Origin of the sequence: Candidatus Paracaedibacter symbiosus (assembly GCF_000757605.1) — a bacterium.
GTDB classification, from domain to species: Bacteria; Pseudomonadota; Alphaproteobacteria; order Paracaedibacterales; family Paracaedibacteraceae; genus Paracaedibacter_A; species Paracaedibacter_A symbiosus.
Window position 1 is genome coordinate 1 of the sequence record NZ_JQAK01000006.1, and the last position, 54,872, is coordinate 54,872.

At 37.3% G+C, this 54,872-nt stretch carries 49 protein-coding genes and 2 pseudogenes; 25 read left to right on the top strand and 26 right to left on the bottom strand.

The features are described from left to right. Positions 1-68 precede the first annotated feature (68 nt). The 3 genes and pseudogenes from IG80_RS0110475 to IG80_RS13545 all read right to left on the bottom strand — a co-directional run. Positions 69-275: pseudogene (locus IG80_RS0110475) on the bottom strand (DDE-type integrase/transposase/recombinase); the annotation flags it as partial. 20 nt (positions 276-295) lie between these two features. Beyond that, complete coding sequence (locus tag IG80_RS0110480; RefSeq protein ID WP_032114016.1) at positions 296-928, bottom strand: hypothetical protein; 633 nt, start codon at positions 926-928, stop codon at positions 296-298. Between the two features lie 652 nt (positions 929-1,580). Further along, positions 1,581-2,309 carry a GNAT family N-acetyltransferase gene (locus tag IG80_RS13545; protein WP_052046368.1) on the bottom strand — a complete coding sequence of 243 codons (729 nt, stop codon included), beginning with the start codon at positions 2,307-2,309 and terminating at the stop codon, positions 1,581-1,583. A gap of 940 nt (positions 2,310-3,249) precedes the next feature. On the opposite strand from IG80_RS13545, the gene IG80_RS0110495 reads away from it, so the two are divergent. Beyond that, on the top strand, positions 3,250-4,758 hold the full coding sequence (locus IG80_RS0110495; protein WP_032114018.1) for a pyridoxal-dependent decarboxylase: 1,509 nt from the start codon (positions 3,250-3,252) through the stop codon (positions 4,756-4,758). Between the two features lie 382 nt (positions 4,759-5,140). On the opposite strand, the gene IG80_RS12715 is transcribed toward IG80_RS0110495, so the two are convergent. The 4 genes from IG80_RS12715 to IG80_RS0110520 all read right to left on the bottom strand — a co-directional run bounded on the left by IG80_RS12715 (position 5,141) and on the right by IG80_RS0110520 (position 9,338). Continuing rightward, positions 5,141-5,326 carry a hypothetical protein gene (locus IG80_RS12715; RefSeq protein WP_156962183.1) on the bottom strand — a complete coding sequence of 62 codons (186 nt, stop codon included), beginning with the start codon at positions 5,324-5,326 and terminating at the stop codon, positions 5,141-5,143. 331 nt (positions 5,327-5,657) lie between these two features. Beyond that, entirely contained in the window at positions 5,658-7,031 is a 1,374-nt protein-coding gene (locus IG80_RS0110510) for a condensation domain-containing protein (protein ID WP_032114020.1), read from the bottom strand. A gap of 230 nt (positions 7,032-7,261) precedes the next feature. Next, a complete protein-coding gene (locus IG80_RS0110515) occupies positions 7,262-7,552 on the bottom strand; it encodes a phosphopantetheine-binding protein (protein WP_032114021.1) in 291 nt (96 codons plus the stop codon). 40 nt (positions 7,553-7,592) lie between these two features. Further along, complete coding sequence (locus IG80_RS0110520) at positions 7,593-9,338, bottom strand: fatty acyl-AMP ligase (protein ID WP_032114022.1); 1,746 nt, start codon at positions 9,336-9,338, stop codon at positions 7,593-7,595. Positions 9,339-9,413: 75 nt separating this feature from the next. Between IG80_RS0110520 and IG80_RS15880 the strand changes: the two genes are divergently transcribed. Together IG80_RS15880 and IG80_RS15885 are read left to right on the top strand one after the other, a co-directional pair. After that, a complete protein-coding gene (locus tag IG80_RS15880; protein WP_052046370.1) occupies positions 9,414-9,809 on the top strand; it encodes an IS5 family transposase in 396 nt (131 codons plus the stop codon). Further along, positions 9,763-10,173 (top strand): transposase, encoded by a 411-nt coding sequence (locus tag IG80_RS15885; protein ID WP_198027373.1) that lies wholly within the window; start codon positions 9,763-9,765, stop codon positions 10,171-10,173. The genes IG80_RS15880 and IG80_RS15885 overlap by 47 nt, the downstream gene beginning before the upstream one ends. Here the strand turns inward: IG80_RS15885 and IG80_RS13560 are convergent. Further along, positions 10,170-10,763 (bottom strand): transposase, encoded by a 594-nt coding sequence (locus IG80_RS13560; protein ID WP_052046372.1) that lies wholly within the window; start codon positions 10,761-10,763, stop codon positions 10,170-10,172. The two genes, IG80_RS15885 and IG80_RS13560, sit on opposite strands and share 4 nt — an antisense overlap. Further along, complete coding sequence (locus tag IG80_RS13565) at positions 10,741-11,346, bottom strand: transposase (protein ID WP_052046373.1); 606 nt, start codon at positions 11,344-11,346, stop codon at positions 10,741-10,743. Before IG80_RS13565 ends, IG80_RS13560 begins: the two co-directional genes overlap by 23 nt. A gap of 240 nt (positions 11,347-11,586) precedes the next feature. Here IG80_RS13565 and IG80_RS0110535 point away from each other — a divergent pair, with 240 nt between their 5' ends. The 3 genes from IG80_RS0110535 to IG80_RS16965 all read left to right on the top strand — a co-directional run bounded on the left by IG80_RS0110535 (position 11,587) and on the right by IG80_RS16965 (position 12,907). Next, entirely contained in the window at positions 11,587-11,856 is a 270-nt protein-coding gene (locus IG80_RS0110535) for an AbrB/MazE/SpoVT family DNA-binding domain-containing protein (RefSeq protein ID WP_032114023.1), read from the top strand. A gap of 8 nt (positions 11,857-11,864) precedes the next feature. Then, a complete protein-coding gene (locus tag IG80_RS0110540) occupies positions 11,865-12,260 on the top strand; it encodes a PIN domain-containing protein (protein ID WP_075553236.1) in 396 nt (131 codons plus the stop codon). Between the two features lie 458 nt (positions 12,261-12,718). Beyond that, positions 12,719-12,907, top strand: coding sequence for a DUF2905 family protein (locus IG80_RS16965; RefSeq protein WP_156962184.1), 189 nt, complete (start codon positions 12,719-12,721; stop codon positions 12,905-12,907). Positions 12,908-13,096: 189 nt separating this feature from the next. Here the strand turns inward: IG80_RS16965 and IG80_RS0110550 are convergent, their stop codons facing one another. Next, positions 13,097-14,143 (bottom strand): hypothetical protein, encoded by a 1,047-nt coding sequence (locus tag IG80_RS0110550; RefSeq protein ID WP_156962185.1) that lies wholly within the window; start codon positions 14,141-14,143, stop codon positions 13,097-13,099. 488 nt (positions 14,144-14,631) lie between these two features. On the opposite strand from IG80_RS0110550, the gene IG80_RS0110555 reads away from it, so the two are divergent. From IG80_RS0110555 to IG80_RS0110580, 6 genes are all read left to right on the top strand, one after another. Then, complete coding sequence (locus IG80_RS0110555) at positions 14,632-15,765, top strand: reverse transcriptase domain-containing protein (protein WP_232224401.1); 1,134 nt, start codon at positions 14,632-14,634, stop codon at positions 15,763-15,765. A 189-nt stretch (positions 15,766-15,954) separates the two neighbouring features. Next, positions 15,955-17,046: a response regulator transcription factor gene (locus tag IG80_RS0110560; protein WP_032114026.1), complete on the top strand. Its 1,092-nt coding sequence runs from the start codon at positions 15,955-15,957 to the stop codon at positions 17,044-17,046. Positions 17,047-17,589: 543 nt separating this feature from the next. Beyond that, positions 17,590-18,261 (top strand): hypothetical protein, encoded by a 672-nt coding sequence (locus IG80_RS0110565; RefSeq protein WP_032114027.1) that lies wholly within the window; start codon positions 17,590-17,592, stop codon positions 18,259-18,261. 24 nt (positions 18,262-18,285) lie between these two features. Beyond that, a complete protein-coding gene (locus IG80_RS0110570) occupies positions 18,286-19,707 on the top strand; it encodes an FAD-binding protein (protein ID WP_032114028.1) in 1,422 nt (473 codons plus the stop codon). 140 nt (positions 19,708-19,847) lie between these two features. Continuing rightward, positions 19,848-20,657 (top strand): FAD-dependent oxidoreductase, encoded by an 810-nt coding sequence (locus IG80_RS0110575; protein ID WP_032114029.1) that lies wholly within the window; start codon positions 19,848-19,850, stop codon positions 20,655-20,657. Continuing rightward, a complete protein-coding gene (locus tag IG80_RS0110580) occupies positions 20,642-21,154 on the top strand; it encodes an FAD-dependent monooxygenase (protein WP_032114030.1) in 513 nt (170 codons plus the stop codon). Before IG80_RS0110575 ends, IG80_RS0110580 begins: the two co-directional genes overlap by 16 nt. On the opposite strand, the gene IG80_RS16970 is transcribed toward IG80_RS0110580, so the two are convergent. The 5 genes from IG80_RS16970 to IG80_RS0110600 all read right to left on the bottom strand — a co-directional run bounded on the left by IG80_RS16970 (position 21,105) and on the right by IG80_RS0110600 (position 24,248). Continuing rightward, positions 21,105-21,347 (bottom strand): helix-turn-helix domain-containing protein, encoded by a 243-nt coding sequence (locus IG80_RS16970; RefSeq protein WP_075553237.1) that lies wholly within the window; start codon positions 21,345-21,347, stop codon positions 21,105-21,107. The two genes, IG80_RS0110580 and IG80_RS16970, sit on opposite strands and share 50 nt — an antisense overlap. A gap of 227 nt (positions 21,348-21,574) precedes the next feature. Then, positions 21,575-22,201 carry a group II intron maturase-specific domain-containing protein gene (locus tag IG80_RS0110585; RefSeq protein ID WP_052046375.1) on the bottom strand — a complete coding sequence of 209 codons (627 nt, stop codon included), beginning with the start codon at positions 22,199-22,201 and terminating at the stop codon, positions 21,575-21,577. After that, entirely contained in the window at positions 22,182-23,387 is a 1,206-nt protein-coding gene (gene ltrA, locus IG80_RS0110590; RefSeq protein ID WP_156962095.1) for a group II intron reverse transcriptase/maturase, read from the bottom strand. The genes IG80_RS0110585 and ltrA overlap by 20 nt, the downstream gene beginning before the upstream one ends. A 283-nt stretch (positions 23,388-23,670) precedes the next feature. Continuing rightward, a complete protein-coding gene (locus IG80_RS0110595) occupies positions 23,671-23,919 on the bottom strand; it encodes a hypothetical protein (RefSeq protein WP_032113179.1) in 249 nt (82 codons plus the stop codon). 35 nt (positions 23,920-23,954) lie between these two features. Next, on the bottom strand, positions 23,955-24,248 hold the full coding sequence (locus IG80_RS0110600; RefSeq protein ID WP_156962186.1) for a reverse transcriptase domain-containing protein: 294 nt from the start codon (positions 24,246-24,248) through the stop codon (positions 23,955-23,957). A gap of 182 nt (positions 24,249-24,430) precedes the next feature. Here IG80_RS0110600 and IG80_RS13575 point away from each other — a divergent pair, with 182 nt between their 5' ends. Then, positions 24,431-24,823: a tyrosine-type recombinase/integrase gene (locus IG80_RS13575; protein WP_052046377.1), complete on the top strand. Its 393-nt coding sequence runs from the start codon at positions 24,431-24,433 to the stop codon at positions 24,821-24,823. Positions 24,824-25,079: 256 nt separating this feature from the next. Here IG80_RS13575 and IG80_RS0110610 read toward each other — a convergent pair whose 3' ends face one another. Beyond that, complete coding sequence (locus IG80_RS0110610; RefSeq protein ID WP_032114032.1) at positions 25,080-26,270, bottom strand: tyrosine-type recombinase/integrase; 1,191 nt, start codon at positions 26,268-26,270, stop codon at positions 25,080-25,082. A gap of 129 nt (positions 26,271-26,399) precedes the next feature. On the opposite strand from IG80_RS0110610, the pseudogene IG80_RS0110615 reads away from it, so the two are divergent. Beyond that, a pseudogene (locus tag IG80_RS0110615) lies at positions 26,400-29,456 on the top strand (Tn3 family transposase). Positions 29,457-29,534: 78 nt separating this feature from the next. Here the strand turns inward: IG80_RS0110615 and IG80_RS0110625 are convergent. Together IG80_RS0110625 and IG80_RS0110630 are read right to left on the bottom strand one after the other, a co-directional pair. Further along, the gene (locus IG80_RS0110625; protein ID WP_032114035.1) at positions 29,535-29,789 is read right to left on the bottom strand and encodes a hypothetical protein; all 255 of its coding nucleotides are present in this window, start codon (positions 29,787-29,789) and stop codon (positions 29,535-29,537) included. 116 nt (positions 29,790-29,905) lie between these two features. Beyond that, entirely contained in the window at positions 29,906-32,260 is a 2,355-nt protein-coding gene (locus IG80_RS0110630) for an F-box protein (protein WP_032114036.1), read from the bottom strand. Between the two features lie 284 nt (positions 32,261-32,544). On the opposite strand from IG80_RS0110630, the gene IG80_RS0110635 reads away from it, so the two are divergent. Together IG80_RS0110635 and IG80_RS0110640 are read left to right on the top strand one after the other, a co-directional pair. Further along, positions 32,545-32,853 (top strand): transposase, encoded by a 309-nt coding sequence (locus IG80_RS0110635; RefSeq protein ID WP_032114037.1) that lies wholly within the window; start codon positions 32,545-32,547, stop codon positions 32,851-32,853. After that, the gene (locus tag IG80_RS0110640; RefSeq protein ID WP_032114058.1) at positions 32,850-33,077 is read left to right on the top strand and encodes an IS3 family transposase; all 228 of its coding nucleotides are present in this window, start codon (positions 32,850-32,852) and stop codon (positions 33,075-33,077) included. Before IG80_RS0110635 ends, IG80_RS0110640 begins: the two co-directional genes overlap by 4 nt. Here the strand turns inward: IG80_RS0110640 and IG80_RS0110645 are convergent. Next, positions 33,047-33,484, bottom strand: a complete 438-nt coding sequence (locus tag IG80_RS0110645; protein WP_032114038.1) for a Mu transposase domain-containing protein — start codon at positions 33,482-33,484, stop codon at positions 33,047-33,049. The genes IG80_RS0110640 and IG80_RS0110645 overlap by 31 nt on opposite strands. Before the next feature lie 243 nt (positions 33,485-33,727). Here IG80_RS0110645 and IG80_RS0110650 point away from each other — a divergent pair, with 243 nt between their 5' ends. Then, complete coding sequence (locus IG80_RS0110650) at positions 33,728-35,692, top strand: hypothetical protein (RefSeq protein WP_032114039.1); 1,965 nt, start codon at positions 33,728-33,730, stop codon at positions 35,690-35,692. A gap of 572 nt (positions 35,693-36,264) precedes the next feature. Beyond that, entirely contained in the window at positions 36,265-38,511 is a 2,247-nt protein-coding gene (locus IG80_RS0110655; protein ID WP_032114040.1) for an F-box protein, read from the top strand. 419 nt (positions 38,512-38,930) lie between these two features. Here the strand turns inward: IG80_RS0110655 and IG80_RS0110660 are convergent, their stop codons facing one another. After that, entirely contained in the window at positions 38,931-40,223 is a 1,293-nt protein-coding gene (locus IG80_RS0110660; protein ID WP_156962189.1) for a tyrosine-type recombinase/integrase, read from the bottom strand. Between the two features lie 76 nt (positions 40,224-40,299). Between IG80_RS0110660 and IG80_RS0110665 the strand changes: the two genes are divergently transcribed. The 3 genes from IG80_RS0110665 (at position 40,300) to IG80_RS0110675 (ending at position 45,486) form a co-directional block, all read left to right on the top strand. Next, a complete protein-coding gene (locus tag IG80_RS0110665; RefSeq protein ID WP_032114041.1) occupies positions 40,300-43,308 on the top strand; it encodes a Tn3 family transposase in 3,009 nt (1,002 codons plus the stop codon). A gap of 92 nt (positions 43,309-43,400) precedes the next feature. Further along, positions 43,401-44,792 (top strand): conjugal transfer protein TraG N-terminal domain-containing protein, encoded by a 1,392-nt coding sequence (locus tag IG80_RS0110670; protein ID WP_032114042.1) that lies wholly within the window; start codon positions 43,401-43,403, stop codon positions 44,790-44,792. A 49-nt stretch (positions 44,793-44,841) separates the two neighbouring features. Beyond that, positions 44,842-45,486 carry a hypothetical protein gene (locus IG80_RS0110675; protein ID WP_032114043.1) on the top strand — a complete coding sequence of 215 codons (645 nt, stop codon included), beginning with the start codon at positions 44,842-44,844 and terminating at the stop codon, positions 45,484-45,486. A 37-nt stretch (positions 45,487-45,523) separates the two neighbouring features. Here the strand turns inward: IG80_RS0110675 and IG80_RS0110680 are convergent, their stop codons facing one another. From IG80_RS0110680 to relB, 3 genes are all read right to left on the bottom strand, one after another. Beyond that, positions 45,524-46,102, bottom strand: coding sequence for a hypothetical protein (locus tag IG80_RS0110680; RefSeq protein ID WP_032114044.1), 579 nt, complete (start codon positions 46,100-46,102; stop codon positions 45,524-45,526). Between the two features lie 162 nt (positions 46,103-46,264). Beyond that, entirely contained in the window at positions 46,265-46,432 is a 168-nt protein-coding gene (locus IG80_RS15895) for a type II toxin-antitoxin system RelE family toxin (protein WP_198027375.1), read from the bottom strand. Continuing rightward, on the bottom strand, positions 46,413-46,640 hold the full coding sequence (gene relB, locus IG80_RS0110690) for a type II toxin-antitoxin system RelB family antitoxin (protein WP_032114045.1): 228 nt from the start codon (positions 46,638-46,640) through the stop codon (positions 46,413-46,415). Before relB ends, IG80_RS15895 begins: the two co-directional genes overlap by 20 nt. A gap of 75 nt (positions 46,641-46,715) precedes the next feature. Between relB and traD the strand changes: the two genes are divergently transcribed. The 4 genes from traD (at position 46,716) to IG80_RS0110710 (ending at position 52,567) form a co-directional block, all read left to right on the top strand. Then, positions 46,716-48,503, top strand: a complete 1,788-nt coding sequence (gene traD, locus IG80_RS0110695; protein WP_032114046.1) for a type IV conjugative transfer system coupling protein TraD — start codon at positions 46,716-46,718, stop codon at positions 48,501-48,503. Between the two features lie 478 nt (positions 48,504-48,981). After that, positions 48,982-49,311 carry a hypothetical protein gene (locus IG80_RS0110700; RefSeq protein ID WP_032114047.1) on the top strand — a complete coding sequence of 110 codons (330 nt, stop codon included), beginning with the start codon at positions 48,982-48,984 and terminating at the stop codon, positions 49,309-49,311. After that, complete coding sequence (locus IG80_RS0110705; RefSeq protein ID WP_032114048.1) at positions 49,298-50,305, top strand: hypothetical protein; 1,008 nt, start codon at positions 49,298-49,300, stop codon at positions 50,303-50,305. Before IG80_RS0110700 ends, IG80_RS0110705 begins: the two co-directional genes overlap by 14 nt. A gap of 15 nt (positions 50,306-50,320) precedes the next feature. After that, entirely contained in the window at positions 50,321-52,567 is a 2,247-nt protein-coding gene (locus tag IG80_RS0110710; RefSeq protein WP_032114049.1) for a hypothetical protein, read from the top strand. Positions 52,568-53,067: 500 nt separating this feature from the next. Here the strand turns inward: IG80_RS0110710 and IG80_RS0110715 are convergent, their stop codons facing one another. From IG80_RS0110715 to IG80_RS15900, 3 genes are all read right to left on the bottom strand, one after another. Beyond that, positions 53,068-53,385 (bottom strand): helix-turn-helix domain-containing protein, encoded by a 318-nt coding sequence (locus tag IG80_RS0110715; RefSeq protein ID WP_032114050.1) that lies wholly within the window; start codon positions 53,383-53,385, stop codon positions 53,068-53,070. Further along, positions 53,369-53,752: a type II toxin-antitoxin system RelE/ParE family toxin gene (locus IG80_RS0110720; protein ID WP_032114051.1), complete on the bottom strand. Its 384-nt coding sequence runs from the start codon at positions 53,750-53,752 to the stop codon at positions 53,369-53,371. The genes IG80_RS0110715 and IG80_RS0110720 overlap by 17 nt, the downstream gene beginning before the upstream one ends. 244 nt (positions 53,753-53,996) lie before the next feature. Beyond that, positions 53,997-54,872 (bottom strand): hypothetical protein (locus IG80_RS15900; protein WP_032114052.1); only part of this gene is annotated, 876 nt, incomplete at its 5' end.

Below are 54,872 nucleotides of genomic sequence, written 5' to 3' on the forward strand. Positions count from 1 at the left end.
GGTAGAATTTAATTGGATGGTTTTGTAGCAAATTTCAAAATGCGTAGATTAATAGGATCTCTCTAAACTTAATTACGCTGCAAGACATAACATTGCTGCCAGGATGATAAAGCTTCTTTAAGAGAATTCTGTCCTTTTCGTCTCATGTGATATAGTTCAATTCCCATTAATGTAGCTGCAGCGCAGATCAAGCTTTTAAAAACAAGCATGGGCTTGGTAATCCGCTTTATCTCCCGATGATCTTGTTCTGCCATATTGTTAAGATATTTAACCTGACAGATAGATTAAACTTTATTTAATCAAGAACGGCTTCTTTAAGAGTTTGAGGAAGTTGATCTAAATTATCTACACCAATTACCTCAAGGTTATTTTTGGATGCAAGCAGGGCTAAAGTTTTTAAACTCGAGATGGCATCAGTAATTGACATCATGTATTGTGGCCCTTCTTTTGGAGAAAATGTTTCCTCATAAAGTTCTATATCATAAGCCTTATAACCCTGTGTATCTGAAAGTGAGGTAATAATTGCTTGATAATGGGCATCATCATTTTTTATGAAGTTAATTTGACGATGCAAGGGAACACGTTTTAGAACACCATTATAACGGTTATTATGAGATGAAATGGAGAAATAGATATCAGTTTCGTTTGGGCGACTTGGATCTTTTGAAAATAATTTTTTTAAACTTTTAAAAGTATAGTTTTTTGTGGCCTTATTTTCTACTGGCATTTCACTAGCATCAATTTTTGCTTCTACATATATAACACGCTTGAACGGGCAGTTTGCGCTATAAGAAGTTACGCGTGCCTCAAACTCACTTATTTTTAGGGGGGTACCAGTAGAATTGTGTACAGAATATAAAGCCCGTTCTTCCTCAGTGGCGAGGGCACCAGTGATTAAACAGGCAGCTAAAAATAAAGGTTTGTACATTAAAAAATTCCTTTCTATAAATATTTACAATTTACATATGGTATTATTTTTTTTGCTGCCATATTTTTTTAGAATTATTTTAAAGCATTCAACTCGACTTTGGCCATTTTTTCTTGAAGAAACAGAAGGTGTTCCCGGGCTTCTATAATTGTTTGAGAAGTTAATTTATCTCTCCATGAATTAATTGTACCCCCTGCCAAAAAACTCTAAGAACTTGTCTGGGAAAAAGAAAAAGTGGTAAGCAGTATGGGCGCCTTTCTTAACCTTTTGAAAGTAGGAAGGTATAAACAGAGCGCCAAAGAGTATCGACAAAAGTTTATCCAGTCTATAGATATCTTTAATGAGATTGTGGCTTCACACCATCATTATGCCGAATAAGAGAGGAGAAGGGATCTCTATTTTTCCCCTCCAAACAACTTGACGAAACCTCTCAATCCTCTTTCAACAATTTTGTGAGTCTGATGGCGTAGTAGGTCCAAAATCAGACCGTCTTACCCAAAGTCATAACCTCACTCAGCAGATGCAACAGATCGCCCATCTATTCACTTCTCTCAAAGATAAGTTAAGTGCATTTTCCAAGTGCCTAACTTAAGAAGGGAAGAAGCGCTTGCCAATAGCGCATCATGGGTGATAATTTTAAAAGTAATGTTGTTCATTTTTCCTCAAGCGTTAAGAAAGAATAATACCTTTGAAGGGTAAAGCCTGTTTTTAAAGCAACACGAAGAGAGGCAGCGTTGTTATAATCACAACTCCACTCAGGTACCCAACCTCGTTCTAAGCACTCTTGAATGACAGCTTTTACCACTAGTGTTGCTGTTCCTTTATTCTGATGCTTTGGATGGGTGGCAATAGCAATCTCACAGTGGTTATTTCCCACGCATGCTGCATAAGCTGCACTCAATACAACTTCTTCTTCACATACGGCAATGCCGAATCTATGTTGAAAGAAAAGCTCATGAGAGCCTACGACCTCAAACCACGGACACTGCCTACCAAAATCTGCATCGATGATTTTGTGGAAGGTTAAGCCTGGTGGCATTGTAATATTTATGCTTGGGTTTTTATAAAAAAGCTGGATTCGAGGGATGGGTTTCATCCCATGCGAAAGAAGGCGCGTATGATGTCGTTCATCACACACGAGAAGAATTTTTGGAAAAGTTTTAAAATATTGCAGCAAACTCATGAGTTCGCCATCATCCAATTCACCGGCTAAGTAACAATAAGCATCAGTGGTCTTAAGCAGAATAAATTTGCTTGGTTCATTGGGGAAAGCTTCTCCTAAGCATGTTTGATTAATAAGAGAACAAACTCCTGCTTGATTGGGAAGGCAATAAAGTTCTTCCAAAAGGTGGGGAGGAATACTTACCGCTACCGTGTTCATGTTCCTAACTTTCTCTTATAGAACTAGCTTTTTGCAGGCATATGCCATGAAAACTCTATCTTGCGTGTTTCTGAATTCAAATTTTGGCCACATCGCTATTGGCTGTCAAGGGCAATGTAAAAGTGCACCAAATAGCGGAGAAAAAGAGCACAGTCATGCATCTGGATCGGTCCGTATTGCAAGAGTTAAAATAAGATGTTTGGTTTTAAGAGGGTAGATTGCAATCATATCATTGGCTTTTTGTTAAGACTTTTGTCTTTAGCCCTGATGGGATCTGCGTTCTCTTCTCTCTCTCAATCAACTTACCGGCCTTTAGAAAGCCATGACGGTGCCAGAGTTTTAAAAAGCGGATCCAAAACGCCCATGCTTTATGGCAGGAAATAACTTTAAAGGAGAATTATGCCTAATGAAGTCAATATAAAGGCTATTCTTGCTCTCTAAAAGTTAATTTGACAGTACCCACTTCTCCCTTAATGAAGGGGTGCCTTTTTTGATTTTGGGTGACTTTATCCTAATGCTCGTTTGCCTATTGTTTTAAAGGAATCGGCTTGTTTGCCAATCCTCTTTTAATTTTATTGTCCAGTGTTAACGGCTTGTATGGACGTCTTGCAAGGAGAGATATATTATGGTATTTAGCTGTAAGCACCCATAAAAGTTTTGCTAACGCGTCATAATAATAATTTAAAGAAGTATGTCGACATACAACGCTATGCGCAAGACTTAGGACATTAAAATTGTCCTTTGACCCCGCTGATGAAACTTATTGAGTTTAGGAGTCCCTTATGAAGAAATACGCCCTTTATCTGTTATTCTTTTCACTATACATTTTTGAATTTTTGCCTACAGCCTCTATGAGTTCATCTTTAACGCAGGACAGTTGGGACTCTAAAGCCCCCAGGGTAGAGATTCGCCCCCTTAATCCTGAAGATATTAGGGAGTGATGCCCTTGTTGCTCCCTACCCTTTCTGCAGACATTCAAGAGTGGCAAAAAGAGTATTTGTTACTTCATCAAAAAGCTAAGCATTACCATTCTCATAAACTCGGTTATCCTGTCTCATTAATGGCGTCTCTTTATAATGAGCAGAGAGGAAAAGAAGACATAGAGGTGTTCCATGAACCGGGCCTTGAACGTCACAAGATTATTAATAATAGTGTTTTAGGCATCCTTCCTGGAAGCCTAGCGGAAATGTTTTTGGTTAATGTTGGTGACCCTCGCTATGAATCAAACAGCCATCCAATAGAAACAAAGAAAATAGAAAGAGACGTTATTGAAATCATGACAGCTTATCTTGGCTTGAGCCCTGGAAAAGGTGCAGGCTATGTCACGGCAGGGGGCACGGAAGCCAATTTTGCAGGACTGTGGTGGTCCCGTCGATATCTTCTTCACAAAAATGAAGCGCTTATTCAAGAGATTAGCCATAAAATAAAGGCGATAAAACAGAAGCCCCCCTTTGATCAACCATGGGCAATAGATGAAACAAACGACCATGCCGAGCTTCTTGACAAAAACAAAGCCTTCGGGGAGCTTTACTCGCTTGAGCAGATCTACAAGCAACTTTTATATCCATCAATATTCTTTACAGAAACTCATACTCATTGTTCTATCTTCAAAATAGCCCAGCAGCTTTGCCTTGATTGTAAGCCTGTTAAAGCGCAAGAGGATGGCTCTATGGATATAGCCTCACTTACAGACATGCTCAAAGAGCATAAAGCAAAGAATAGCTACAATCCTGTGATCGTTGTTGCAAATGCCGGCACGACTGTTATGGGAGCAATAGATGATATTACAGCGATAAATACGGCTTTACGTCAAACTTTAACCTCTCCTTGCACCTATACCATTCATATGGATGGGGCGTTAAATGGCTTTATCCTCCCCCTCTTAAAGCCCTTTGGAGAAGTGGACGATTATTTTCAATCGATTGGAGTTCGCACCATAGCTATATCGGCGCATAAATTCTTGGGAACGCAGGCGATTTGCGGCATGATTCTCACAACACAAGAGTTTTTAGAGCATGCCTTTCCTTTGAACACGCATATTATTGACTATATTGGGGATATCGCTGATATTACCTTTTCCGGCTGCCGGTCGGGACTTAATATCATGCTTCTTCATAATGCTATGTGCTCTCTTGGCTTGCATCAAAGAAATTACAGTAAATTAAGGTCCCTCGTGAAGAGGAATTTTGAAAACGCTCGTTATCTCTCTCAAAAGCTTAAAGCTCTCCTTGGCGACAAAGAGGTCTTATGGAAGGACGGTCAATTTAACGTACTCTTTAAGCGCCCGAGCCCCAGACTTATTGTCAAATATAATTTGATGCCTGCTTCTGCAGATCATGTAGCCGCTTGTGTTCTTCAGAATGTTACCCGCTCCTTAATCGACAAATTTATTGATGATTATCAAACTGAGCTCACAACGGGGCTTTGTCAAGTTGTTGAAGAGGAATAAAAGCAGTGGAGTAACGTCCTCTCTCTTAGATAGATTGAGGGTGTGTCATAAAATTTGATTGAAACAAGCCAAAGGCTTCTTGAAGCTTGTGTCTATACTCTTGAGCTGGATAAGCACATCTCTTAATCTTTAGAAGTTTTAGAAAAGCCCTCATGCCAGAAAGGAACCTTTGAGTTGATCCGGGGCTTTTAAATCCACGCATCTGTCTTGAGAAATCAGATAGCTGACTTGGCATCTCGCCTTCTTGCCAAAGAGTGTCGATCTCTTCTCCTTGGTTATCGACCAGGCGCCAAAGCTAAAAGACATCCGCCTTAATTTTGACGCGCATTTCATCAATATGCCACTTATCCTTAAAAGCGGCTCCTCTTTGTCTCCTTATCGCTTACGCATATAGAGGACCTAGAGTCTTCACCCGTAAGCTGATCGCTTCATAAATGACTTGGATCCCCCTTTCTAAGAGAAGCTCACTGATATCTCGCAGGCTCAGTTTATAATGAAAATACAAACGGACAGCATAGCCAATGACGGCCTTGGGCAGGCGATAGCCTTTATAAAGCTCACTCATCATAAGCCCTCTTATAATCAGGATGATTTGAATGAACACATTTTATCTCAATCCTAGACACTCATCAACTTGACAAAGCTATAAATAGAGTTTTCATTTGTGGCGCTCTCTAAGATAATGACAATATAAAAGCGACTAAATACTTGCAAGATGCAGAAAATATAAGCTGCTCAGGTATTCTTCATTCCTTATAATAATTCTACGCTCAAATCCTGCCTTGATATCTGGTTACGGCCAAGAAGAGGTGATTTTCAATCCATTGTCACTATCCAAAAGTGGACCAATTTTAATTCGTTATTAACACAAGCTCAAAGTTTTATAGATAGGCTTTATGTTATATTTTAACGTGATCATTGAAATTGCTTAGTTTAAGTGTCTCAGTATTCAGTTTAGATAGAATATCAGTTAAGCAACATTTAAATTTTTGACAAAACTCTTGTACGTAAGATTTTTCAAAAAATCGCTTACGATAGAAAATTTCAAGGTTAATTGAGTCAGGATGCTGTATTGCAGTAATAGTGGAATCAATTGGGAATAACTTCCGTGACCAATAAAAACTATTCTCTTCTGAAGCATGGGAATGTGATTCATCCGGGATCCGTGGATCGTCCGCTAGAGATATTTGGCATTCTGCATCGTCCAATTTAAAACTATAATTATTGATTATTGCTGGTATATAATTAAACTCTATATTAGGCATCCTGTTTAACAAATTATGCTTGTTTTTTAAAATATAGCCTATCTCTCCTCGCGCTATAGAAAAATGTTCTTGAAGAGTTTTATCAGTAGATAAAACTTGCTCTAAAATAGCTGAATTTTCATTATAGTCAAAAGTACATGGTATCATGGAGGCGACAAAACCGATTGTATTCTGGAAGCAGCCATGTGTACGGTTATGATAAACTAAACTTATGCAAAATCTCTTTTCTAAGGTTAATTCATATAACACTTTTTGCAAACAAGATAACAAAATAACATATATACTTATTTTATATCTTTTAGATAATTCATCTAATTGTTTATAGGTATCTTTATTAATAGAAAACCCTTCTATTGCTGCGCAATTTTCGCCTACATTATGGTCATTAAAATATGGAAAATTAACCGGCTTGACCCCGGTCAGTTTCTGTCGCCAATAGGGTAAATCAATTTTATCCTGCTGTTCATAGTGCCATTTTACAAATTGGCTATAAGGTTTTGCATTTAACTCAGCTAAGGAAGTATTGTTGTATAATTTACTTAAATCTTGCCAAAATATACGAATTGACATTGCATCGCAAATTAAATGATGTATATATAAAATTATATAATATTCTTCATTTTCATTTTTCAGCACAAACACGCGCCATAAAGGAGGCTTATCTGGAAGTAAGAATGTAAAAGCAATATTATGGAAGTAAGAGTTTGCTTCTGTATCATCTTTAATATTATCTATAGTTAATTCCCATGTCATATTTTCTTGTATGTATCTTTGATAATAACCTGTGGAATTTTTTGTGTACCCAGTAGAAAATGCCTCATGATTGTCTATAATTTTTTGTATACTAGATTTTAATCTGCTAAAGTCCAGCGGGCCTCTCACCTTACACATGGATTTAATATTATTGTAATAATTAGCATTACTATCTAAGTCCGCCAGCTTGAGTAAGAGTTCCTCCCTGGAGCTAAGTGTAGAAAATGTCCAATTTGATAGAGCTTTGTTCGACATGATAGAAATCTCTCAATGATTCGGCGGAATGATCCTACTTAGGTGTAACGCATTTATTGCATGAATTCCGCTTGTTAGTTAGTAGTTTTAAAATAATACCTTCTCGTTTTTAGGCTTCGAATTTTTTTAATATCAAGGGGCTCGTTTTGGAAGCTCAGGGTACGAGTAACCAGTTGATTAGGCGTAATTACCCTACTTTTGGTTACTCGTACCCTGTCGAACAAAGCTTCTCATAGTGTTGATCTTTGATTAATAATTAGACTGAAGATAGAGTTGAGCGTCAATGGAGAAGGAAGATCATTCACCTCTAGATCTAAACTAAACTTGCTATTTATTTCTCCTAGCAAGATCGTCAATGCTAATGAACTTATTCCATAACTTTCTAATTCTATCTCTTCTTCAATGCTCTCTTTATTTACCTGGATAATTTTTGATAATTTTTCCCTAATAAAATTATTTACAGCTTCTAATTCTAAAAGATAAGTTATTGGTTCTTTGGATTTTTCATTGTGGCTATGCATATTTATTTCTCAAATAGTTTTCAATAAATCTATATTTTAGTTAATCTAATCCCAATGACTTGGGAGATAATTTTTTATCACTATAAATTACATTTAGTTGATTGTTAATGTATTGATTTCGACACTGTCCTCTTTGTATCTTACCACTAACTGTTTTAGGAATTGAGGCAGTCTTAACTAGAATAACCTCATAAGTATCTAGACCATGCTCTTTAGATAAAGCTCTGCGCATTGCTCTTATAATTTCTATCAACTGGTTAATATTTAGACTCGCAATAACTTCCTGAACAATAATTAACTCTTCGCGATCATCCAATTCTACAGAAAAAGCTGCATTAGTATGATTCTTTAATATTGAATGCGAATTAGATATGGTTGTTTCAATATCTGTTGGATAATGATTTTTTCCAGAGAGAATAATAACTTCTTTTAAGCGCCCTGTTATAAATATCTCTCCATCTCTTAAAAACCCAAGGTCCCCTGTCTTAAGATATTTTCTTTGACTTTCTTTTTTAGAAAAATCTGTACTGAGGTGTTTTTTATCCGCTGTATTCCAGTATCCTGGACTGCACTGGTAGCCTGATACCCATATTTCTCCTGCGTTTTTAGTTTCCTTACCAGATTGTGGGTCCATTATCACAACATCTAGACCCGGGACTACTTTGCCGCATCCTACGATTACACGACCTTTTTTTTCCAGATCTTCTTTTATTATATTTTCTTTTAAAGAATTGGTATCTAGACTCAAAAAAACAGGTTTTTCTCCAATACTGCTCGTAGAAATCGTTCCAACTGTCTCTGACATTCCATACAAAGGGGTAAATGCTTCAAAGTTAAAATTATATAATTTATACTTTTCATAAAAACTCATGATCGTCTTTTCACGTATTATTTCACTTCCAGTGATAGCAACCCTCCAATTATTCAAGTCAATTCCTTGTATTTGCTCTTCATCCATATAGTTAACACAGAGATCATAACCAAAACTAGGACAACCACTATGAGTTGCACGGTATTTTGACATAGACAGCAACCATTGCATTGGATGCGATAAAAAGGTAGATGGAGCCATAAGAAAGCAAGTGGCACCACAATATAAAGGCAACAAATAGCCATAGAGTAAACCGTAAGCATGAGTATGGGGTGCCCAATTTAAAGCAATGCTGTCTTCTTCATACCCTAAAGCTAATGCTGTGACCTTAAAGTTTTTGGTCATATTTTCTTGCGTACAAATTACACCTTTAGGGGAGGAGGTAGATCCAGATGTATACTGTAAGTAGGTAATGGTAGATGGAGAAAGCTTTAAAAAGGGATGATTTTCTTTTTCATGCTTACCACTAATTTCTTTAAAATTGATAATAGGTAGATGGGAAAGAAAATTGAAAATTTTACCATTTCTTTCATATACCTCCATAAAATCTGAGTCACAAAGAACCATTGCTATATCCGCATCTTTTACAATAGTTTTTAGAGATGGCAGTGTTCTTTCCAGCGTGCTCTTGGTTGGCGAAGGTACAGGTACCGCAATTGCTCCTGCATATAAACAACCTATAAAAGAAACAATAAAATTTAATCCTGGAGAAAAAGGGAGAAGAATCCTTTCACGATTGAAACCATGTCTTTGAAGGTAATCACCTACAGTACGAGCCTGTTTATAAAGTTCACTATAGGTCAGTTTGCTAACCTCTGTATCACTGTCTTTGAGAAAAACACAGGCGCTCTTATTTGGTAAAGAGATAGCGTAGTGTTCAAGCATATAGAGAAGATCTTTTTCTTCTGGCTGCATAAAACCACCTTAGTATTATTTTAGATAAACTTTCCAAGCTTTGCACACACAAAGATAACAGTCAAGCCCTCTCACATGTATCCTAGTGATTTGACTGATAAAGAATGGGATTTAAAAGACTATTTCACTCCCAAAGATCCTCGTGGCTGTAAACCAAAACATGATAAAAGAACAATTGTTAACGCTATTTTTTACTTGAATAAGGGAGGTATTCAGTGGCGGATGCTGCCAAAAGATTTCCCCCCTTGGCAGACAGTGTATGATTGCTTCAGAATTTGGAGCCGCGCAGGCTTATGGGAGACTATTCTTGATTGCCTCAACACAAAGTACCGTCAACAACAAGGAAGAACACCAATGCCAACATATTCAATTTTAGATACGCAAACTGCCAAGAGTCATTTCCACGGAGAAGAACGCGGCTTTGATGGGGGAAAAAAAGATACAAGGCCGCAAACGTCATATAGGCGTTGATGTTTTAGGGTGCCTTCTAAGTGTTCACTGTCATGCAGCAAATTTTCCAGATACAAAGAGAGCAGCATTAGTTATGGACCGGTTGATTGATAAATACCCCTCTATTCAAGCTTTTGCTGGAGATGGTGGATATCGTGGGACGGCACTTGATTGTGCAGTCACCCAGCTCAACAGAGCATTTCATATTGCTGTAGGACTCACAGGAAAGTACGTTCCCATGTCTATGAGATGGGTAGTTGACCGAACTCTTGGGTGGATCACAAAAGCTCGAAGGTTAGTCAGGGATTATGAAGTTATCCCGGGTAATGCTGAGAATATGGTCCGTATCTCTATGCTAAAAATTATGCTTGCAAAACTTGTTTAGACTTTTCCCAGACAAGTTCTAAGCTTCTTTATAAATTTAGGACGTTTCATATCTTGCACTACTTGATTATAAAATTCTTGAAATATACTTCTTAAAACGTATCTTCTTCCGCTTTTTTTCATAATATGAGCATGACAACGACTTTTTTGTAGACAAGCACGGCAATCTTTAAGAGGAGCCCGATATATTTTAATCCCCTTGTCCACATAAGAAGATGGAGCTAAAATTACTTGGCTTGGGCAGGTAAATATATCCCGATAAGTATCATAATAAAACTCTTTTTCTAAGGAAGGAAAGGCACTACCACTCCGGCTACTAAACAAAGAAATATATGACCTTATTTGCTTTTTACTTATCTGTGTTAATAATTCCCCAGAGCCATAAGCTCGATCCGCAACAACTTCTTTAAGATCGATAGAGTAAGACTTCAAAATATGTTCAAGCCGATCCATATAAACTTGAGATTCATGAACAGCGCCGGTGGTAACGAAACAATCAAGAATAACACGTTTATAATCATCAATAGATTGATGGACTTTGTATTTTAAAGTTTGAGCTGTTCCTTTTTTATGAGCCAGCCAGACTGGCATGTGAGTCAGTAACGCTTTGATGAGTAGAGTTAGAAAGTTTCCGAGGAGTAGGAGGGTTAATTCCGTTGCCTTTTAGGCTGTTTATTTTTTCGGGGTGAGGAGTGATGTTGGCAAGGGAGTCCAAAGAAGCTTTAGCTTTGATTAAAGTACTATCTGTCATGAGACATTCCCCCTTAACCAGCCCCATTTTTTGGCAAACCTTCACAATATGGTTGAAGAATTTTTGGAAGATATTTTCGCCATATCTATCACGAATGCGGGTTAAAGAAGAATGATGAGGTACGCGATCATTCAAAGTTAAACAGCAAAACCATCTGTAAGCAAGATTAAAGTGTATTTCTTCACATAGCCTCCTGTCAGAAGAAATTCCGTATAAATAACCCACAAGGATCATCCTGAAATAAACTTGTGGATCAATAGAAGGGCGTCCATTATTAGGACAATAGGTAAAAGATGTAAGTTCCCTGATAAATGAGCAGTCAATGAGCCTATCAATTCTTTTTAAGAGATGAGATTTAGGAATTAAAGACTCAGTAGAGACATAACTAAAAAGCTGAGGCTGATAATAATGAATTCCTTGCATTTATTTTGCTTTTTATTGTTCTCATTATTTGTTGAATAATATCATATTTTTCTTTATAAATCAATTAGTTACATAGAAACAATAATCAAAAAGGACATATTTTTCTTCATATAGGAAGCTCGCAAGGGGCTTTTTCAACAGTCCCATTCGTTATCTTTGTGGTTATTTATCTATTGACTATTTAAAGTAAGTTATTATATCTTATTAGTAAGATAATTCAACTTACTTAAGAGGTGTGTAATGGACACAAAAACTGTTATGTCTTCTCGCGGACAAGTGGTTATTCCTAAAATGATTCGAGATATTATAGGACTTCACTCAGGGTCTGAGCTAATTATTCATTTAAGAGAAGATAGTGTTTTAGAATTTAAGCCTGTCTATAAAAGTCTCAAAGATTTTTTTGGGAAAGGAGCGCACAGGATAAAACACGAGAATGCAACAGCTGAAGTAGTTGATATAGATACAGCAATCGCTGAAGCAGTGAGTTCTAACCTCTCCTCTTCTAAATGAGGATATAGATGATTGGCATAGATACAAATATCTTAGTAAGAGCTTTCTTAGAAGATGACATTAATCAAGCTCACCTTGCCCAAGTATTCATGGAAATGGCATCTCAAGACGGAGGCCTTTTTATTTCCTCTTATGCTTTACTTGAATTTGCATGGGTTCTAAAGGTTAAAAAGTTCTCGAGAAAAGAGATTTATCAGGCTTTGATTACCCTCACGGACTCCCCGGGAATCACTATTGGTCAAAGAGATGTAATTTTAGCCGCTGCTGAAAAGTTTTATAAAGGAAAAGCCGATTTTGGCGACTATATGATTTTAGCAGAAGGTGAAAAATATGGAGGCCAACTCTTAAAATCTTTCGATCAAACTTTTGCAGAGGAATCACCCCATATCTCAGCTCCTGACTAAATTTCTAGAATTTAACAGTGCTGGTGTATAACGGCCAATAAAAAGTACCGCCGCATTGCCTCATGAAGTTAGAGCTTTGCAAAAAGCCTATGTTCTTTCTCATTTTTCCATTTATCAGATTTTTGAGTGATATTTTTGATTGGCTATAGCATAGCCAATTATTGTTCTTTAAGATTTATTGGAAGACGAACTGATTTCAAGTTTAAAAATTTTTACCCTCCCCTACTACGTAATCTATTAACATTCATTGTATCCTTGTATCCAAGCGCTTCTACTTACGCCGCGACGCTGCGCAGCTTCATCTACTTTAGCTAGTAAAAAATACGCCATTTATTTCTCAAACTTACAGCTCTTATCTTAAAAAAGAGATTACCAATTTTTATATATTCTATTATTGTCTTATAAAAATTAGTATACTTGTATAAATTTAATTAATGGAAGCAGTCATGGGGTGCTTTATGATTGCCTTAAGTTTAATTTTAATTATTGCTGGTATAATTACGCTATATCTTGGGAAATTAGACATAGGACGTTTACCAGGGGACATCTTATTAAAACGAGGAAACATAACTTTCTATTTTCCTATCATTTCTTGTTTGATTTTAAGCATTATTATTAGCTTTATTCTTTGGTTTATTAGGCGTTGACTATGGATTTATCAGGGAACGAACGCAACTAACAACCTTGGGTGGCATCGTCATCTATGGACCGATCCCGATTGCAATAAATTACCCGTCCTGCCGAGCAAAACCGAAAGCTGGGGGCTTACAAACAATCAATATGTGAAGTTTGCTTCACCAAGATCAAGCTCCATACTTTCTTGTTTTTCCAGCTGCTTACTCTAAATTCAGAATATTATCTATGTGGATCTGGGCTTGGTGGTATTTCATTAGCTGATGATCCTTTGTAATAGTACCGATGTATATTTCCGAGTTGTCTAAAATTTTCCCTTTAGCATTCTGTACAGTTGCCTCAAGTTTCACAGAGGCTCTGTCCTGGAGATTTGTTTTTAGCTCCCCTAAAAGTCCTTCGGTTTTATTGGAAATTTTAGTTAAATCTTGAGCAGAGATCCGCATTTTTATAACTTCGCTCGCAAGGTCGATCTTAGCATGGTCTTTAGCTTTAATTTTAATACAGTTAGCCTTTATAGGATCTGTTGTTACGAGGCGGGCTTTGTCATTAAAAATAAATTCCATTTTTTGAGCCAAAATAGAATCAAGGGAACATTGAGAAGAGTCACTCGCCTGAATGGAAATTTTACTTTTCGGCAGGGATTTAGGAAGGTAAATTACGGTTTTCTGTTCTAACTTTTTTGGGTTGCTCGTAAAACTTGTATAGGTAAAACTGGAATCATCTCCCAGAGTTACGCTGCCTATCAGTGGTTGGTTAGTAGAGTCACTAAAAACTCTTATTGTTCCGCGTGCGCCTTGAGTTATGCTGCCTATCAATGGTTGGCCCCTTATTTGAGGAGAGTCACTAGAAACTTTTATTGTTCCGCGCGAGCCCTGAGTCAATCTTCCTATGGCGAGGCAAGAATTAAGGAGTGTATCTTGGACCGGCAACAATACCTGGTTTGCACACGCTTCAAAAGTAAACCCTTTTTGGTGAAAGTTAAATCTGATTTTCTGGATTGCTTGAGAATCTGCCTTAACTTTAATGCCTACCGTATTATCTTCACTGGGCTTAATTAGAACTTTTCCGAATTCGATAGTAAAATTAAACTCATAATCCTTATCTGAAGCTCCTGGTAAATCAAACCTTTTATAGCTTCGAAAAACGCTCGCATTTTTTGTGCCTTCTGGCCAGAGGGGATTAACTGTTTCTGCGCCATAAACAGACATACTCAACCCCACAATGGGTAATATTAAGAATGATTTGTACATTTTCTGGACCCTGTTCCCTGTAGAATATATTTATCTTAAATTTTATCTTAAATTTATACAAGGCCTCATAAGAGAGACAAATTCAATAAGGTGGCTTTATTACATAAAAGGGGAGCAAGAATGCCCCCATTTACCAAAACTATTAGATTTTAACTAATTCTGACATGCCAAGATTAACATAATTCATGATAAAGCATCCAGGATGTAATTCTGCATCTTAACTTACCCACTACTTCAGAAATCTTTTAGCTATTATCTTCACTTCCTTTCTAAATGCAACAGAGTCTTTAAAAATTGTTATTATGCGCTTGCTTTTCAAGAAATAAATCAAATTTTTAAGTAAAAACTTGTTCATGTTAAATAAAGAAAAAGGGCATGAAAATATAATTAAGGTTAAAAATTTCACCCCGCAATTAAAAACGCTAGCTAAGTGTATGTATTACTATTATATATAGGTTCAAGGGTACAGTCAGGAATATCATTTGTTTGTGTCATTTTATGCGAACCTAATCCTGTGGCTTGATATAACAAAACAACAATGCATAGGCCCAGCAACCCCCACAAAATCACATGATCATATGACCAACAAAACTCAGAAATTCTGCTATTCAATCTACAATTATTACGGAGATATGCATAGGTTCATTCAACCGCTTCTTTTAGCTTTGAATGGCACAAATCCTACCTGCCTCGGAAATTTCGGGGGTTTGTGGCTGGAAGGCCTAAAAGTGGGCTTTATGGAAAATGGACGACTCAACCCTACTGAAAAAGGAACGCCGCAAGGCTCCTTGATTTCTCCCGCTTTGACGGTTATTGCATTATCTGGACTAGAACGACAGCTCGTTAGCACCTCACAAAAACAAAGAGATAAGGAAAAGATCAACATGATCGCCTTTGCCGATGATTTCATTGTGACAGCACAGAGCCAAGAACTTCTGAAACAGAAAGTCAAACCACTCCTCGAGGAAACATTGGGAAAGGTTGGGTTGAAACTATCGATAGAGAAAACAAAGATAACCTCAATAGATGAGGGATTTGAATTTCTGGGATTCCACTTACGAAAGTACATGAATGGAAAACTGTTGATCAAACCCTCAAAGGACAATATCAAGCGGTTCCTAAAAGAAATCAGAACTCTTATCAAAAAAGGTGTTGCATGGCCAACGAATAAACTCATCTATGCGTTAAACGAAAAGTTAACTAGGTGGACGAGTTACTACCGAACAGTTGTGTCTTCAAAAGTGTTTTCTTCCATCGATGATCAAATCTTCCTGGCGTTAAAAAAGTGGGAACTGAAAAGACATGCACGCAAAGGAAAGCGCTGGATTATCAATCACTACTTTACGCGATACAAAGGCGACAACTGGAGATTTTATTGTATGGTCAGAGATAAACAGGGGAACAAAAACCCACTTTATCTCAAAAATGCCAGCGATACAAAAATCCGACGTCACATCAAAATCATGGTCGCAGTGACTCCTTTTAACCCTGTTTACAAAGACTACTTTGATCAGAGAGAAAAGGATCGCAAAAAGCGCTGCTTGCTCAGTCACAAGACTGATTTAGCTGGGCTGAGAACCATTCAGCATTATGAGGGATTGAGCGGAGTGCTGAGAAACTAGCCTGCTCCGTTCTTAGAGGGCTGCTCCTGGGTAACTGGGAGTGGCTACTCAACTCTTAGTGGAGGATACCTGTAATGCTTCTCCACCTTTAGCAGCATAACCCTCAATTTTGGGGTGATCTCCTATTATTTTTATAGAGCGCTCAAGTCCTATAGAGAAAATGCTGGTATTTTAAAAAGGAATCTAATTATGAATGATGATACATTTAATATTCAATTATCGAAATTTATGATTCAAAGGGATAGAACACTATTTCTTGAGCTCACCCATGAAATGAATCGTATCATGATCATTTTAAACAAGGACGACTCCATAGTAGATCTGAATGAGCACGCAGCAATATTTCATGGATGGGAAATGCCTTCGTCACTTAGAGAAAATAATTATACGCAGTTATGTAAACAGTCATCGATTGATGCGTCCAATCTTACAAATCAAATTCTTCAGGTGCATAATGGCGTAATTATTGAAAAAAAATTGGTAAAAATTAGAAAAAATGGCGTTAATGCCTTTCTATTAATTAATGCTATATCTTTGGATGATGACAGCGTTCTAATTATCGGCCAAGATATTACCGTTTCAGAGACAAAAGAAGCTTTGAATAGAGAGTTAGCCAATTTTTTACCCTCCGTTTTAAAATATCTCCCGGTTGGTGTCTTCTGGAAAGACACCAATTCTGTTTTTATGGGAGGAGATGAGAAGTTCTTACGATTATGCGGATTTGCGCGATCCGAAGAAATTAAGGGACTAACAGATTTCGAGTGCCCCTGGAATAGAGAACAAGCCCTGAAGTTTATAAATGATGACAAGATTATATATAATACACGTCAGCCGTTATTTAACATCGTGGAAGAAACAACTTTTGCAGATAAACAGATATATCGCGTCATAGTAAGTAAATTCCCATTAATATCAGAAAATAATGACTTAGTCGGAGAAATCGGCATATTTGCTAAGTTAAATGAGGCTGCTCGGAATAAGCTTGCCTTTTTTATGGCTAATGATATTCTTAGCGATTCCATAATTCCCCAAAATAGAAGATATTATGTGCCTCATCCTTATGATGAATTTGAGTCAGTTTACCTCTCGTTACGAGAGAAACAGTGCTTAGATGAATGGGTCCTTGGAAAGACAAGTAAAGAGATCGGCCGTCATCTAAGAATCTCCTATCGAACGGTAGAAATTCATATTAATAACCTCAAAGAAAAATTAAAGATAAAATCACGTTCCGATTTAATGCAATTTTATCTGACCCATCAAGGCTTCTGGTCAGGCAAATAGTAACTCTTATAACTATAATCTATCCTCTCTTCCCTGCTCAATAAGTACTTTTTCTTGCTTCTTATAGATGAACTGAAGGTACCATTACGCATTTAGTACCTATGAATTAATCTCTCGAAATATATCAATATCTTCAAAAGCTTGTTGTGGTCCTATTCAATAGATTCGTATCTTATTTGCATTCTGGGAATTTAAAAAATCAGGCCATAATAAGTAAGTATTTAGTACGTATAAATTAATCTTTCGGAAAATGCCAATATCTTTAACAAGGGGGGCTGCTGTTCCCTCTAAGACAGCCAAAGTCACTTTAAGATGAAGCAAATATACAAAAAAATTAGGTCAAACAAAATAATGGAGATAAAAATGGAAATCATTGAAAGCAACCCACGGAATATAGAACCTGATTTCCAGTACAGTGTTATTTTAGGAACAACAAGCCTTGGAGCCTAGGGCAAAGCTAGTTTCTTCTTAAAGAAGAAATAAATTAAAAATTCAGTCTTTTTATAAAGCACTATAAACTATTTTGTAAGAAGAGAATAAAAAATGTTAGCGCTACAAAAACATATAATAAAAAAACAGAATGAGCATAGAAATCACTCCTTCTTTGAAGAATTAGATAAGCAAGAAGATTTTTTCAATGCTATGGATTTTGCGGTAAAGTTAACCTTTTGGGTAATGGCTTTTCAGGATATTTTGCGTTTAATCCCTCCTCGCATAAATAGCAAAGCTTTACGTCGAATCGCAACTCACCATAAAGTTGAGGATGGAGGGCATAATCTCTGGTTTTTACAAGATATAAATTTTTTAAATAAAGGCAATAATAAACACAATAATATTGCCTGGCTCTTTTCTAAAGAAAATGAAATTGCAAGAGATTTTTCATACCGCATGATTTCAGAAGTTTTTAATCTTGCTAAAGATCATGAAAAAATTACCTTAATACTTGCTCTGGAATCAGGAGGGCATGTGTTTTTTGAAAAAATTTCTAATTTTGTAAAGCTTAAAGGTTATAATGCTGATTTAAAATATTTCTCAAGTCATCATCTAGAAGTAGAGAAAAATCACGCTGTTTTTGAGGAAAGCTTGATGAAAGAGCTTGTTAGTCTTCAGCTAAATGAAGAAGAGCGCCTTCAAGCTATTGCACTTGTTGATCGTTTTTATGAGGGTATCAACACTCTTTTTGATCAATTTTATAACAACTTTATTTACGCCTAAAAAAAAGCAAAAAGTATTTAAGATATGAATACACCATTTATCAACACAAATAATCAACCCCAGACGATGCTTCAAAATATAAAAGAGTGCCAAAATAAAACAAAAATCTCTTTTTATGAAGATAGTGAAAACCTTTCTGAAGTTTCAAAAGACTTTGGAGGAATAGCTATTGGCCGTTCAATAGCACGTGTATATCCGAAAACAGCAGCTGACTGTAGAGATCTCATTAATTTTGCTAACACTCATAATATTAAATTTGTTATTCGTGGCCGAGGATACAGTCAAGGGGGCCAGAGTCTTGGCACTGGAGAAACAGTAACCCTTGATTGTTCTCAAATGTCTACAATTGAACCGCCTAATCTTGAAACATATACTGTTAAGTGCCAAGGAGGGACTGACTGGCGATCACTTGCTCTTTTAACAACCCTTTATGGACTTATACCCAAAGTAATGCCCTTTTTTCCTGAATTAACCATAGGGGGAATATTATCTGTTGGTGGAATTGGAGGAAACAGCCATATATATGGCTGTACCAGCAGTAATGTTCAAGAAATTGAAGTTGTAACAGGTAAGGGGGAAATCAAGATTTGTAATTCTCACGAAGATCGAGAACTTTTTGAATCAACTTTATGTGGATTAGGTTACTGCAGTTTGATTACTTCTGCTACTATTGATTTGAGGAAATTTAAGTCAAACATTAAAACTTTTTATTTAATATTTTCAGATTATAAGATATGGCTAGCTGCTCAAAAATGGTTTGTTGAGAATCAGATTGATTACCTCGAAGCTTTTTGCTCACCCACGCCACTTGGTCTCCAAGCAAAGGATAAAAGTTGGGTTCCATTAAATCATTGGCTTTATAGCCTTCAAATTTCTATCGAATATGATGAGCAAGAACCAACTGAAGCTATTTTAGGAGAAAAGACTCAAGGAGGATACCTTATAAAAACGGGGGTTTCTTTTACAGTGGATTTTTTAATGCGTTATGGAGCTCGTGCGCAAAATATTAAAAAGAGTGGAAGTTGGAAACTACCCCATCCATGGTGGGAGTGTATTTTGCCTTTTAGCACTTTATCTGAAATTTTTCCGCAACTACTAACAAAACTTCCCATATTTTTTGGAGATGGTTTAACATATCGTATTTTTGCTTTAGAGGATAATTGCCCACCATCTTTTATGAAAGCTCTAGGTTTAACCTTAGGATTGGCTATTTTGCCTAGTGCAGTTGAGCCTAGAAATCTTTCTAGAGTTATAGATAGTTTTCAGAAACTGGATGAATGGTTACTTCCATTAGGAGGAAAAAGGTGCCTTGCAGGCTGGCTAGGCGAAATGTCAAACCAACAATGGCAACAACATTATGGAGATTATTATCAAACCTGGAAAAGCAACAAAAAGAAATATGATCCTAATAATGTTTTTCAATCTCTCTGCTTAAAGGAAAGCTGAAAGAAATACTTTTAAGGGACCTAAGTGGTTTAAATAATAACCATTAAACATAATTTAAATTTTTTATCTAAAGCATAAGCTAATTTAACGGTAATCATTGATTTATTGAGGTTTATAAACCTTTTAAGGGTAAGAGCTATATGATTAAAGTAGCTATTATAGGATCCGGTATTGGCGGTATGGCATCCGCTCTGTGGCTTTCAAAAAAGGATTACGAGATAACTCTTTTTGATAAATTTAATCCATTAGAATTTAACACAAGTACAGGATTGTCTTTCAATTATACAATTAACCTTCGAGGTAAATACTCTTTAAAAAAGCTGGATTTGTGGGAGGATGTTCAGCATAAATCAATACGTTTGGCCGGAAGAATAATTCATTCAAGGTCTCTTGATATATACCAGAAATATGGACCAAGTTCCAGATCATCTCTCTATTCTATCCCTAGACATAAATTAATAAAAATATTCTTTGATAAAATAATAACCCTAAGCAATATCAATTTTAAATTTAATAAGGAAATAACCAACATCAGTTATAATAATGATTCTTGCTATATCAGCTATAGAGATCGTATTAGCAAAATAATTCATATTCAAGAATTTGATTTCATCATAGCCAGCGATGGTGTTAACTCACAGGTAAGAAGTATTTTTGCTGATCGCTTGCAGTGGTCATTAGAGGTTTTTCCTTGGGCTTATAAAGAATTTAAACTTAACTCAAATGAAGTAAAAAAGTGCAAATTAAGCCTTAGTAGTCTACATATATGGTCTTCTAAAGAATCTCTTTGTGTAGGAATCCCTAATCAAGATAAATCTATTTCTTTATTATACTGTGCCAGTAATAATAAAAATTTTTCTTTAAAAGCAAAAAAATGTATTAAGGCTTTATTTGGAGAAGTAAAAACCTTAAGCAATTTTGATGAAAAAAAAGGTTGGGAAAATTTGTAGCTGTAAAATTAAATAAATGGTTCATAGAGAACAAAATAATTTTTTTAGGTGATTCTGCCCATGGCATATTTCCTTTTTATGGCCAAGGAATGAATGCAGCTTTAGAAGATAGTAAATGCTTGGCTGAGATGCTAGAGAGTTTTCCAACTTCCCGAGAAAAAGCATTTAAGCAATATTTTGAAATAAGAAAATCTCAAACAGATATATTATTTAAATTATCCAATAAGCATTTTTACATCCTTAAAAATAAAGGAAAAACAATTTTATACAACACTAAATATAGATTAGATATTTTCCTTCATAATATTTTCCCAAAGTTTTGGTTTCATGAATATACTATGATGAGCAATTCATTAGTTGATATTAAAAAAATATCTAGAAGATTAAGTACTCAAAGGCTATACATATTATTTCCTCTATATTGGGTTATATTTTTATGGGTATCTTTTATAGAAATAACTGATCGGATAAAAAGAAATTTTGCCAAAAAAATTTGAAATGTAATCTTATTTTGCTGCTAAACTGTCCTATAATTGGGGACCACCACAGATTACCTTGGAACTTAAGGACTGCCTGAATTCTTAGACTACCATAAGTCCCTCGGCTTGACTCATGGGCAGTTTTAATATGCTGAAGCAAGTGAGCATTCTCTTGGGCTCTCTTGGGGGTGTGAACCTTGGAGAAAGACATAATAGCCGCTCCTTGACACACCTAATACTTTCGACATCCGTTCAACGGCAAAGCAATGGTTGTGATCTTTCATAAACCGAAACTTCATTTGCGGATTGTTGAGAATATGCCGACTGCTTTTTTTAAGATGTCGAGTAGCCCAAAGTCGATACTTCAGGCTCTCACAGATCCGTACGTGATACTCTCGCATCATACGGCTCCTCTTATCGCGGTATCAGATTTCCATATTACCAATGGGCGAAAAGTCTAGGGTTGGTCTTTTTTATCCATTTTAACCTTTCCCATGCTTTCCTGTGACTTCCCATCTTATGCTTCTTCTTTATCCACTTAATTAGTCGCTTATCAATATAATCCAGAATACCTCCTAATGTGTACCGAGCAAATTTTCCATAGTAATTCAACCACCCGCGAATTATCGGATTCGCCCATGAGGCTAGATCTGCAAGAGTCTTATCGACTCTAGTTCTCCATCTCCAACTTCTTACGGTTTGCCTGATTTTTACTTTAGCTCCATTGCTCGCAGCAGGAATGAATCCTAAGCATATCTTTCCATTTGGTTTCCTTACTTGCCGGGGTTGAAAGTCATATCCTAAGAAAGTAAACTTTTGGAAAGGATGTCTTCCTTCCCTTCCATCTTCTTTTGCGAATATAATTTTTGTCTTATCCGGGTGTACAGACAGACCAAACATGGAAAGTCTTGCTTTAATTGACTCTAATGCCTTCTGAGCTTCCTCAAAAGAACGACAATGGATAATGAGGTGAGTCAGCATCGGGAACTTCCCCCAATGCTGCTCGCAGAACGGTGCATGAACCTCTCGACTCACACCGCTCCCATTATCTAACCGGTGATCCAAGACCTAATCTCCAGTGAACAAATAATCCAGACTCGCGTTTTCTTACACGACCCAGCCAATTCCTTGCTCTGTGTCTATGCCTTTGGAATCTTTTGTATTTCCTCATAACCCATCGGATCAGATAACGCTCTATGTTACGCAAAAATGGATACATGGCCGATTTGTAGTATCGTCCATAGTAATTTACCCATCCTTGTACATAGGCATTGAACATCCTTGCTAGGTCATCAATGTTCTTGTCACTTCGCAGATGAATCTTCCAACTTCGGATTTCTTTTCTAATCCGATTTGCAGCTTCTTTGCTAATCGCGGGCGTAAAGTTTACAAAGCCCTTCCCCATCTTGTTCTTTGACAGACGAGGACGAAATGTGTACCCAAGAAAATCAAAACTTTCGTGCTCGTAAGAGCCCTTGCGATCCGAATCCTTACAATACACAATCTTTGTCTTCTCTGGATGTAACTCAAGACCACATTCTTTCAATCTGTTCCTGATTCCCTCCAGCACCTTTTCCGCTTGCTTTAGCGAACTACAGTGCGCCAAAATATCATCTGCAAAACGCTCATACTTTACATTAGGAAAGTATCTCCTCATCCACTCATCAAACGCATGATGCATGAATATATTGGCTAGCAAAGGGCTAGCAACTCCCCCTTGGGGAGTGCCTTTCTCCCTTTTGATCAGTTCTCCATCTTCTGTTTGTAAAGGGGCTTTTAGCCATCTCTCAATGTAAAGATGAATCCACTTCTCCTTTGTATGGAATTTTATTGCTTTCATCATCAATGAATGATCTAAGTTATCAAAGAAGCCTTTGATATCCAGATCAATACACCAATCCTGCCGCCAACAACGCTTCCTGGCTACTCCTACCGCATCCAATGCTGATCTCCCAGGACGATATCCATAAGAATCTTCATGGAACTTCGGTTCGACTATATTTTCCAAGTAGCTCTTAACAACTGCTTGTGCAATTCGATCCGAAACGGTCGGAATTCCTAATAAACGCTTACTGCCGTCAGATTTCGGTATTTCCACTGCCCTCACTGGTGGAGGAAAGTAGGTACCCGATGACATTCGATTCCATAACTTATAAAGGTTATCCTTTAAGTTTAATTCGAAATCTTCAATAGATTCTTCATCAACCCCAAAGGCCCCTTTGTTCGCCTTAACTCTTTCCCAAGCGGCCATTACGCTTTGCTTGGAAATACAAAATGGTTTCGTCTTACTCACTTCGTTCCTTCCATCTTCATGGTTGACTCAATAGTAAAACCAGATAACTCGACCCCTTCGCTCCATTAGCTTTCACTAACTTCCTCACTAATACGAGTCAATCCGCCCCTGTGCTCTGCTTTGGTACTCTAATCCTTGTGGGGCTTCCACTTGGATGTCTCCCTTTGCATCAGAGCACAAGTTCCCACGTTCCATATAAGAGCCTGAGTCAAGTTCATGCCACCTCTATGCCGGAGACCACTTAGCCAGTAAACAGGTTTCCGCTAAGCTTATCCCGAGTTAACGACTCCCCCTCGGTTTTGATCTCATCGATACGCTTTCGACACTTCAGCAGTGGTTTAATCGCTTCATCTCCTTGATTCTTACCTGATATCTTGCAAGATACCTTTTCTCTAACGCTCACCACCCTGGCTTTTGACCAGCGCAGCTTAGAGTGGTTTGAAGCCTCTTCCTGCAAAGCGGCTTCGGAGGGCCTACCTCCATCTCTCATACAGTTGCACACAAATTCAAATCATACTTCTGGCTTCATACAATCCTTCTTTGTGCTCGTGGCACACTATCGTCAGCATAGGCAACGACGTTGATTTTCTCACGCCATTTTTGACGCTCGCTTGTGGGGAGGATCTTTTTCTCCAATCCGGACAAAGCTAACCCCGTAAGCGCAGGAGAAATCACCGATCCTTGGGCTGTTCCTTTTTCAGTAGGGTTGAGTCGTCCATTTTCCATAAAGCCTGCTTTTAAGAATTTCCTCAGAACTATTTTATCCATTGGAATGTTTTTTAATAAGCAATCATGGCTGATTTGGCTGTCGACCACCATGGCCAAAAGAAGAGAGAAAAAAGCCTAACTGAGGATCAAAGATTGCTCAAAAATTACATCCTACCCACCCTAGGTGCCTTGAAAGTTATCAATGTAGGACGCCCCGCGAAATTGAAGATATTCATACAAGCTTGGGGAATAAACCTTATCAGGCAAATCGCATTCTTGCCCTTCTATCGAAAATGTTTTCTTTAGCAGTTTCATGCGGATGGCGCACAGATAATCCAGCAAAAGGAATCCAAAAATTCCAAGAAGAAAAAAGAGATCGCTGGTTAAACAATGAAGAATTACAACGACTTTGGGCTGTTCTTGACAAATATCCTTCTCATCTTACTACTTATGTTTTTAAGCTCTTAATCTTAACAGGCTCACGTAAGAGCAAAGCTTTACAAGCAAAGTGGGAGCAGTTTGATTTAACAAAAGGAACCTGGACTAAACCATCTCATTTAACTAAGCAGAATAAGAAAGAACACCTTCCCCTTTCTGATAAAACACTTGAGCTTTTGAATTCTTTAAAAAAATTAAATTCTCAAGAGTCTATCTTTTTCCTGGGCGAGTGGCAGGAGAACCTATAAAAGAAGTAAAAATATTTTGGAGCAAAGTTATTAAGCAAGCTAACCTAGAAAATGTCCGCATCCATGATTTACGTCACACACATGCTTCCCATCTTATTTCAAGTGACTTAAACCTAAGTATTTGTTGGGAAGCTCTTAGGCCATACTCAAGCCTCAACGACCCACACCCAAACGCCCACTTAGCGGATAAACCTCTTCGGCAAGCAACAGAATTTTTGGCTCCAACTGCATATGCGGGTCAAATTGCTCCTAAGGCCTATTTTGAGAGGATTAGCTTGCTTTTAGCTGATCGATGTCGCTCTCTAAGCTCAATATCGATGTATTTATCAGTAATGGCTCCTGAGCCATGCCCGGCATCATCCCGGACGTGCTCACGCGGTCTACGTTTTACATCGTCTGAGATGCCAGTATGCCTTAGCCAATGAACTGTAGCTTCTATTAAAGATTCTGCTTCTTCTATGAACCCATCTTTATTAAGGTTATTAACAGCTCGATCAAAGCATGACTGAACTATTTTACGGATGTAAGTGGTAGAGCCAATACCTCCTTGCCCTTTTGCTTTTGGCAATACAGGAGACAGATCAGCAGGTGAGGGAAGGGCGGATAACCCTAAGTATTTTCGCCATCTCTTCAACGCTTCTAACATGGAGTCACTAACAGCAATTTGCCTCTGCTTGTTACCCTTGCCAACAGTCGTAAACCACCAATTTTCCTCACTATCTCTATAGAAGTGGTTCATTGTTGGGCTCCATCGTTTGTTTGCAGAGAGTTCAGAAATTCGCAGATACAAAGAGTACAGAGCTGACATAATAAAGAGCGTGCGTTCGTGTTCTTGCGCCGTCTGTATCACATATTGCCATTGTCGTTCCGAAAGTCTTCTAATTTTTGGCTGACTCTGATTTTTTCTAATAAACTTGCTTTTCTGTCGTATAAGGCCCACCGGATTCATATAGACATATTCTTCTTGGAGAAGGTAATTGTAAAAAGAACTTAAAATGGCAAAGCTATCTTTAACAGCGCTTTGAGAAATTTCAAAGTTTTTTGGGTTAGGCCTTTCTCCTTTTTGATAAGCAGCTTTTGAAACAGTAACAACAAAGGGGCGCCATTCTGGATTGGATATTCGTTTTCCTTCTTTGGCTATGAAGCGAGTGACTTTATTAATACCAATCCAAGATTTAGGTGGCTTTTGACAAAAGTGAATGAACTCTTCTATGTCATGACGCTTTAATTCTATCAAAGGTTTTTTAGCAATCAGAGTGCACCAATGAAGTAACCGCTCAATCTCGCGACGGTATGCATTAAATGTTCCTTGGCTTCCTTTATAGCAGTTTAGAAACTCTAGAGCTTTCTGGCAGTCGTTTACATTAGCATTATCAGGCAAAGATGAACTCAGGTCAACTTTATCAATATACTCAAGGCTATCAAAAATTGGTAATGGTGGCTTCATTTGGCCTTGCTTTCACGGACTCCCAATAAGGGTGATAATAAAGATTATCACCCTTATTGTCAATTGTTAGGCTTACCCCTATTATCCTAGCTACTATAATATGCGCCACCTCTCATGAAAGAAAATCGCATGACTAAACTCTCTATTTTATCAGCATCTGAACAACGTCAATTTGATTCCCCACCTTTATTCGAAGATAAAGACCGTATTTGGTATTTCTCCGTAAACAAGGAAGCTTTTAACATTATCCAAAATTTACGTACACCAATCAATCAAGTAGGTTTTACTTTACAGCTTAGCTATTTTAAAGCCAATGGTAAATTCTTTACAACCCAACAGTATCACGAATCAGATATTAAATATGTTATTGATTTACTTGGACTTAACCATGATGACATTAATATGTCGGCTTATCAAAATAAAGCCATCCAAATTCATCGGCGCAAAATTTTAGAACTACTCCACTGGCAACCTCTCAACAATACACAACAAGCGAGAATCAAAGCTCGCATTTTGCAATTGGTGCAGCAACATTTGCCGCTTAAGCAAATATTCTTATCCATTATAGATTTTTGTTGGCAAAATAAAATTGAAATCCCTTCGTACAGCCAGCTCTCAACCTTTATTACTCAGTCTTATAACGACTTTGAAACAGATCTCTTGAAAATAATTGGACAATCTCTATCTCTCTGCCATCAGGAAAAGCTTAAACACATGGCAGGCTTAGAAAAACACAATAAGAATAAAATGGAAAGATCCCCCCTCACCCTCATGAAGCATCTAAATCAATCTCTGCGGCCTTCAGATATTCAAGAAAACATTGAATCCTTTAAACTATTCAAAGAACCTTTTCATGAATTTAAACCTATTTTTGAAAAACTCTGTTTATCTGACCAAGCGACAGAGTACTTTGCTACTTGGGTACAGAAATCTACCATCTTTCAACTTACCAAATTTGCTAACAAAAATAAGGTCTACTTATACTTATTGTGTTACATTAAACACCAATTTTATTATAGGCAGGATGCGCTAACTGATATTTTTTTAAAATCAGTACAAGCAGCCATTAATTCAGCTCATAATAAACTTAATCAGGGTGAACAATCCAATCGTACTAGCCGGAATCAGGCTATTAGCAAGCTTTCGTCTGCTCACAAGGACTCCCGTAAACTGATTGAAGAAATTACTAATATTATAAAGTCCACTCACCTCTCCTCAGAAGATAAATTATTGCAAATCGAGGGTTTGGTTAATAATTATAATACTCTACATACCTCTACTGAACAGGCCCAATTGATTGAACTGGAAAAAACCCTTGATAATATAGCAAAAAACCAACTCTTTTTTGATTTTTTAGAATCACTCTCTATAAAGCTGCAACGAAGAGTTTCCAACATTGTGAAAAATATAGAGTTCAATGCTCTAACCTCTGATCCCCATATTGTTGCTGCCATCCATTACTTTACTTCATCTGATGGTGAATTAGGAAATGATGCTCCTTGTGATTTTATGAAAGCCGAAGAGCAAGAACTCTGCTATAACCAAGGGAAATTAAGGATTTCACTTTATAAAATTCTTTTATTTATGCATATGGCTGAAGCCATTAAAGCAGGACGCCTTAACCTTCTTTATTCTTATCGTTATAAAGCTATTCAAGATTATCTTATTGGTGAGGAGGCTTGGCAGTCTGAGCGCCAATCATTATTGAAAAGTGCTGGTCTTGATAAGTTTAGTAATTTCAAAGAAACTCTAGATAAGCTTAAAGAACAACTTGATCACAAATATAATCATGTTAATAAAGGTTTTTTAAGAGGAGAAAACAACCTTTTAACTATCGATGAAAACCATAAAATCAAAATAGTAACCCCTAAAACAGAAAGCAGTGAGGAAGAATATGCATTCTCCTTGCTTTCTCAGACAGGATTTGTTCCTATATTGCGGGTATTTACAGACATTGAGCAAGTTACTCAATTTACTGGCTCATTTAAACATTTCAGCATCAAGCACAAGAAAATGAAACCTCAACCAGAAATTGTATTTGCAGGCATTCTTGGTAAAGGCTGTAATATTGGGTTAAATCGGCTTGCAAACATTTCTATAGGAATTAGCGAAGATGCTTTAAACAATATGGTCAATTGGCACTTTAGCCTAAAGAATATCCAAGCAGCTAATAACAAAATTATTCGCTTGGTTGATAAACTCTTTCTAAGCAGTGCCTTTCGGCACAATCTGGATCAGCTGCATACCAGCAGCGATGGGCGTAAGGTTAATGTCTCAGCAGATTCTTTAATCGCAAGCCATTCTTATAAATATTTTGGAAAAGGTGTTTCAATTTATACATTCTTAGATGAGCGTCAGCTTCTTTTTCATTCTACTGTCATTAGCTCTTCTGAGCGTGAAGCTGCTTATGTTATTGATGGACTTTTACAAAATGAAGTTATCAAGAGCAACATCCACTCAACGGATACGCATGGGTTTACTGATACTATCTTTGCAGCAACACACTTTATTGATACAGCTTTTGCTCCTCGCCTAAAAAATATTGGAGATCAAAAGATTTATGCTTTTTCAGACAAAAAAACTTATGAAGCTCGCGGATATAAAATACTTCCCAGTAGAATCATCAATTTAAAATTAATTGAACGATATTGGGATGATATCTTACGCTTTATGGTAACTCTCAAACTTAAGGTTACATCTGCCTCTTAGCTTTTTAAACGCTTAAGCTCATATGCTAAAGATCATCCACTTTATAAGGCTCTTAAGGAGTTTGGGCGAATTATTAAGTCTATATTCATTCTAACCTACTTAGATGATATTGAGCTTAGGCAAAGAATTGAAAAGCAACTTAACAAAATCGAATTAACGAATAGGTTTTCTAAAGCTGTTTTCTTCGCTAACAATCAGGAATTTAAACAAGGAGAAAAAGAAGAGTTAGAAATTGCCACAGCATGTAAAGTGCTTATCCAGAATGCTATTATTTTATGGAACTATTTGTATTTATCGCAGTTACTTGCCAGTAAAGCTAGTTTGGAAGAAAGAAAGCTTATGATTAATTTTATGCAGCGAGGATCTATCCTCATTTGGCAACATATTAATATGCAAGGTGAATATGATTTTACCAAATATGCCCATAACCAGAATTCTTTTGATGTAAGGAAAATCATGGCACTAAAAGCGGCTTAAAAGTGTTCTATCGATCTGTAGGGGCCTTAGGAACAATTTGACCCGCTTATGTAGTTGGAGCCATATATCTGTAGTTTTTTACGAAGATTGAAAACTTATCTTTGCAATAATTTGTTCTGGTGTTAATTTAAGGCATTCTGCAATAAGTTGGGCTCGTTGTTCATCCTTGATAGCTTTTTTAGCAAGTTCTTGTGAATGATCCTTAATAACGTCCATACGTTCTCTCATCTCTTCAGGGGTTAACTCAATACATGCCTCCGCAATAAGCTTACGATGTGTATCGTTCATATCTTCGGTGAAAAGATTGGGTACATAAGGCTTTATTATAAGCATCTGCGCTGCGGTTAACTGTCTACAATCTATGAGAAGCTGGGCAGAACTATACCATTTTCTCTCTTCTTTACAGAGGTCTTCTATGATTCTAGAGACTTCTATAATTTTTTGCGGAGTTAAAAAAAGCAGGCACTAAAAATACCATATTTGTTATCTCCTTTAGAAAGCCTTTCCTCATAGGTTTTTATCGTTTTTATGATTTCCACCAATTCATGAGGAGTTAAATATAAACATTGTCTAATAGTAAAATGGCGAATATATTCATCCATATTAAGTGCAAAAAGATCATTAATATGAAGCTTTGTAGCCTCTATCCGTTCTTTTATTTCTTCTGGTACTAGGTTAAGGCAAGCCTCGATAATAAGTGATTTATCAATTCCACTTATATCTTTCATAATAAAATCTTGAGTATAAGTTTTAATCGCTTCCACCCGTTCTGTTATCTGAGCGGGCGTTAATTTAAGACAAGCAGCGGTAATGAAGGCTCGATCATCATTATCCATATCTTCATAAAAGATATTTTCTGCGTGAGTGGCAATAACACGAGTTTGACCTTGATCTAAATTTTTGCAATCCACGATAAGAAAAGCCCGTGAATACCATTCTGGATTATCGCATAATCCCTTAGTATTCTGCGAAGTATTTATTATTTGCTCAGGAGTTAATTCTAGATAGGCTAACATAATATCCGCAAAATGATAAGAGGGTATACCTTTTTTAAATATCCCATCATCATAAGTTTTTATTGTCTTTAAGCGTTCTGTTATTTCTTCTGGCTTTAAAAAAAGGCAATGTGCAAGGATGTCAACACGCTCACCTTCATCCATATCTTTTCTAAAGAGGTCTTTTTCATGACTTTTAATTGTATTTAAACGCTCTATTATTTCTTCTGGTGTTAATTTAAGGCAATTAAAAACAATAATACCATGCTCTTTTGCACTTATACCTTCTCTAAAGAGGTCTTTTTTATAAGCTTTAATCGCCTCTATATGCTTATGTCTTACTTCAGGCTCTAAAGTAAAGTAAGCTTGTATTATTGCTTTTTGTAAGTCGAAATCATTTAATTTATTGTGAAGAATGTAGGGGGCATCCTGACTAAGCTCGCTAATTTGCTCAGGAGTTACTTTATCAAGGCAATGAATAAAAATGGATCGGTTGATAAGAGTTCGTTGATTAAGGCCAAGTTTTTTGGAATTAACTGCAAGGCATTTAATCTGTTCAGGAGTTAAACAAGATAAGGCTGATATAATAAGGGATCCATGTTCCTCTTCAAAATCGTATTCTTCCCTTGTTTCACGATATAATTTAGGATTTTCTTGAATTATCTCCATTTGTTCTGGTGTTAGTGAAAAGCAAGCTTCCATAAGATCTATACCTTCCTGCTCATCTAGGGCACCAGCCTCCTCAGCTGGATACCCTACATTTCGAAAAAGTGCTATGTGAGCTAATGAAATACTTCTAATTTTCTCTGGGCTTAAGGTATAACAAGCTTTAAGAATGAAGGGGTATTCATAATCATTTAAGTCCAGAAGAAGATCTTCTTTTTCTAATTCAGCGAGCGCTTTAATCTGCTCAGGCGTCAAGGGAAGATAAGTTTCGAGATTGGCCTCATAGCCTCTCAGTTTGTCTGCGTAAACTTCATAGGTAGCTAAAATTTCATTAAGTTGGTTAGAAGTCAATGTAAGAGAGTTATGCAATAACTTATCATAGTCTTCAATATATTTATCTTTTGTAAGGAGGAGTTGCAGGTAGCTTTCAGCGCGTTCCATCTTTTCAGGAGGTAGTTTAAGGAAAGCTTCTAGTAATGAAATATACTTGTATATCTTTATATGGGTTATATTCAGGTGAGAAAAATATTGCGCAACCTTAATAATTTTATCAGGATCTTGACCTAAGCAAGCTTTAATAATGCTCTTTTGCTCATAAATATCTGCTTTAACTTTAAAAAGGTTATCTGCAGATAAGCCTATAGCCATAATTTTTTGGAACTTTAATCTATTATTAATTTGTAGATTAATTAGCTCTTTAAGAATGTCGTTGGGTACCTTATAAAATTGATAAAATTCATGCAAAAAAGGCCAGGGTTGATAGCCGGCGTGAGTTGAATCAGAAGTATCCTGGAGATGCTCCCAATATTCTTCAGCTTTATCAAAAAATGTGATCTTATGCTTTTTTGAAGGAGTTAGCACTTGTAAATCTTTTAGGGCGGCCAATTTTTCTTTGAAAAGAAGCGTTAGAAGCGCTTTATCTTTAGTAAGTTTAGAAAAAGTCTTGTCGACCTCGCCCATTTTGCCTAAATCTTGCAAAGGTAAGAATGAAAGAATTTTAAGCTTTGATTCATCTGGTATGGTAGAAAGAGTATATCGGGAATTAAGATCTTCGGCCTTATCTCTATAAAAAGGTTCTTCTGCACTATGCACTAGGGAAGGACTCAAAAGTAGGATTGTGGTTAATAACTGTTTATTAATCATTCTTTAACCTTTCTTGGAAAGTAAAAAGAGATATTATTATTAGAAAAGGGTGGTAAAGAAACATTATTCTAATAGATAATTTTTGAGAATATTGAAAGGTTAAAAAGCGCCCTTGGTTATCTTATGTAACTTCATTACGTGACATCGTCAAGTTGTTTAGAAGGAATAAATCGGACGACGTTTCTCTCCCCTTATTTGGCATAATGATGGTGTGAAGCCAGAGGTGGACCCTAGAATTCGGACAGGATGTTAAGCTATAGTCCCGAGTAAAAAAGGACTAGAAAATGAGTGGAATAAGAAAACACCATAGCGCCGAATTTAAAGCCCAAGTTGCCTTGGCAGCCATTCGTGAAGATGCGACAATTACAGAATTGTCTTCCCGGTTTGGCGTGCATGCCACTGTGATTCATCGATGGAAAAAAGAAGCCTTAGCCGGAATGGTAGCAAGTTTTTCAGGAAAACAGGTAGTTCAGGAAAATGGTCACGCAGACCAAATCAAAGAACTCCATGCCAAGATCGGCCAATTAACGGTGGAACGGGATTTTTTAGAGAAAGTCTCCAAACGATTGGGAATCATCGGAGGCAAGAAATGATTAACCCCGCAAATAAAAACTTAAGCCTTGTGCGCCAATGTCGGCTTTTAAGTATCAGTCGTTCTGGGTGGTATTATGAGTCCAAAGGGGAAAATCCTTTGAACCTAACGCTCATGCGGCTGATTGATGAGCAGTTTTTGAAAACGCCCTATTATGGTTCTCGCCAAATGGCGCGTCATCTAATTCGCAGCGGCTATCGTGTAGGCCGCAAGCACGTCCAATGATAGAGACGTTGGCAGGCAGATTCTAGTCGATTGTTCCCATACTTGAGAGCTAATCTTAAAATGGCCTGTGCCTTTCTCTGGCCAATCATAGTAGGGGCTTTTAAGACCTTTTCCAGAAGCTGAGTAGTAAAAGGTCCAATTTGTTGGGCTTGTTGGACACAATAATCTTTATCCTTGGTTAAGAAATCTTGCTTATGCATAGGATAGTCTTGTGGATCTGTTATCCACTGACCACGGTTTGTGGCACGGATATGGCTCTTGATCTTTTGAGTGTCCTCATAAATTTCCACCATTCGTTGGGTGGTTCTTAACCACAGTGTCTGGCCAATATACGGTGTTGGGACAGAATAGTAAGAACCTTTAAGCACCACATGTTGATCCCGATGGACTTTCACTTCTTGCCACATGGTGTCTATCTACATAAAGGAACATAAGGTACCACAGGGATTTTAATCTTCCCTCACAGATGCGACAGAACCGGGTCAAGATCATAGTAAGTATTTTAGATAAAAATCTAAAACTTACTACATATTTGTAATACGCAGTTTTTACTTAAGTATTCATCTTAAGTATATTTAGCGAACTAACAAAATTAGAATTTTTTGATAGTTTATAAACGGGATAAAAATTTTTATTAGGAAAGCAAAATAATGAAAATAATTTACGCGTTATTACTTAATCTTTTTGTAAACATTCCTCTCGCACAAGCTCATGAAGAAGTAGGCAACGAACATGATAAAAAACAAGAAAAATTACATACTAGAGTTTCACATCAATTATATCATGTCGAGACTTATGATTGGAATGAACAAGAGGCTTTAGAGAAGGCTCAGCAACAAAAATGGGGGGAGCAACAAATCTTATTTGATGGGCACAATACCACTTGTGATCACAGAGTTGTTACACAAGCTTTTACTTCTTTAGGATTAGATGAAAGGCCTCTTGCAGTTGGTCAAAGCGCCTATGTTATTACCCCTAAGGAAGGAAAAGCAAAGCTTACTCGCTATAAACATCAACCAAATTCTTTAAAAGTAACTGATTATGGCCTAAGCGCTACCAAAGCTAGCTATGTTGCCACAGATGGTGAGGATCATCGAGAAACTTTTACGCAAACCCTTAAGAATACCTATAAAGGTGGACGTAAACACCCTTTTTCAGGCTTTTCTTTTAAAGTGTATGATGAAAATATTGATTTCGATGCAGGCCATGGTATCGACCAAGCAGATACTGTCATTGCAAATGGAAGGAACTCAAGTACAGATCCTCTAAACTTTATCCCTCAAAACAGATTTTATAACCAACAAATACGCAACCATATAGTTAATCATGCAGTGCGTAAGTATGGAGAGGGATCTTATAAAGAGGTGAGTGTATATGATCGTGATCCAGCATTTCTATATACTTTTAAAGATGGTAAGCAATGTTACCTGCCTATAGGGTTTGTTTTTACCATTTTCAAAAATCATTCACCAGAAAGAACGTTTTATTTTCCCAATTTCATCTCCTATGAAAAACTTAAGGAACAAGTTGTTAGGGAAAAAAGAAAATCCCTTAACTATAAAGGATGGATGGATTATTTTGAAATTTCCTCCCAAACTTTATCAAACACATTGATTACCCTAGGTGATTCAGATGGACATATACGCGCTGTAGGCAATCATGCCTATAAGGGATACCGCTCTCTGTCAGGAAGATTTGATGTCTTAGAGGATAAAGATATTCCAACCCCTGCCAAAGCTGCTTTACGTCGTCTTCAAGCTATTTATCATATGGAACAAGCTGCCCATCTTGAATATCGGGGCGTTGAACATAAAGCACAACTTGTTAGAACCTTTACTAGTAACATGAAATATTACGCCTTAGATAAGGCTACAGATAAGCAGAACACAGAAAGAGGCAAAGCTTATCGGCAAGCTTACGAAGATGAAGAACAAAAATACCTTGAAGACCATAAAGAACCTTTAAATTTAATAGGCTATGTTACAAGCTTGGAATACCTTACATCACGTTCTACAAATAAAAAATCAGAAAATGACCCAAGAGAGCTTGCTTTAGAACGAGTTCGGCAGCGCCAAAAAGAACTTGAGCGTGGACAAAGCCTTTATAATCTTGAACGCGCTAAACAATGGCTTAAGCGTATTGAAGAAACTGTCACCCAATTTCCTAATGTCGCAGACATTATTCGTCTTTTAGAATTATATGGCATCCCGAAAATCTATAATTTAGAGAAACAAAATTTTTTCGAAGGCATGCTTGGAGATTGTGAAAAAGAGGCCAGCCTAGAAGAATTGAAAGATATTGGAGATTATTTTTTTTACCAGCTTAAAAGGAAAGAACGAGCAACAGATACAGAACAACTTCAGGAAAAAGTTGAACAGTTGAGAAAGAAAATTGAGAATATGATCAATGGAAGTGAATCTGTTGAGGAAGTAACTGAAGCAGCGGAATGGTATCATTCTGGTAAAGGGATACTACCGCAAGATATTAACAAAGCTAGAGTACTATATAAGGAGCTTCTACCTTCTGTGGATAAAAGTGAACAAGAACGTATAGGTTATTGCTTAAATGAGTTGGATAACATGGAGGCTTATTTTAACAATCAACAAGTTAATTAATACTTAAGGTTAACTTAGAAAAGAAAACAAGTACTAGAAAGAAGTGTAGGCATTAGGGGGAATTACTGCCCTTAACTACATGGGGACTCATTCGTAGATACATGGGGTCCGTTACATGAAGGAGCTAAGGAAGGATAATAGCACGTAGCAGGTTTCATAAGCTGTGAGTTTTTAGGATGAAGAATAATTTTTAAATTCGTAAGTTTAATGGCTTGATCATCTTAACTCACTTATTACCTAAAAACCTTTTATAGCTATTATCTTCAACTTCTTTCTAAATGCAACAGTGCTATCTCTGCTTACCAGGATAATAATTGATGAATTTTTTGGTCTTAATAGGCATTTGCGATTTCAATAGATGACTGAAGTCTTTCCTATCTGAAGATGAGAGTTTATACCATTAGGTTGGAAAATAAAATTATATTATTATCATAACAAAAATTAACTGACAAAATAATAGTCAGGGAGGTCTTTATGAAACAAAAAAATATTTATCAATTTTAATAATAAGAAAACTAATATTATTAGGTGTAGTTATTTTCTTTCATCTTCAAACATTATGCGCTTATGGAATGCAAAAAAGCAGCTCAAATGAAGAGTATGAGCATTCTATTCCTAAGAAATCAACCCAAATTTTGCCTCAAATAGGCCTTGGGTTAGATCCTGATATATATGTAAATATGCTTAATGAAGCTTCTACGGAAGAGACAATAAATGCAATCCTTCAGGACATTCCTTGCAATATGCGAGAAGAAGTCTTAAACCAGGTAGAGAAAAAGAGCGGTATATCAAGCTCTTCTTCATCTTCAGCTCAAATTTCTTTAAATCCTAAACCTTCTAAAAAAAGATTATATGATGACAGTCCAAAAGAGCAGGAGCTTCAATTAAGGAATAAAAAACTGCGTGCCTCGAGGGATGAAGATAACCAGATGGAGAGTGGTAAGCGTAAAAGTATAAAAGATAATTCGTTAAAAAATGGTATTAAATCTAAGAAGGCCCGAACAGTTAAAAAAGAAGATCCTATAAATCCTGTTGTCAACTTTGATGCACTACCTTCAGAAACAATCGTACACATATTAGAATTTATTCCAGAATCTCGCGATATATTAAACTGCCGTCTTATAAACACTCACATAAAAAACTTAATAAATAAGTATGTTCCATACCCCTCTCTGTCTTTGCAACAAATATTTGCCGCTTTTATATGGAAGCCTGAATTACTTGATGGGAGAAATCTTTGCTTATATGGATGGGCACCTACTTTAAAGGAAATTTATTCCTTTTTACCTTCTAAACCTACTGAACTTTCTGGCCATGTATTTGTCTCTGATCTACAAGTCGGCTTCCTCCCAATCTGCGACAAATTAAAGATTACATTAACGATCCCTAAAAAGAATGTAGAGCTAGCGAAAAAAGAATTAGAAGATAGGGGCTTGTCCGCTTCTGTACAGATTCGTACACAAGAATCTTTATGGGATGATTTCATTAAAACAGAGTTAATAGAAAAACATAGCGCTAAAAAACTTTTATCGGATAATATAAATATTTTTCTTCCCTTATTGGAAGTTGATGGAGAGGAGAATTTTGTAAAAGCTATTTTTGAACATTTCTCAACAGATGCTGAGGTTAATGGAGTTATTAGAGGCTTGACTAGTATTCCAGGTGAGATCCTCCCCCACTTTGCCTCGCTTTTAAATGCTTTTATAATTCCTTTATGCCAAGATGAAAATCAGCTAAAAGAAGCTATAATGAGTTTTTTTAGAATCAAAGAGGAAGAGCTCCCTACTGGAAAAAAGAATCAGAATTTTTGGCAAATCTCTAGGCTTCTATTAAAAACAATAAATAAATGCCAGAATGGATACCAAATTAAAGAGATTATTGATGGTTATCTTAAAATTCAAGCACCTATGGAGCGTAATACAGTTAGTAAATTTCTAAACGAAAAAATTTATTGTTTATGTCAGAATGGAAGCCAGCCTAGCAAAACTCTCAATACGCTCGCTGAAATTAAAAATAAATATAAACGTGAGCTATTAATGGCATCTCTAAACCAAGAAATCCTTAATAAATGCCAAGATTGGGCTCAAGCAGAAATGATTATTAAAACTTTAGCTAATATAAATTCAGGTATAATAAAAGAAGTTATAAACCTCTCAAAAGGAGAGATTTTTGGTAAATGCCAGGATGGATACCAAGTTGAGAAAGTTATTAATTCTTTAGGCAAGATTCAAGATAGTGATAAACGCCAGCATGTTGTTAAGTTATTAAAGAAAAGATTCCTTGATAACCATTTCGATGGATACCAAGTTGGGAGAATTATCAACTCCTTAGCTAAGATTGGAGATAAAGATATTCGCCAACATGTTGTAAAGCTATTCTATGATAAATGTTTAGATAAATGCCAAGATGGATTTCAAGTTAAGAAAATTATTAGAGTTTTGGCTGATATTTCAGACAACGATAAACGCCAGCATGTTATGAAGTGGTTAAAAGGAAATAGCAAAATCCTTAAAAAATGCCAGGATGGATTTCAAGTTAAGAAAATCATTAGAGTTTTGGCTGGTATTTCAGACAATGATACGCGCGATCGTGTTGTTAAGTTATTAGATAAAAAAATCCTTGATAAATGCCAGGATGGATTTCAAGTTAAGAAAATTATTAGAGCTTTGGTTAATATTTCAGACAATGATACGCGCGATCATGTTGCCTCTGAACTAAAGAAGAAAATTCCTGCTAAATGTCAGAATGGAGATCAACTTGAACAAATTATTTATGCTATAGCAATTCTGTTGCCTTTTGACATACAAGTTATTATTTGATTCAGAAAAGTCATAATACACTAGCTTAGCTGAGGGCTTGACCGTTATGAGCAGCCCAAAGGGCTGCCAGGTTTGAAAACTGGCTCTGTCAGGACCTTTGTGTAAGTAGCAACAAGGTATTTTGCATATTTTTAATCCAATTAGTATGTCTATTTTTTATTAATTAACAACCAGATCCTAACTGCCAGTGGTAAGTTTAAAGGATTCAATGTCTTCTTGAATATCTGAAGGCCGCAGAGATTGGTGTCCCGCGTCGGAATGACGGATATTTGACAAACTCAGCTGTAGTATATTGATTTTAATAGATATAATGACGAGGAAGAATTTCTGGAGAATTTTCTAATTTATTGATTTTATTAAATAAAATTTGATAATTTTTCAACAAAACTGGCTTGCTTTTTTAGCTCTGGCAAAGACCCTCATAGAGATATCGTTTTATCTTTTGCAGACCTGGCTCTTTCTCTGAGTTCCACATCAATATAACGATCAGTAATAGCCCCTGAGCTATGACCGGCGTCATCACGAACATGTTCCCTGGGGCGACGTTTGACATCTTCTGATATGCCCGTATGCCGTAACCAGTGCACTGTGGCAATACGAAGTCCCTCAGCCTCTTCTTGTTTACCCTCAGATTCTAGCAAATCTGTCGCTTGATCAAAGCATTGTTGCACCAGATTTCGAATAGGTCCATCATTTGTAATTGGTTTGTTTGAATTTTTGAGATGAGATATTAGGGGAGTCTTTTCGTTAAGAGAGGGAAGGGGAGAGAGTTTCATGTAATTTTCACGATAGCGTTTTAAAGCATTAAGCATGGCATCACTCACGGCAATTTGTCTGGCTTTATTGCCTTTCCCTATTGTTTTAAACCACCAATGACCTTCGGCGTCTTTAAAAAAGTCACCCATTGTTGGGGTCCATCGTGAACTTGCAGCAAGTTCTGAGATGCGCAAATACATACCAAACAGACAAGAAAGAATAAAAACGGTTCTTTCGTGAGAAGGGTTTTGAGCCGCCTTATCTTTAGCAACATTGATGACCGTTTCCCATTGTTCATTCGAGAGACGTCGAATAACTTGAGTTTTGGCTTCTCTTTGCAGGAACTTACTTTTCTGCCGGATTAAAACAAATGGATTAACTTGAACCACTTGCTCTTGCAAAAGAAAGTTATAGAAACTGCTCAAGATATTAAACATGACCTTTAGGGCAGATTGAGAGAATTTGTATTTGTTTTTATCGGGTGTAATTCCGACTTTATGGTCCTTTTTGCTGACATGGGCTTCAAAAGGACGCCATTCTGGGTTGGGGACTTTCTCACTCTTATCTTTTTTAAATCGTGCAACCTTTTTAAGGCTTATCCACCGCTTGGGTGGTTTCAAACAAAACTCAATAAAAGACTCAATATCTTCACGCTTATTCTTTAAGAAGGATTGTTGACACACAAACCAGCTCCACTGAAGAAGACGCTCCAAATCCCGTCTGTAAGCTCCAAATGTATCTGTACTTCCACGATAGCTGTATAAGAAATTCAAAGCCATTTGATAATCTTTAACAGCAAATGGTGGCAAAGTCACTTTAGTATGAGCAAAACAATGATCCAGCCATTGACTAATGATTTGATGAGGATTGTCATCGGCATAAATTGTTTTATATTGATCAATGACTTCTTCAAGGGTATCAAAAACAGGTATTGGAATATAGGAGTTTCTTGACATTTAAACGACACATCTTCATAACCTAGTAATCAAACTTACTCGTTTTTTATGAGAACAACAACAAAAAAGTAATCTCATGGCCAACAAAATCCCTCGCCTTTTGGCACCAGCAGAACTCCTCGACATTTACGGTATCCCCCTTCTGGGTGACATCGAACGCCAAGAATACTTCACCTTTAACGAGGAAGAAAGTAAGGCGTTAAAGGACTTTAAAGGCACCAAGGAGGCTGTTTATTTTGCTATTTGTTTGGTGTTTTTTAAAATCAAACAGACTTTAGTGGATTTTAACTACCAAAACGTTACCACCGAAAGGCAGCATGTAATGGAACGGTATTTTCCACAAAGTTTATCACCAAGAGCACTCCCGAGTGTTTATAACAAAATTAGAGCTCAAAATAAAGTGCTTGCTTTGTGTGGTTATCAGCGATTTACACGTGAGATTGGGAGTAAGATAAAGAATGAGCTGCACAAATCAGCCGTATCCCATCCAAGGCAACGCCAGCTTTGCAAAGAGCTTCTAAATTCCTTGGTAAAGAACCGCATTGCTATCCCAGGATACACAACGCTGCAAGACATTATCAGCAGTGTATGGAACTATGAAAAGAAGCGTATTGTTCAATCTTATCTTCGGTATACGAATAAAAATCAACGCAAAACGATATTCTCCCTACTTTATAAGACGGATGAACATTACCGGATCATTAGTATCAAACAGGATATGAAGGGATTTAACACCCATGACCTGTGGAAGGAATTGAGCAAACATACGCAACTGAAAGAAATCTTTAACATTGCTAAAACTGTCCTACCCCAGCTTGGTTTACCGACAACAACAATCGCCTATTATGCGAACCTTATCAATTATTATGATGGTCCAAGCTTAAAGAAACTCAATCCTCATGCCATTGGACTTTATCTTCTCTGTTATACCTTTACCCGGTACCAGGCCCTTAACGACAACCTTTTAGAAGCTTTTAAAAAGCGAGCGCTTGAATACAAAAAGAAAGCAACAGATTCCGCCAAAGCCGAAGCCCTAAAGCAACTGGATTTAATCCAAGAAGCCCGTGAACGTGCCAGTGAAATTTTGATTACCATTAAAAACCACCCCTACCCAACAATTCCTAAGAAAGCATTTTTTGAATATATCCCAGAAGATCAACTCTTACCAGCAGCCCAACTTCTAGTTGATGAAAGTCTCAACAAGGACCTCTGTTTTTGGAAATATATTGATAGCATTGAAGATTTCATCAAACTCAACCTGAGAAAACTTTTTCTGGGGATTGATTTTGTCGTCACCAACAATGATGCCTTAAAAGAAAACATTGCGTATGTTAAAAGTCATCTGCTCGCAAGGTCCGTTCCTGAGGGTCCCTGCCCTCCCTCCGTTCAAACCTGGATCGGAAAGCAATATCGTAAGCATTTGATAGAGAACGATAAGATCATCTTTAATCGTCTCGAATTCTTCCTTTACATGCAAATGGTTTATCATCTGGGCACAAATAAACTGACCTTACAATACAGCATCAAACACAAAAAGGTGGAAGATGAGCTTTACGATGATAAGAGATGGACCCGGGAGAAAAAGACCATCTTAAAGCAACTTGATTACTCAAAACTCCTCACCCCTATTCAAGCAACGTTAGATATTAAGAACACAAACCTTACAGCGCTTTATAAAACGGTTAACGATTCTGTAGAAAATGTGGAGAACACATATGTAAAAATAAAGAATGACAAGAACGGGAATCGAGTGTGGCGTCTGAATCCTCTGGAACTCTACTCAGACCCAAACGACAGCTTGTTTGCTCTTTTGCAACAACGCAGCATTGTTGATATTATGCAGTTTGTAAACCACAAAACACAATTCTGCCGCGCCTTTGATCCTATCCTTCCCAAATCAGCTAAAACTGAGCAAGACCCCCTGCTCATAGGCGCTGTCGTTCTTTCAAATGCTATTCGAGTGGGTCCTAGAAAAATGGCCAACATGTCTGATTTGAAGGAATCGGCCCTGCTCACCGCTGAAGACTCTTACGTCCGGCTAGAAACCCTTTTCCCAGCCATTGATAAGATTAATAATTCTGTCTCAAAGCTTCCTATATACAAAGAATGGTACATCCTGGGCCTTCTGCATGGAAGCCTTGATGGCCTCAAGCTAGAAACAAGCATCAGAAATAAGATGGCACGCCATTCAAGTAAATATTTTGGTGATGGTACTGGCGTTTCTGCTTATAACGAAATCGTTAATTGGCTCTCCATTTCAAGCCGCTTGATTGGTTGTCACGATTACGAGGGACATCATGCCTTTGAAATGGTCCATCACCAAAATACATCAGAAATCAAACCAACCCATCTTTCTACCGATAAGCACGGTTTGAACGCCATCAACTTTGCCCTTTTTGATTTAATGGACATGACTTTTGCACCAAGAATCCCCAAACCCCATCGAGAAACTTTCTGGGGGTTTGGAAGTCCCAAGGATTACGAGGGGATGCTTATCAAGCCAACAAAATTTGTGGAGGAAAATCTTGTGAGGGAGGAGTGGGACAACATACAAAGATTTAGTGCTTCTCTCCTCACAGGAGAAGCGGCACCCAGCTCAATCATCAGAAAATTCTGCTCCAAAGATTATGTCAGCAAAACAAAAAGAGCCATTGTGCAGTACAGCCATCTGGTCAGGTCTGAGTTTCTCCTTACCTATCTTCACGATCCAGAGTTTAGGCGCGCAATCCTCTATGCCCTAAACCGAGGAGAGCAGTATAATGGCTTGTATCGGGCTATTTCTATTCTGAACAATGGTGAACTCAGAGGAAAGACCGAGATTGAAATGGAGGTCTGGCATCAATGTACGCGACTTATTGCAGCAGTCATCCATTATTATAATGCGTATATCCTGAATAGCCTCTATGTGAACTCTAAAGATGAAGAAGAAAAGAGATTTTTAGCAAGCTTATCCCCTACAGCTTGGGTGCACGTCAACTTGCTTGGTTATTACCAATTTTACACGCAATCCAACGTTGAGTGGATAGAAAATTGGTTGCGGCAATGGGACTGGAGAAAGAGTGCAGGTTTTGTTGAAAAATATTAAGAATTTATTATTAAAAATCAGTAAATTAGAAAATTCTCTAGAAATTCTTCATCGTCACATTAACTATTATAATCAACATATTACAGACGAGTTTGTCACTTATCCGTCATTCCAATGCACAACCCCAAGTAATTGGTATTGAAGTTAATAATGGGATGGCTGCCTTATCCCAAAGTCTGTTTGGAAGCTCAGCTAATTCTGAAGAAGCAACGCAAAGACTTAATCAATACTTTGGAGATGCTTGGGGAAAACTTGCCAAAGGATCAAGTGATGCCGCTGCTTTGATCCAGCAAGAGTTGATGCTCAACTCCTATAGAGAAGCGCTTCAGGACAAAAGGGATGAATTGGGATTGGGCAGGTCTGAGATTGAAATGGCCCATCTAAATGCCGCGCGTGGGATTGCACATCAAGACAGTTCTTTCCTGGTCAAGGCGGTGATGTCTGGGACTTTGGTACCCGTCTTTCATACGATCATCTTTGCGTTAGCTTTGATCTATTTTTCAATGATGGCGCCGATGACATTTTTACCTCGAGGTACTCTTTTGTTGGTTCAATGGGTAAAGGTTATGTTGTATCTAGCGACATGGCCGGCTTTATTTGCCATGCTAAATTGTATTGGTCAGATGTTTGCTGTTCGTGCCATGGCCACAAAAACTATTGGGTATGGTGAGGGACTAACTCTTCTGACGCAAAGTGGAATGGCCGATATTGCCCATACAGCTTACCTCACGGTGATTGGGTTGCAGCTCTCCGTCCCATTTTTGGCGTGGACATTGCTTTGGGGTGGCGGCTATGCCTTCTCGCAAATGGCGTCGTCATTCACCCAAAGTGGAGAGTCTTTTGCTGCCAAAGCAGGGTCAGAAACAGTGGATGGGAATGTATCTTTTGATACGCAAAGTCTGCATACAAGGTCAATTGCCAATACGCAAATGGCCCAGCAACAGTTGGGGCCCTCTCTTAATTTTGGCTCACGAGTAGATGACGGGAAACTTGCCACTCTTTACGGTCCCGGCGGACAAGTCACGATGCAAGAGCATCAAACAAATCTTGGAACCAACGTTTCTCAAAATGACGCCGTTAGTACGATGTTAGGCATGCAAAGCGCTATGATGCAAAACTCCAGCTTCCAACAAACCCAGATGGCACAAACCCAATTCCAGATGGGACTCAGTGATTTGGTGTCGGTGGGCAATACTTTTGCAGATAATAAGAGTTGGACCGATACCATTGGTAATACTGAGTCAGGGCAAGCACAACGATCCTTCAGTCAAGCAATGAAAACTGCACAGGATTTTGCGAAAAATAACAATATTGACTTGGGTAAATCGGTTCAAATTTTAACAAAAGCAGGAATGGATGCAGGTGCTGGAGTAGGAGTAGGTAAAAATGGAACTTTTGCTTCTCTATCTGCTGCTTTAGGAGCGCAGGGAAGTTGGATAACAGAGGGAGGAGATAAAGAACTGCTCTCAAAAGCAAAAAAGTAATAATGTTGGAAAGGATTTTGCAGAAAACTTTAGCCATGGATTGCAATACTTGGAGGATCATAAAGGAAGTGTTGGCAACTCCTCTCAACTCCAAAAACTCGATCAAGCTCAAAGTAGTTTTAATCAGTCGAAATCTTCTAGTGACCAAGCTTCTGCTGCTATGAATTATTCTAAACAATTGAGCCAACAAGCGTCTGAGCAACGCCAGAAAAGTATTTCATCTAACAGTAACATTAACGATGACGTTCTTAAATACGTTGCAGATAAGAAATTTGGAGGAGACCAAGCCGCAGCTGCTCAGTGGCAAGTTCAAAACTCAAAAGGCTATCAGCAAGAAGCAGGTCATTTCTTACAAGATCGGCAACAGGGTATAAAAATGGGAAGAATGGTTTCTCCTCAAGATATCACTCAACATCATAGGGATTCTCAAAACAAAATTGAAAAGTTTACCCCGCAGGGAGAAAAGATTGAGCAGCGTATTGATTCTCAATCAAAGCAACTTAATCAACAAGAGAACTCTTTCAATACAAAGCTATTTGATGAGGCCGTTAAAACGCAGCAAGAGTTGAAGAAAAACGGCAGTAAAATCGCTACAGGTAAAGAAGGGATTCAAAAATCTAAAGATGAAAATGAGAAAGAATTTGAAGAAAGCAAGAAAAAGGGTTTAACCACAAAAGTAGTTAAAAGGTGGTAAAATGAAAATATTTCATAATTTCATTTTAGGCAGCAGATTAATTATCCCATTTAAAAACATATCTGCTAGAAGAAGGATTAAAAAATCCTATAGGATTAGCTGGATCTGTCAAATCCATACCATTTTTAAAAGGAGAGGGAGAAGAAGAAACATTTTTCAATTTTGCACCCATCCATGGGTACATTATTTTCTTATGGGCAAGGTAAAAACCAGAAATAAATCTGAAGCTGTAATAAGCAGCTCCAAAAGTTACGGCAAAACTAATACCAAACTCAAGGAAAGTGTCTGCCAGAACAGCCATACAAGATACGAAAAACGCTCCATGTCTCAGCCACATAAAGGTGGTGGAATAATTGTCAAGTTGTTCGCTGGTGATACAAACTTTATCCAACCAACCTTGGGGTGTAACATCAGATTCCTTGACTTTTTTATACTCAAAGAACCAGCAATCTATCAAGATACCCGTTGCCAAGTGCATAAACACCGCTGCAAACAAATCACCAAAATAAGCAATAGGCAGACTGATCATAAAACTCAAAAGAACGCGTTTATCCCGATAAAAGAAGGGGCGTCGTGTTGTAAGATTGTCAGTAATTGGTTGTCCCTCTTGTGTCATTGGATGAGTCCTTTCTGCTTGCAGTGTAACATAGTATTTTTTGAAAAAAACCCTATAAATTCAGCCGTAAACTTCTTGCCTATGAGCAATACGAACGGCAAGAACAGTATAAATTTCATCTTCAAGAGAGCAAATTGCCCTAAAATCCCCTATACGATAACTTCAAAATTCATGAAGATTTCCTTTAAGGGGCTTTCCAAACAGTCGAGGATCTCCAGAATCAACCACCAGATTTTGCAAGTAATCAAAAATCTTCCTTTGAATAGGCTTATCCAGTTTCTGAAGTTCCTTAAAGGCGCCCTCTTTAAATTCAAGACTCCAAATGGTCATCTTTTAACCCAAGTATCTTTTCAACATCCTTGGCAGAGTAACGCTTTCCCTTTTTTTCGTAAGCAGCAAGGGCAACAAGATAATCTTCCTGATTCTCCAGCAATTGCTCAATCGCCATTTTCACATAGTAGCTTTTACTGCGATTTGTTTTATCAGCTAGATTTTTTAACCGATCGTCTAATTCTTTTGAAATTCTTACACCCAACATAGTTACCCCCTATTGTATAATACATTATACAATTGTTTAACGTTGTTTTACAAGTAAAAAGGAAGAAATCACCCAATGAGCCTAACAAAAAACTTTACCCAAGGAGGACAAGTAACCCTCCATAACCTTAGAATGATCCGTCAAGTGTTGAGTGTCACCTTTGGGACAACTCTGCTAATCAGTTTATTCTTCTTCTGTTTTAAAACCTGGCAAGATCATGCTCCTTATCAGCGGCAAATTACGTTGACCTATTTGGTTGCTCAATTAAAAACAAGTCTTCCTTTTGGAGATATCAATAAGCGTACGCAGATATTTGTGTATGAAGATGGTAAAAAACAAAAAGTAAGGTCCGTTGATATTTTAAATGATCGTTGGATGAAAGATCAAATCGGTTATATAGAAGATATGCTAATATATAACTTCTTTTTGTCAGCTATTGTATTTTTGACCACTTTTCTAGGCTTTATGGGGTTTTGGGTATGGCGAGGGAAAGCGCGCATGAAGAAGGAAATCCTGTCAGGATCTAGGGAAGCCTCGATGAATGACGTTATTAAGATTATGCGTCAGAAAAATAAGATATCGGATATTTATTTAGATAAGATGCCTTTGTTAAAGGATAGTGAGACAAAACATATCTTGCTTGTCGGAACAATTGGTTCTGGTAAAACCAATACCTTTAACCACCTTCTCCCTCAAATTCGAAAAAGGAAGCAAAAAGCCGTGATTGTCGATACCACCGGTGTGTTTGTTGAAAAGTTTTACAATTCTAGAACAGATATCATTTTAAATCCTTTCGATGCCCGTACACAAGCTTGGGATATATGGAGGGAATGCGAAAATGATATCCACGCTGATGAACTAGCAGCAAGCCTTGTACCTCAGGCTCTTCATGATCCTTTTTGGTCTGATGCAGCACGAACATTATTTGTTGAAACGTTAAAAAAATTAAAGCGGACAGAGAATCCCTCTTTAAAGTCCTTGGTAGATTATGCGATTAACCAACCTTTATCTGAAATACAAAACTTTTATGCGGGAACACCTGCTGCTTCTTTAGTAGATAAAGCGGGAGATAAAACTGCAGCTTCAATCCGCGTCAATTTAGCGACTTATATTCGCTGTCTCTTCCTTCAAGAAGAATCCTCTTCCCCTTTTTCGATTCGCAAATGGATACAAGATGAAAAGCAGACCGGATGGCTCTTTTTGACAGCAATGCCAGATCAAAGAGAAACATTAAGGCCTCTCTTAACCACTCAATTAAATATAGCAATTAATTCATTGATGGGATTGCGCCCTGACCAGGATCGCCGAGTCTGGTTTATTATTGATGAGAAGCCTTCTCTTAATAAAGTAGAAGCTTTACCTAAAGCCTTGGCGGAGATACGTAAGTATGGTGGCTGTATTGTGGCTGGCCTTCAAAATATTAGTCAGATTGATAAGCTTTATGGTCATGAAGTTCGAAAGACCATGTCGAGCTTATATAACACAAAAGTATTTTTTAGAACGCCTGACTCTGATACAGCGCAGTGGATTTCCAAAACAGTGGGAGATCATGAAATAAAGGAAAGCAGTGAAGGTATTTCCTTTGGGGCTCATCAAATGCGAGATGGTGTTTCTATTAATGAGCAACAGAAGAGTAAAGCTGTTATTCCTTATACAGAATTCATGTCAATTCCCGACCTTAGCGCCTATATTAAATTACCAGAAGATTATCCAGTGACTCGTATTACCTTTTCTTATAAAAACATTGAAAATAAAAATGTGGCCTTTGTAGAAAAGCCACACGTAGTGGAAAGAACTGCATTAGCTAAACAGGTAAATATTAAGCCTCATAAAGAAGAAATGGCGGAAGTTTGTGAATTTTAACTTTTACATTTTAACATATATGGGTGGGCTATCCCCTTGCCAAGGCTGGATTCTCACCAGCTAGATACATCGGGCTTCTCCTGGCGCACCATGCAATTGCCCTGAATTAACTATAAATACCCAACAACTTGTAAATCCTGAGCAAATGGAGGTGAAAGATTTCTGAATTTTTACCTCCATTTTTGAAAGTAAAAACAGCTATTTTTTTTAATTTTTGAGAAAACGTTGTGGGTTTAAATAATTATTAAAAGTCAAATTTACTGAAAAGTTAGGCCATTTTTGCTAAAAACGTTTTTAATATGATTGCCTTGCTTCTTTTACAACATTACTGGCAAAGGAAAATAAATGATTTAATTTATCTCCACTGAATATCTTCTGCTTATAATGCTGGGATTCAGTAAATTAATATAGATTCCTTAAGCATTAGTGAGGGGGGTCGATTTACAAAAAACTTAACAATTAAAACCAAGGATCCTGAATGTCGCTAGCTAATAAATTAAAGTGTGTAAAATTATCCTATTATTGGTTAACAATAATACTAATTACTGCAGATGTTTCTGTTATGGCAGCAGATGATTCTATTAAGGCAAGTGAAAAAAAGGATGATTTGGTTTCTTCTTTATCACCTCCATTTTTAGTTAGTCCTAAAGGAAACGAGAAGGAAGATGATGGCCAATCCCAAGGACAAGATTCCCAAAGTGTACCTCTCTTAACCAAGGATAGCGAAGGTGTAGGGTCAGAAAGTGAAGAAGATCCATCTGCTATAAAAGAACACCTCTATAGTCTTAAAGAAAATGCACCTCTATAGTCTTAAAGAAAATGGGCCTTTATGTAATACTTTGCCGGATAGCCGAGGAATATGCAGAGAGTTAAAAATTTATGGGCATGATTTTAGTCCATGGCATGTCAATGCTATAGAACGATTAAAAGAATATACACCTAAGGTAAGAAAGGCCTTAGAATTTCAAGGAGTTGAAAGTAAAAGTAACCTTTTGCTACATATGATCAATTTATTTTTTATAAATAATGGAACAGACCAAGCAGAACTGCTGCAGGTGGAAGATGATAAAGAAATATGGGTTTCAGGGTGGCCAGGTTCCAAAAACAGACAGGTCCTGAATAGTAAAATTCCTGGAGTTTCCTTTAAGTTTCTAGATGACTTTTTACCTGCTGACAAAAGAAATCTACCTGCAAAACAAAAAGTACCATTTCTATTACCTCAAATTATTGATGGTTTTTGCCTAGAAAATCACGGCTATTTAATTAAAGAAAGGCATGAATATCTCAAGAATAGTTTAAGAAGAGCGGAACAAAATTATGAGAAAAAAGGAGATATGCAACACTTTAATCAGCATTTTCTTCATACAGAACAAGGGGTGCTTAGATATTTGACCTCTGACCTTTTTCAACAAAAAATCATAAAAATAATCAAGGATCATCCCCCTTCAAGGGAGATTGTCATGGTTGTTAACATGGCTTCAACCAAAAGTGTATGTCTTCATTGCGCAGATCGAATTTTTCGGGAGTCTGAATGGGGACAGGGGTTTTTAAAAGATCTTCAGCAAAAAGCTAAAATTCCTTTAAAAATACATTTTTTGGCTTCGGCTTATGAAAAGTATGTTGATGATCTCAAATCTACAAATGACTCTAAAAGTCTCAGAGAAAAACTAAAAGAAGACATTTCAACAACTCGACAAAAAATTGGGTTTGATGGCGGATGTAGAATTAATTTTATGGGTACTTTCGAGGGACGACAGCCATTTGATCATGAGTTTCCACTCATTGCCCACACTATTATTTAGAGGAGTTTGACCCTTATGAATTATAGAATTTTATTTTTACTCCTCATATTTGTCGGCTTATCCTTTTCCAGATTTTCTGGAATAGCGTCAGATTGTGATTCTGAAGACTTGGCTTATGGTGACTTACAGAGGACTTTCTTAGATTTGGAATTAGGTAACATCAGCGACTATGATGAGGAGACGTTGGAGGCAGCTAATGAAGGTTTTTTTCATTGGGAAGAGAGAGAAGCTAGTGAGGCTGAGGGGTTTCTTAAAAAAGCTGCAATAGCAAGACATTCATACTCAATGCCAAAATATGCTCTGATCCTTCTTGACTCCGAACATCTCATAGAATCCCAGCATATAAAGAAAGATATTTATCAAGCCGCAGATTTAATGCTTATGGCAGCAATGCGGGGAGTAGAAATGGCCTGCGATTATGTGGAGGATATTGATAAACAAGCCAAAAAGATTTCTGCTGTAAGAGATGCTGAGACAGGAGAACAATGCATATTTACGGGATTAATTGAAACAGTTAAATCAGCCTCAAAAAAAGATATCACAAAATGGCTTAAAGGCGGGTTTCCAAATAGAAAAGAATATCCAGCAAAAATTAAAGATGCATTAAAACTGTTCTATCTTAGCGTACTCCCTAAATTGGAAGGAAGCCCCATAGCTAAGCTAGAGCAGACAGTCTTTGAAGAGTTAAAGGCCATTTCATCTCAAAAAGGCCAAGAACTTATAGGGAAAAGGGTTACTGATATCCATGGTTACGTGTCTAAAATTTTAAAATTAGATAAGGAAACAAAAGAAGCTCCAGTCTACAAAGGTCAGTCGCAATCTCAATATGAGGGACCACATAATTATGCCTATTATAATACACGCCATAAATACGCTTATGATCTCGATATAAGTATGAGAACTCTAAACTGTGCGGTGCAGAATAAACTGTTAGGTGGTGGAAAATTTGTAAAAACACAGGCTGAGCCTATGGCAGCCGGCCCAGTTTATGATAGCCTTCGCCAGTGGGAGCCTAATGGGAAGGAGTCTATAAATCTACCTGGTGCTACGGCTTTTATTGTAGATTCTTTTTATAAAGATTTCACGAAAATTTTTTATGGCCATCCTTTGTGGCTTGTTGAACTGACACACATGGAAGAACCTTGGGAGAAAATAAATACAATTATAAAAGAAAAATACGGTGGTAAATGGCCTAAAACAGAGGGACCTTATAGTAAGGATAAAGAGGAATTTAAGAAAAGAAACCTGCTTAAACAACAGTACCAAGAAAAAACCGAAACATACGTTTCCCAAGGAAGTTCAAGAAATTCTATTTCCTATCGTCTGTTTTTGATTGGTATGGTAAACCGTATTAATAAATCATTTACAGTTTCAGAAGATAGAAAAAAGATTAACATCGATTTGCGATATATTAGCAAAGAACGCCTTCTCAAGTGCGGTCAAGAGATTTCTCAGGTTGAAACTTTTGTGATTCTCTATGGAGCTAGTCATAAAGCAGCTTGGCTTAATAAACTCATTACTGAACGGTGTAAGCACATCCACTATTCTGTAGACAAGCGGTATAGCTATAAAAAATTTGAGAATTTTTTATTTAGCCTTGGAGAAAAATATAAAATTAATATTGAAAATATTGAAAAGGAAACATTATCTGAGTCCCAATCAAGTTCGGGCCATAAGGTTAAACAGGAGCAAAAAAGAAGAAAGAGTGGAAAAGAAATAGAGATCTATCTTTCTGAGGTTAAAAAACCTTCAGAAGAAGATGGGGTTTTAACGCTTGATATGAGTAAATACTCAAAAAAAACTATAGAAAGCACTTATGATGCCTTGGCAAACCGGAGCCAAATTAGGATAATCAACCTTACGTCCGTCAACCAAAGTTGGATCATACCAGCATTAAAGCAGAATAGTAATCTTGACCTTGATTCATTTTCTTATTCACCCCAAACCGATGAATCAGGAAAACCTACTAAGCCTCTTCGTATGATGGAAAACTTAATCAAAACTCTTGTAAAAGGAAAAGAAATTTTAGATTTAGAAACTTCTGTTCAAGAAAACAAAAGAGAACGGGAGGAAGCCTCAGAGGAAGGCTGGAAAGGTAAGAAAAAGAAAAAGATTGAATCGCCCAGCAAAGATAGCAAAAGAGAAAGAGAGAGAGCCTCAGAGGAAGGCTGGAAAGGTAAGAAAAAGAAAAAGATTGAATCGCCCAGCAAAGATAGCAAAAGAGAAAGAGAGAGAGCCTCAGAGGAAGGCTGGAAAGCGTAAAAATATAAAAGTTAAGACCTGATCTGACAGTTACCCATTTTGGAGCTATGCCTATTTACTGTCGGCTCAAGTTGAGATTAACAACTTTCTCCTGCCAGACACTTTTTCTCTCAAGTTGAGTAACCAGCTCCAGATTACTCCAGAGCCAGTCCTCTAGGCATTCAACAAAGCTAGCAGGTGGCGGTTTGTTAGGCTGGGATGAAGCTGAACAATATTCTTGAAGGTGTGGAATACGGTGAATTTCACAGCACTTAATTACCCTTTTGACCCTTTTTACAAAGAATACTTTGTAAAGAGGGAAAAGCAACGCCGTTGTAAACTCAGTTACGACACTGAGCTGACCGGGTTGAAAACCATTCAGCCTTATGAAGGCTCGAGCGGAGTGCTGGGAAACTAGCTCACTCCGTTCCTTGAGGACTGGTCCCTAGCAATAGAGGTTGGTTATTCTACTATATTTGAGAACTTTGGAGGCAGTAAAAATCGAGTCGCTAGCTCAAAAATTACGCAATCGCTGATAACCCTTTCTTATCGACAAGGGAAAGAAGCTTAAGGGAAGCCCCAGCGGGATGTTTTTCTCCCCTTTCCCATTTGCTTATTAATCCTGTTGTCACATTAAGATAATGAGCAAATACCGACTGACTAACATGTTCTTTTTCACGAATATTACGGATCTCTTCAGGCGTTAGAGGTCGAACGGTTGTCAGACATGCTTCATTAAAACGCCTCATAGTTTGCTTGTCGATAGCTTCAATTTCATCTAATGATTCCATGGTTTCATGGATAGCCGCCATGGCATCACTTCTATATTTCTTTATCATCGATTTTTACCTCCATAAAATCACCTTTATCCAGTAATTCAGAGAGTTGAGTGTCTGCTAGAGACAACAGATATCCTGCCATATTTCTGAATTCCTCTTCCTCATCTTGGCGTAAATTATCCCTCTCATTTTTGGGAAATCCATAGACAAAGAAATACTTTTCGCCACGATTCATAATAATGATAGTACGATAGCCTTTTGATCGACCCTGCCCTGTCCGTGCGACTCGTTGTTTTATAACTCCATGGCCAAGATCAGCATCAATCAATCCACTTTCGGAACGGTCAACGGCCTCAAGGAGCATCAAATTGTTGATGTCATTCTTGCGGGAGAATCTTTCAAACCACTTTGTTTTAAATACCCGCAATATTCTGTTCCTATTTGTGCGTAGCTTTCACCTCATAATATATAGCACTTAGTATTATATTTCAAGATGGAATGTTGAATACTACTTTTAAACTCCTCATAAGCTGTTTTATCACTTACTGTGAGTGAGTCAGAAGTCATATCTTGGCCTAAACTCTCACTATTATCAACCACCAAGGGGGGCCAATAACTTTGGCGGATTTTCATCTAAGGGGTCAAATACCATGGCGGTCGACACGCTATTCCTAAAGAGTTCTCTGATTTTGTAGCTGCTGTTGTTGAAGTGATCGCTGTTCAATAAATTGGAGACGTTGTTGCTCTTGCTTAGCTTCAAGGTTTATTTTATCAACAAAAGGTGAAGCGGAAAAAGATGGGTCTTTAGCAGGATCTTTGATCATTTCCTTGATAAGAAGTGTTTTAGCAGCAACAATGATATTTTCACTTTTTGGATCGGTTTCTACCCCTTTAATATCCGCTAATGCAGTAGCACCTTTTACAAGTGATTGTTGATTGGAGTCAATATGAGATGCTTGCTGGTGAATGAAGTCCTTTATCTGTGCATGATGATTAGGTAGCAGGTTGACTAATCGAATCGCTTCTTGCCCCATAATGGAGGTGAAAGTAGAATCCATCGTTGGATTGGGAAGAGAGATATTAAAAGCAGCTTGAGTGGCAGCGTTACTCCAACTTTCACGAAAAGCGGTGGCTGCTTGGATACTTTGATAAGGAAGCTGAATTCTTAAAGAGTCTGTTTTTTCTATTGCAACAGCTTGCATCCAAGCACTTTTTTCTGCCTGTGCACGATCAATTAAAGAATGAGAAGATGGATCCTTACACATTTTCCTCGTATTGAGTGCTTCTCCTGTGGCATAGACACATTGTTTCAATAAATGAAGATTATCTTTTTCAGATAAAGGTGGACCATTAGAAATAATATCTTTAAGGCCGCTATATGTTTTATAAACGCGGTTAACAATATCTTCAGCAGCGTTATACTGAGGATTTCTTTCTATAATAGCTTTAATTGCTTCAATTGAAGCGTTAACGCTTTTATTTTCTTGAGAAGAAGAAAGAGATACCCCCTGCGCTTCTTTTTGTAAAATTGGACCTTCTTTTCCAGA

Bases quoted from the DNA above. Each gene is read 5' to 3' on its own strand.
- IG80_RS0110480 (WP_032114016.1), bottom strand. From the start codon at position 928: ATGTACAAACCTTTATTTTTAGCTGCCTGTTTAATCACTGGTGCCCTC.
- IG80_RS13545 (WP_052046368.1), bottom strand. From the start codon at position 2,309: ATGAACACGGTAGCGGTAAGTATTCCTCCCCACCTTTTGGAAGAACTT.
- IG80_RS0110495 (WP_032114018.1), top strand. From the start codon at position 3,250: ATGCCCTTGTTGCTCCCTACCCTTTCTGCAGACATTCAAGAGTGGCAA.
- IG80_RS12715 (WP_156962183.1), bottom strand. From the start codon at position 5,326: ATGATGAGTGAGCTTTATAAAGGCTATCGCCTGCCCAAGGCCGTCATT.
- IG80_RS0110510 (WP_032114020.1), bottom strand. From the start codon at position 7,031: ATGTCGAACAAAGCTCTATCAAATTGGACATTTTCTACACTTAGCTCC.
- IG80_RS0110515 (WP_032114021.1), bottom strand. From the start codon at position 7,552: ATGCATAGCCACAATGAAAAATCCAAAGAACCAATAACTTATCTTTTA.
- IG80_RS0110520 (WP_032114022.1), bottom strand. From the start codon at position 9,338: ATGCAGCCAGAAGAAAAAGATCTTCTCTATATGCTTGAACACTACGCT.
- IG80_RS15880 (WP_052046370.1), top strand. From the start codon at position 9,414: ATGTATCCTAGTGATTTGACTGATAAAGAATGGGATTTAAAAGACTAT.
- IG80_RS15885 (WP_198027373.1), top strand. From the start codon at position 9,763: ATGGGGGAAAAAAAGATACAAGGCCGCAAACGTCATATAGGCGTTGAT.
- IG80_RS13560 (WP_052046372.1), bottom strand. From the start codon at position 10,763: ATGCCAGTCTGGCTGGCTCATAAAAAAGGAACAGCTCAAACTTTAAAA.
- IG80_RS13565 (WP_052046373.1), bottom strand. From the start codon at position 11,346: ATGCAAGGAATTCATTATTATCAGCCTCAGCTTTTTAGTTATGTCTCT.
- IG80_RS0110535 (WP_032114023.1), top strand. From the start codon at position 11,587: ATGGACACAAAAACTGTTATGTCTTCTCGCGGACAAGTGGTTATTCCT.
- IG80_RS0110540 (WP_075553236.1), top strand. From the start codon at position 11,865: ATGATTGGCATAGATACAAATATCTTAGTAAGAGCTTTCTTAGAAGAT.
- IG80_RS16965 (WP_156962184.1), top strand. From the start codon at position 12,719: ATGATTGCCTTAAGTTTAATTTTAATTATTGCTGGTATAATTACGCTA.
- IG80_RS0110550 (WP_156962185.1), bottom strand. From the start codon at position 14,143: ATGTACAAATCATTCTTAATATTACCCATTGTGGGGTTGAGTATGTCT.
- IG80_RS0110560 (WP_032114026.1), top strand. From the start codon at position 15,955: ATGAATGATGATACATTTAATATTCAATTATCGAAATTTATGATTCAA.
- IG80_RS0110565 (WP_032114027.1), top strand. From the start codon at position 17,590: ATGTTAGCGCTACAAAAACATATAATAAAAAAACAGAATGAGCATAGA.
- IG80_RS0110570 (WP_032114028.1), top strand. From the start codon at position 18,286: ATGAATACACCATTTATCAACACAAATAATCAACCCCAGACGATGCTT.
- IG80_RS0110575 (WP_032114029.1), top strand. From the start codon at position 19,848: ATGATTAAAGTAGCTATTATAGGATCCGGTATTGGCGGTATGGCATCC.
- IG80_RS16970 (WP_075553237.1), bottom strand. From the start codon at position 21,347: ATGTCTTTCTCCAAGGTTCACACCCCCAAGAGAGCCCAAGAGAATGCT.
- ltrA (WP_156962095.1), bottom strand. From the start codon at position 23,387: ATGGCCGCTTGGGAAAGAGTTAAGGCGAACAAAGGGGCCTTTGGGGTT.
- IG80_RS0110595 (WP_032113179.1), bottom strand. From the start codon at position 23,919: ATGAGAGATGGAGGTAGGCCCTCCGAAGCCGCTTTGCAGGAAGAGGCT.
- IG80_RS0110600 (WP_156962186.1), bottom strand. From the start codon at position 24,248: ATGGTGGTCGACAGCCAAATCAGCCATGATTGCTTATTAAAAAACATT.
- IG80_RS13575 (WP_052046377.1), top strand. From the start codon at position 24,431: ATGTTTTCTTTAGCAGTTTCATGCGGATGGCGCACAGATAATCCAGCA.
- IG80_RS0110610 (WP_032114032.1), bottom strand. From the start codon at position 26,270: ATGAAGCCACCATTACCAATTTTTGATAGCCTTGAGTATATTGATAAA.
- IG80_RS0110625 (WP_032114035.1), bottom strand. From the start codon at position 29,789: ATGCTTATAATAAAGCCTTATGTACCCAATCTTTTCACCGAAGATATG.
- IG80_RS0110630 (WP_032114036.1), bottom strand. From the start codon at position 32,260: ATGATTAATAAACAGTTATTAACCACAATCCTACTTTTGAGTCCTTCC.
- IG80_RS0110635 (WP_032114037.1), top strand. From the start codon at position 32,545: ATGAGTGGAATAAGAAAACACCATAGCGCCGAATTTAAAGCCCAAGTT.
- IG80_RS0110640 (WP_032114058.1), top strand. From the start codon at position 32,850: ATGATTAACCCCGCAAATAAAAACTTAAGCCTTGTGCGCCAATGTCGG.
- IG80_RS0110645 (WP_032114038.1), bottom strand. From the start codon at position 33,484: ATGTGGCAAGAAGTGAAAGTCCATCGGGATCAACATGTGGTGCTTAAA.
- IG80_RS0110650 (WP_032114039.1), top strand. From the start codon at position 33,728: ATGAAAATAATTTACGCGTTATTACTTAATCTTTTTGTAAACATTCCT.
- IG80_RS0110655 (WP_032114040.1), top strand. From the start codon at position 36,265: ATGCAAAAAAGCAGCTCAAATGAAGAGTATGAGCATTCTATTCCTAAG.
- IG80_RS0110660 (WP_156962189.1), bottom strand. From the start codon at position 40,223: ATGTCAAGAAACTCCTATATTCCAATACCTGTTTTTGATACCCTTGAA.
- IG80_RS0110665 (WP_032114041.1), top strand. From the start codon at position 40,300: ATGGCCAACAAAATCCCTCGCCTTTTGGCACCAGCAGAACTCCTCGAC.
- IG80_RS0110680 (WP_032114044.1), bottom strand. From the start codon at position 46,102: ATGACACAAGAGGGACAACCAATTACTGACAATCTTACAACACGACGC.
- IG80_RS15895 (WP_198027375.1), bottom strand. From the start codon at position 46,432: ATGACCATTTGGAGTCTTGAATTTAAAGAGGGCGCCTTTAAGGAACTT.
- relB (WP_032114045.1), bottom strand. From the start codon at position 46,640: ATGTTGGGTGTAAGAATTTCAAAAGAATTAGACGATCGGTTAAAAAAT.
- traD (WP_032114046.1), top strand. From the start codon at position 46,716: ATGAGCCTAACAAAAAACTTTACCCAAGGAGGACAAGTAACCCTCCAT.
- IG80_RS0110700 (WP_032114047.1), top strand. From the start codon at position 48,982: ATGTCGCTAGCTAATAAATTAAAGTGTGTAAAATTATCCTATTATTGG.
- IG80_RS0110705 (WP_032114048.1), top strand. From the start codon at position 49,298: ATGCACCTCTATAGTCTTAAAGAAAATGGGCCTTTATGTAATACTTTG.
- IG80_RS0110710 (WP_032114049.1), top strand. From the start codon at position 50,321: ATGAATTATAGAATTTTATTTTTACTCCTCATATTTGTCGGCTTATCC.
- IG80_RS0110715 (WP_032114050.1), bottom strand. From the start codon at position 53,385: ATGATAAAGAAATATAGAAGTGATGCCATGGCGGCTATCCATGAAACC.